Below are 57,671 nucleotides of genomic sequence, written 5' to 3' on the forward strand. Positions count from 1 at the left end.
GGGAACTGCCAGGCATCAAACAAGTGAAGAGGCCATCCGAAAGGATGGCCTTTTTGCGTTTATGTACCGAAAAATGTAGGCCGGGTAAGGCGAAGCCGCCACCCGGCAAGTCAGACCGCACACCACTTCACAATAAACTCAGCAATCCCATCCTCATCATTTAAATCCAGCACCGGAACCTCAATATCGAGAGCAACATCGCTGGCCACCGCAATCACATGCTCATCCAGCGTTAACTCGCTGATGTCATGCCCGGCATCACTTCTGAACAGCAGGATCTTAGGCACGGCCTCATGCTTAAATCCCTCAACCAGCACCAGATCCAGCATGGAGTGATCCATCCGACTTACCAGATACGCGAGATCCAGCGGTGCCTCATCCGGCGTTTCTGTCATCAATGCCCAACGCTGGTTGCTTGCTACCATTGTCTGCGCGGCACCCGCTTTGCGCAGCTCATAGCTATCTTTGCCCGGCTTATCGACATCCATATTATGGTGAGTATGTTTAATCAAGCCAGGACGAATACCGCGGGCGCACAGCGCGGGAATCAGTTTTTTCAGCAACGTGGTTTTTCCTGTCCCACTCCAGGCTGAAATGGCTAAAACAGAGTTCATCTCTTCTCCTGCATGGCCTGTAAATCTTCTATTGTGTTCACATTCACGAACGATGTTTTCATGTCGCTAAAATCAACAGCATGTCCGCCGACCTTACGCATAAACACCATCACTCTTCGCTCTCCGGAGGCCAGATAGTCGCTTATAGCAGGAATCAAGGATCGGTTAATGAGCGCGATAGTTGGGTGGTCGCGCTCGCCGTCATGCACCCAGACCACGGGTGAATCACCTCGCTGTTGCACCATCCTTTCCACCAGGCAGGTGGGTATATATGGAGTATCACACGAACAAAAGAGAAACCACTCTCCCTGCGTCTGCTGCATCACCGAAAGCATGCCGGCCAGCGGCCCCGGAAAATCTGCGAGATTATCCTGATAAACGGGAAACCCGCTGCGCTGGTAAATATCGATATGGCGATTTGCGTTCAGCGCCATTGCCGATACCTGATCGACAAGCGTATCAGCGACATGCTGCCATAAGGGCTTGCCTTTCAGGAGCTGCAGTCCCTTATCTTCCCCGCCCATCCGCGTAGCTCTGCCGCCTGCCAGAACGACCCCAGTGATTTCCAGGCTAAGATTCACGAATATCGCCTCTTTTATTGTGGGATTGACCCTGCTAACGTGTCACTCTAAATGAAAGGAGCACCACCATGAAATGTAAACGTCTGAATGAAGTCATTGAACTCCTCCAGCCAGCCTGGCAAAAAGAGCCAGAGCTGAATCTGATGCAATTCTTACAGAAACTGGCAAAAGAGTCAGGTTTTGACGGCGATCTGGCAGACCTTTCTGACGACATCCTGATCTACCACCTCAAAATGCGCGACTCAGCCAAAGATGCTGTTATTCCTGGTATTCAGAAGGATTATGAGGAAGATTTTAAAACTGCATTGCTGCGCGCCCGAGGCGTAATTAAAGAGTAAAAGCTTGTAAGCGGAGCCACCGAAATCGCTACAAGATGATATCCTGAATCATTCGTATAATTTCCGGATGATCGGATGAACGACCAGGCTTTTACTTTCCAGACACTACACCCGGATACCATTATGGATGCCCTGTTTGAACAGGGTATTCGTGTGGATTCTGGGCTAACTCCGTTAAACAGCTACGAAAACCGCGTCTATCAATTTCAGGACGAGGATCGTCAGCGCTTCGTCGTAAAGTTCTATCGCCCTGAACGTTGGTCTGCACAGCAAATTCAGGAGGAGCACCAGTTTGCTCACGATCTGCTGGTTGATGACGTTCCCGTTGCCGCGCCGATAAAGTTCAATAACCAAACGCTGCTCACGCATGAAGGGTTTTACTACGCCGTATTCCCCAGTCTGGGTGGCCGCCAGTTTGAAGCGGATAATATCGATCAGATGGAGTGGGTTGCTCGCTATCTGGGACGCATTCATCAGACGGGACGTAAAACAGAGTTCACTGTCCGACCAACGATCGGGATTCATGAATATCTCACCGAACCACGTCAGATATTCGAAACGTCTGCGCTGATCCCCGCTGCGTTAAAGGATGATTTCCTCAACGCCACCGATAAGCTTATTGCTGCGGTGAAAACCTGCTGGCGTGATGATATTTCCGTTCTGTGCCTACATGGCGATTGTCACGCCGGAAATATTCTCTGGCGCGATGGTCCACTGTTTGTCGATCTCGACGATGCGCGCATGGGACCAGCGGTTCAGGATCTGTGGATGCTGCTCAATGGCGACAAAGCCGAGCAGCGCATGCAGCTTGAAACGATTATTGAAGCCTATGAAGAATTTAGCCCGTTTAATTCAGACGAAATTGCCCTGATTGAGCCTTTACGTGCGATGCGTTTTGTTTATTATCTCGCATGGTTAATCAGGCGTTGGGACGATCCCGCATTTCCTCGTAATTTCCCGTGGCTTACCGGAGAAGATTACTGGCGCAGCCAGATATCTACATTCACTCAGCAGGTTAAGGTTCTTCAGGAACCCCCTCTGCAATTAACGCCGATGTATTAATTGGACACACCCAGGAGAGAGTTAATCATGAAAAAAATTTGGCTGGCGCTGGCAGGTATGATTCTGGCATTTAGCGCTTCTGCTGCGCAGTTTACCGACGGTAAACAGTTTATCACGCTGGAAAAGCCGGTTGCTGGCGAGCCACAGGTTCTGGAGTTCTTCTCATTCTATTGCCCGCACTGCTATCAATTCGAAGAGGTGCTGCATGTTTCTGACAACGTGAAGAAGAAGCTGCCGGAAGGCACCAAAATGACCAAGTACCACGTTGAGTTCCTGGGCCCGTTGGGTAAAGACCTGACTCAGGCGTGGGCGGTTGCGATGGCGCTGGGCGTGGAAGATAAAATCACTGCTCCAATGTTCGAAGCCGTACAGAAAACCCAGACCGTTCAGACCACTGCGGATATCCGCAAAGTGTTCGTTGATGCCGGTGTGAAAGGTGAAGAGTACGACGCCGCGTGGAACAGCTTTGTAGTGAAATCTCTGGTTGCTCAGCAGGAAAAAGCGGCCGCTGATCTGCAGCTTCAGGGCGTTCCGGCGATGTTTGTTAACGGCAAATATCAGCTGAACATGCAGGGCATGGACACCAGCAGCATGGATATTTTCGTACAGCAGTATGCTGACACCGTGAAATACCTGGTTGAGAAGAAGTAATTTCGTTGATATGAAAACGCCGGTCACTGACCGGCGTTTTTGTATGAAGATTTAATGCTGTCTATCTGTTCGTCTTTCTCTTTCCAGAGCGTATTAAGCCACTGCTGGAAACCACGTTTGAAATTCTTATCGTTAACGTAGTCACCGTGCAGCCCGGCATCGATCGGCACTAAATCCACCCGAACAACAATGCGAGTCAGCTTGCCGCTGAGCATATCGAAAAATGGCGTCCTGTCATTTTCCGGATAGCAGAGCGTAACGTTCAGAAGTTTATCGAACTGTGCACCCAGCACGTTAAGCGCCATCGCAATACCCGCCGCCTTTGGCGGAAGCAGGTTCTGATAAGGGGAGCGTGTTTGTTTGCGTTTATCTTCCGTAAACCGTGAGCCTTCAACAAAGTTCACTATGGTCGTTGGATGTGCGCGAAACTTTTCACAGGAGCGGCGCGTGGTCTCCACATCCTTACCGCGACGCTCCGGATGACGAATCAGATAGCTGCGCGAATAGCGTTTCATAAACGGCATATCAAGCGCCCAGCAGGCCAGCCCGATAAAGGGCACCCAAGCGAGCTGCTGCTTCAGGAAGTACTTGTTCATCGGGATATGTTTGCGAAAAAGCACGCATAACACCACGATGTCCGCCCAGCTGTGATGATTGCAGATCAGCAGGTACCAGTTCTTTTTGTTGAGGCTCTCCAGCCCTTCGACATCCCACTTCAGATGCGGATTCAGGCACAGCAGGATCGCTAGCCCTTCACACCAGCAATACATCATGAAATTACAAAACGCAGAGACGGATCGCCACACCGCAGGCACAGGCAGCAGCAGTTTAACGATCCCGGCGATAATGATTGGCACAGAACACGCAATCGTCACCAGAATAGTTAAAATGATGCTTAGCGGTAATGTTATTGCAGCGAGCAATCTCGACATGATGAGCTTTTTCAGGTGGTTAGCTTTAATGGACCGGCCGATTATACGGCGCTGGGGGCTGATTTTATCAGAAAAGTGACAAAATTATGGCGCTTTCATATCGTCAATAGACGGCTTTTCCCCTGAAGCAGAAGATTTCTCTAATATTGTGCGCTAATCAGGACTTATATCCACATAGACTAAATTGCCATCAGCAGGCTATTTTCATGCAGTGTTAGTTGTTAACATTATGATATGTAATAATTTATTCTCAACGCGCGCCTGCTTTTAGTATCTGTTTTTCATTTGAAGTGAAAATATTCACAAACTTATCCACAGTTTGAATTTTGCGAGCGATCCTCACGATCGCAAAATCTTTTCCTGTATCGAACCTGAATAACTGATGTTTTCATCCTTCTGTGGCATCCTTTACGCATAAATTGATTAAAGGCACGGACATTATGGTTCAGATCCCAGAAAACCCACTTATTCTCGTCGACGGCTCTTCTTACCTGTATCGGGCGTACCATGCGTTTCCTCCTCTGACCAATAGCGCAGGGGAACCTACCGGCGCGATGTACGGCGTGCTGAACATGCTGCGCAGCCTGATTCTTCAGTATCAGCCCACCCATGCGGCTGTCGTTTTTGATGCGAAAGGCAAAACCTTCCGCGATGAACTGTTCGAACATTACAAATCCCATCGTCCGCCAATGCCTGACGATCTGCGTGCGCAGATTGAGCCGCTGCACGCCATGGTGAAAGCAATGGGCCTGCCGCTGCTGGCCGTCTCTGGCGTGGAGGCTGACGACGTCATCGGTACGCTGGCGCGTGAAGCTGAAAAAATGGGCCGTCCGGTGCTGATCAGCACCGGTGATAAAGATATGGCGCAGCTGGTGACGCCAGGTATTACCCTGATCAACACCATGACCAACACCATTCTGGGGCCAGAAGAAGTAGTCACTAAGTATGGCGTGCCGCCAGAGCTGATTATCGACTTCCTCGCGTTGATGGGCGACTCCTCGGATAACATTCCTGGCGTTCCTGGCGTCGGTGAAAAAACCGCGCAGGCGCTGCTTCAGGGGCTGGGTGGTCTGGACACGCTCTACGCGGAACCAGACAAAATCGCCGGACTTTCCTTCCGTGGCGCAAAAACCATGGCCGGGAAGCTGGAAGAGAACAAAGAGGTGGCTTATCTCTCCTATAAGCTGGCAACAATCAAAACCGATGTGGAACTGGAGCTGGGCTGTGAGCAGCTGGAAGTGCAACAGCCTTCCGCTGACGACCTGCTGAGCCTGTTTAAGAAATACGAATTCAAGCGCTGGACCACTGACGTGGAAGCCGGTAAATGGCTGCAGGCAAAAGGGGCCAAACCTGCTGCTAAGCCGAAAGAGACGATTGTCGTTGATGCCGAAGATCAGGCGGAAGAAGAAGCCGCAGCGCTCTCCTTCGACAACTACGAAACCATTCTGGAAGAGTCACAGCTGATCGCCTGGATCGAGAAACTGAAAAAAGCGCCGGTCTTTGCCTTTGACACCGAAACAGACAGCCTCGACAACATCTCAGCCAATATGGTGGGATTGTCCTTTGCGACAGAGCCGGGTATTGCCGCCTACGTTCCCGTGGCGCACGACTACCTGGATGCGCCGGAGCAGATCTCCCGCGAGCGCGCGCTCGAGCTACTGAAGCCGATTCTGGAAGACGAAAAGGCGCTGAAGGTCGGGCAAAACCTCAAGTACGACCGCGGCATTCTGCAGAACTACGGCATTGAGCTGCGCGGGATTGCCTTTGACACTATGCTCGAATCCTACATTCTGGACAGCGTGGCGGGCCGCCATGATATGGATTCCTTATCTGACCGCTGGCTCAAGCACAAAACCATTACCTTTGAAGAGATTGCCGGTAAAGGGAAAAATCAGCTCACCTTTAACCAGATTGCTCTTGAAGAAGCAGGGCGCTACGCGGCGGAAGATGCCGACGTCACGCTGCAACTGCATCTGAAGATGTGGCCAAAACTGCAGAAGCACGAAGGTCCGCTGAACGTATTCCAGCATATTGAAATGCCGCTGGTGCCCGTGCTGTCCCGTATCGAACGCAATGGCGTTAAGATCGATCCAACGGTGCTGCATAACCACTCTGGTGAGCTCGCGCAGCGTTTGACCGAGCTCGAGCAGAAAGCGCATGACCTTGCCGGCGAGCCGTTTAACCTCTCTTCACCGAAACAGCTGCAAACTATCCTGTTTGAAAAGCAGGGCATCAAGCCGCTGAAGAAAACCCCTGGCGGCGCGCCGTCAACCTCTGAAGAGGTGCTGGAAGAGCTGGCGCTGGACTACCCGCTGCCAAAAGTGATTCTGCAGTACCGTGGTCTCGCGAAGCTGAAGTCTACCTACACGGACAAACTTCCGCTGATGATCAACCCGAAAACGGGCCGCGTGCACACGTCGTATCATCAGGCGGTAGCGGCAACCGGGCGTCTCTCGTCAACCGATCCTAACCTGCAGAACATTCCGGTGCGTAATGAGGAAGGGCGCCGCATTCGTCAGGCCTTTATAGCTCCTGATGACTACCTGATTGTCTCGGCTGACTACTCGCAAATTGAACTGCGCATTATGGCGCACCTGTCCCGCGATAAAGGTCTGCTGACGGCATTTGCGGAAGGAAAAGACATCCACCGGGCGACCGCGGCGGAGGTCTTTGGTTTACCGCTGGACAACGTGACCAACGAACAGCGCCGCAGTGCAAAAGCGATCAACTTCGGTCTAATTTACGGCATGAGCGCGTTTGGCCTTTCACGCCAGCTAAACATTCCGCGCAAAGAGTCGCAGAAGTATATGGATCTTTACTTCGAGCGTTATCCGGGCGTTCTGGAATATATGGAACGCACCCGCGCGCAGGCGAAAGAGAAAGGTTACGTTGAAACCCTGGATGGCCGTCGTCTCTATCTCCCGGACATCAAATCCAGCAACGCGGCGCGCCGCGCTGGCGCAGAGCGTGCGGCGATCAACGCCCCGATGCAGGGTACCGCAGCGGACATCATCAAGCGCGCAATGATCGCCGTTGATGCCTGGCTGGAGAAAGAGAAGCCGCGCGTGAAAATGATCATGCAGGTACACGATGAACTGGTATTTGAAGTGCACAAGGACGACCTCGACGCCGTGTCGAAAAAGATCCACGAACTGATGGAAAGCAGCATGACGCTGGACGTGCCGTTGCTGGTGGAAGTGGGAAGTGGTGAAAACTGGGATCAGGCTCACTAAAGGTTCTGTGAATAACGCGCTTTTTATGTAAGTTAGCAACATAACAACGCGCGTTTTGTGACGATCATTAGAATTCCCTATGTAAAGAATGAAAAAAAACTACAAAAAGTGCTTTTTCTACAGCAAAAAAAGGGGTAGAGTTATCGACGTAGGGTACAGAGGTAAGATGTTCTATCTTTCAGACCTTTTACTTCACGTAATCGGATTTGGCTGAATATTTTAGCCGCCCCAGTCAGTAATGACTGGGGCGTTTTTTATTGCGGCAAAGAAAAGTTCGGGCAAAAAAAAAGCGCGGACATCGCCGCGCTCGGTATTACTCTTCTTCTGCTTCCGTCGCAGGTTCCAGCTCGTTAAACCAGCTGTCGAGCTTCTGACGCAGCTTGTCCACGCCCTGTTTTTTCAGCGAAGAGAAAGGCTCAACCTGTACATCGCCATTGAAGGCCAGTACCGCTTCGCGAACCATATTCACCTGCGCTTTACGCGCGCCGCTTGCCAGCTTGTCGGCTTTCGTCAGCAGCACCAGCACGGCAATATCGCTTGCTACGGCCCAGTCGATCATCTGCTGATCGAGATCCTTTAGCGGGTGACGAATATCCATCAGCACCACCAGACCTTTCAGGCACATGCGTTTTTCCAGGTATTCGCCCAGCGCACGCTGCCACTTGATCTTCATCTCTTCAGGCACCTGCGCATAACCGTATCCCGGCAAGTCTACGAGGCGTTTGCCTTCAGCCACTTCAAAGAGGTTAATCAGCTGGGTACGGCCAGGTGTTTTTGAGGTACGCGCCAGGTTCTTCTGATTGGTCAGCGTATTCAGGGCGCTGGATTTCCCCGCATTTGAGCGGCCAGCAAATGCCACTTCAATACCGGTATCAGAAGGCAGGTGGCGAATATCGGGCGCACTGGTGACAAAATGCGTCTGTTGGTAGTTCCAGGTAGTCACGTGGTCGTCTCCAAAAATCGTAATCTGGAGGGATTATACCCGAATGCGGGCAAAAGGCTTTTCTCATTGCACGAGGCTTGCAGGCGAATGCCCAAACGGCTGTAAGAGATCGGCTAATGTTGCTATGGGAGATTTCAGAGAATTCGCAGGCGTCAAAAAATGCAAACTGTTTTAAATCATAATCTTATTTCCAGGTAATTATCTGAAAATCCGTATTTGTACCGTTTAGTTGCTTGTTAGTTTAACGGAACAAGGTAAAGTATGCGGCAAGGCGAGGAAGCCAACAGGAAATCGACTTAAGGATTAGGGTCAGGAGCGCCAGGAGGCGAAGACGCAGGATAGTCAGGACGACCAGCGCCTGGAGGCGTTTTAACAGGAAATGGAACCATACACGGACGGTATCAGCCAAAGGATAAACAGGGTGTGTTGTTGGTAAACATGGAATGTCTGACCCGTTAAGGGTTGTGAGTCAGGAAAAAAGGCGACAGATTGCTCTGTCGCCTTTTTTCTTTGCTTGCTTTCTGCTAGATTTCGCCGCAATTCTATACTGAAGAAAACGACTTTAAGATAAAACATCATGAAAAAACCAACCTCCGCTGCGGGCGCGAAACGCCCTGCAAAAGCACGCCGCAAAACGCGCGAAGAACTAAACCAGGAAGCGCGCGATCGCAAACGCGATAAGAAGCATCGTGGCCATGCTGCGGGTAGCCGTGCCAACGGCGGTGGTGCAGCGGGCGCTTCTGCAAAAGGCAAACAGCAGAAAGACCCTCGTATCGGCAGTAAAACTCCCATTCCACTGGGCGTGACAGACACCCCGGTCACTAAGCAGCACAAACCAAAGAGCGAGAAACCTATGCTTTCACCGCAGGCTGAGCTGGATATGCTGGAGAACGATGAGCGCCTGGACGCGCTGCTGGAACGTCTTGAAGAGGGTGAAACCCTGACCGCCGAAGAGCAGTCATGGGTAGATGCCAAACTGGACCGCATTGATGAGCTGATGCAGAAGCTGGGTCTGTCTTACGATGACGAAGACGACGAAGAGGAAGAAGAAAAGCAGGAAGATATGATGCGTCTTCTGAAAGGTGGAAACTAACATTTGCACCCGGCAGGCACGATAGTCCTGCTTATAACCCTTCCGGTTATATGTTATCTGGTGTGGTTATTCGTTAAACTACGGCGGTTGTCGCGGCGACAGAAGTGGCTGCGCACCCGAATGATGGCCCGCGATGGGGCCAGAACGGGCCGCCGTATACGAACGCGACACCAACGGAAGGAGTGAGCATGTCAGCACCAACTATCGACTGGGATTTGGCCCTAATCCAGAAGTATAACTATTCCGGGCCGCGTTATACCTCATACCCCACCGCGCTGGAGTTCTCCGATGCCTTCGGCGAGGAGGATTTTCAGCAGGCCGTCGCGCGCTATCCAGAGCGTCCGCTGTCGCTCTACGTCCATATTCCGTTCTGCCACAAGCTCTGCTACTTCTGCGGCTGCAATAAAATCGTGACCCGTCAGCAGCATAAAGCCGATCAATACCTCGATGCGCTCGAACAGGAAATTGTGCACCGCGCACCGCTTTTTAAAGGGCGTCACGTCAGCCAGCTTCACTGGGGGGGCGGCACGCCAACGTATCTCAATAAGGCGCAAATAAGCCGCCTGATGACGCTGCTGCGCGGAAATTTCAATTTTAACGACGACGCTGAAATCTCGATCGAAGTCGATCCGCGTGAAATTGAGCTGGATGTACTGGATCACTTACGCGCCGAAGGCTTTAATCGTCTGAGCATGGGCGTGCAGGATTTCAATAAAGAGGTGCAGCGTCTGGTCAACCGCGAGCAGGACGAAGAGTTTATCTTCGCCTTACTCAACCACGCACGCGACATTGGCTTTACCTCGACCAACATCGACCTGATTTACGGCCTGCCAAAGCAGACGCCGGAGAGCTTCGCCTTCACGCTGAAGCGCGTGGCTGAACTTAGCCCGGACCGCCTGAGCGTCTTTAACTACGCGCACCTGCCGACGCTATTCGCCGCCCAGCGCAAAATCAAAGATGCCGATCTGCCTTCTGCCCAGCAGAAGCTGGACATCCTGCAGGAAACCATCACCTCTCTGACCGAGAGCGGCTATCAATTTATCGGCATGGATCACTTTGCCCGTCCGGATGACGAGCTGGCGATTGCCCAGCGCGAAGGCGTACTGCACCGTAACTTCCAGGGTTATACCACTCAGGGCGATACCGATCTGCTCGGCATGGGTGTCTCCGCCATCAGCATGATCGGTGACTGCTACGCGCAGAACCAGAAAGAGCTGAAGCTCTACTACCAGCAGGTTGATGCAACCGGCAACGCGCTGTGGCGCGGCATCGCGCTGACCCGTGACGACTGCATTCGTCGTGATGTGATTAAGGCGCTTATCTGCAACTTCCGTCTCGACTTTAGCGACGTGGAAGCACAGTGGGATCTGACATTCAGCGAATATTTTGCGGAAGACCTGAAGCTGATTGCACCGCTGGCGAAAGACGGGCTGGTGGATGTGTCAGAAAACGCGATTGAGGTCACGCCGAAAGGGCGTCTGTTGATCCGTAATATCTGCATGTGCTTTGACGCGTATCTGCGCCAGAAGGCGCGTATGCAGCAGTTTTCACGGGTGATTTAAGGCGCAAAGCCGGGTAAGGCGAAGCCGCTACCCGGCTTTTACATTTCAACCTGCTAGCTAAACAGCCCAACCAGCGCCGCACATAATACCGCAGCAACAGCGGTTTGCGGCGTGTGGCTTTCAGCTGCTCCGCTCGACAGTAAAGTCACTAATGATTCCAGCATGATGATTCCCCCAATTTCCGGGCACGATCATACAAAACTCATCGGAACAGTAAAGCGCAAAATAACGGCAATTTGCGCTCAATTAATAACCTTTACACAGCGGCGTACGATCACTCCATTCCCAGCTCTTTCAGCTTGCGCGTCAGGGTATTACGTCCCCATCCCAGCAGGCGCGCGGCTTCCTGCTTATGGCCCTGCGTATGACGAAGCGCGGTGGTCAACAGCGTACGCTCCATCTCTGGCTGAGCCTCAGACAGCAGGTTTTGATGACCGGAACGCAGCGCGCGGTCGGCCCACTGCGCCAGCAGCGTTGCCCAACTGTCTGGAAGCGCGTGCCCGGTGCTGCTTTCGGGCGCGGTGGCCTCAAACAGTTCGGCAGGGAGATCCTGAATCAACACTTCCTGGCCGGCGGCCATCACGGTCAGCCAGCGGCAGGTGTTTTCCAGCTGGCGTACGTTGCCCGGCCACGCCAGACGGGTGAGGGCGGCATCGGTTTCCGGGTGAAGCTGCTTGGCTTCCACGCCCAGCTCGCGGGCCGCCACCTGCAGGAAATGACGCGCCAGGCGCGGGATATCTTCCCGACGCTCGCGCAACGGCGGCAGGTGGACGCGGATCACATTCAGGCGATGGAATAAATCCTCACGGAATTTGCCCTCCTGCACGCGCAGCTCCAGGTTCTGGTGCGTCGCGGCGATAATACGCACGTCCACCTTCACCGGCGCATAGCCGCCCACGCGGTAAAACTGCCCGTCGGCCAGCACGCGCAGCAGGCGAGTTTGAACGTCCAGCGGCATATCGCCGATCTCGTCCAGGAACAGCGTGCCGCCGTCAGCCTGCTCAAAGCGTCCCTGGCGAATGGTATTCGCGCCGGTAAACGCCCCTTTTTCGTGGCCGAACAGCTCGGACTCAATCAAATCCTTCGGGATCGCCGCCATATTGAGGGCGATAAACGGCGCTTTTGCCCGCGGGCTGTGGCGATGTAACGCATGCGCCACCAGCTCTTTACCTGTACCCGATTCCCCGTTAATCAACACGCTGATGGACGAGCGGGACAGACGGCCAATAATGCGAAACACGTCCTGCATCGCCGGCGCTTCGCCGATGATGTCGGTGGTTGGACCAAAATCGGGCGCGTGGCGCGGCTGTTGTTGCTCCTGATAGTGGCTAATCGCGCGCTCAACCAGCGCCACCGCTTCGTCGATATCGAACGGTTTGGGCAGATAATCGAATGCCCCTTGCTGATAGGCGCTCACCGCGGCATCCAGGTCGGAATGAGCCGTCATTATGATGACCGGAAGCATAGGATGGCGCTGTTTGATCTGCTTTAACAGCGCCAGTCCGTCCATGCCCGGCATGCGAATATCCGACAGCAGAACGTCCGGCGTTTTGGTGGTGAGTGCGTCGAGCACCTCGCTGCCGCTCTCAAACGTCGTGCAGCTTAAACCTGCCCCTGTGAGCGCGCGTTCAAGCACCCAACGGATGGAGCTATCGTCATCGACTACCCAGACTATCCCTCGTTGCATAAACGTCACCTTTATTTTTTAATCGGCAGGAAAACCGAAAACTCGGTATGTCCCGGCCAACTGGTAAATTCAATTTTTCCGGAGTGCTGATCGATCAAGCTGCGGGCGATAGATAAGCCCAGTCCCGTACCGCCTTCGCGCCCGCTTACCATTGGGTAGAACAGGGTGTCCTGCAGATGCGAAGGAATGCCAGGCCCGTTATCCTCAACGTCGATGCGTGCCGCCAGACGATAGCGCACGCCGTGCAGCGTAAGCTGGAAGGCGGTGCGGGTGCGTAAAATAATCTCGCCGCCTTCCGGCCCCAGCGCCTGCAGAGCATTGCGCACAATATTCAGCAGAACCTGCTCAATCTGGTCCGGGTCATGCGCCAGTTCCGGCAGGCTTGGGTCGTAATCACGCACCAGCGTGACGTTCTCCGGCAGCTCCATAGAGACGAGCTTCACCACCCGTTCAGCGACTTTATGAATGCTTTCTGAAACGTGCATACCCGGCTGCTGCGGCCCGAGCAGGCGATCGACCAGGTTACGCAGGCGGTCCGCCTGCTCAATGATGACGTTGGTATATTCCGCCAGCGCAGGGTCGGGCAGGGCTTTGGTCAGAAGCTGCGCCGCGCCGCGTAACCCACCCAGCGGGTTTTTGATTTCATGCGCCAGACCGCGCACCAGGTCACGGGCGGCAATTTGCTGCGCATGCTGAAGCTGCTCCTGGCTCAGGCGACGCTGATTATCCATCGGCGCCATTTCTAGCAGGATCAGTCCTTCCGGCAAACGTTGCGCGGTAAGGGAAAGAATATGTGAGCGCCCGTCGATCACCAGCGTGACTTCGTTATCGGTGAACCCCTGACCGGCCTGCAAACTTTCCTGCATCAGGCCAATATTCAGCGAGAAATAGCTCAACAACTCAGGAAGCGGGGTGCCAAACAGTTTCCGTGAACTCTGGGCGAGCAGCTGTTGCGCCGCCGGGTTGGCGTAATGGACGGCCAGCTCGTCGTCGACCAGCAGGATGCTGTTAATCAAAGAATTGAGGATCTGCCCAGCATCGGGCAGCGTGCCAGTTGCCATTCAGCAGTCTCCTGGAGTCGTTGCACTGTTTTAGTGCAGTATAGCGGTTTCGGCGTAAAAAGCGCGTGAGATCAGGTTGTTGGTGGAGAAAAAAGCCCATCCGGAGATGGGCTAAAAGTTTCCACGGCAACTACCCCCGGCGCTTTTGACGCCGGGTAAAACAACTAAATTAAACGCTGTAGTACAGTTCGAACTCAACCGGATGCGGAGTCATACGCACGCGGTCATTCTCTTCAGTACGCAGGGCGATGTAAGCATCGATAGCGTCGTCAGTGAATACGCCACCCGCAGTCAGGAACTCGCGGTCTGCATCCAGCGCCTGCAGGGCTTCTTCCAGAGAGCCAGCAACCTGTGGGATCTCTTTCGCTTCTTCTGGCGGCAGATCGTACAGGTTTTTGTCCATCGCTTCGCCTGGGTGGATCTTGTTCTTGATACCGTCCAGACCGGCCATCAGCAGCGCTGCGAAGCACAGGTATGGGTTAGCCGCTGGGTCCGGGAAGCGCACTTCGATACGACGCGCTTTTGGAGACGCCACCACCGGGATACGGATGGAAGCAGAACGGTTACGCGCAGAGTAGGCCAGCATAACTGGCGCTTCGTAGCCCGGGACCAGACGCTTGTAGGAGTTAGTGGTTGGGTTCGCCAGGGCGTTGATCGCTTTAGCGTGTTTGATAACACCACCGATGTAATACAGCGCCTGCTCGGACAGACCGGCATATTTGTCGCCAGAGAACAGGTTGGTACCGTTCTTGGACAGAGACATGTGGCAGTGCATACCGGAACCGTTGTCGCCAAACATTGGTTTTGGCATGAAGGTCGCGGTTTTACCGAAACGGTGCGCAACGTTATGCACAACGTATTTGTAGATCTGAATTTCGTCCGCTTTTTTGGTCATGGTGTTGAAGCGGGTTGCCACTTCGTTCTGACCCGCAGTCGCCACTTCGTGGTGGTGCGCTTCAACAACCAGGCCCATCTCTTCCATCACCAGACACATGGTGGAACGAATGTCCTGCGCAGAGTCGACCGGAGGAACCGGGAAGTAACCGCCTTTCACACCAGGACGGTGACCTTTGTTACCACCTTCGTATTTGGTGGAAGAGTTCCATGCGCCTTCGATGTCGTCGATAGCCACGTGGGAGCCAGAAATAGAGGCACCGAAGCGGATGTCGTCGAACAGGAAGAACTCTGGCTCTGGCCCGAACAGAACGGTGTCCGCGATGCCGGTAGAACGCAGGTACTCTTCAGCGCGTTTAGCGATAGAACGTGGGTCGCGGTCGTAGCCCTGCAGCGTGCCTGGCTCGAGGATGTCGCAGCGGATGATCAGGGTTGGTTCTTCGAAGAACGGATCAATGACCGCAGTGGTTGCGTCTGGCATCAGAACCATGTCGGATTCGTTAATGCCTTTCCAGCCACCAATGGAGGAGCCGTCAAACATTTTGCCTTCTTCAAAGAATTCGGCGTTCACCTGATGAGCAGGGATTGTGACGTGCTGTTCTTTACCTTTGGTATCGGTGAAGCGCAGATCAACAAACTTCACTTCATGTTCGTTCAGCATCGTCAAAACGTGTTCAGCGGACATACTTAACTCTCCAGATTGGTCATTGTCGTCGTGGTAACGAGGTCTTCAATTTCTGTTGGTACTGGCTGTTGCCATGTATTTTTTATAAAGCGAAATCTGTGCCAACTTTTAAAACACCCCAAAAAGGCGTTATCATGCGCACCATAGTGCAAAAGGGCTGCACCATGATGGATTTGTTGCACCAGTATAGTGCTTCAATGTGAACATTAAGCACCATATTGGTGCAATTTACGTTAAAGTGCCCTTTTACCGCTCCGTGAAAGCGATCACAAAGCATCTCTGCAATACTTGTTTGCGGGGGATGTTTGTGATCCTGTTTTGTAGTGCGATTAATCCGTGTACAATAACGCGCTATTTCTAAATGCCTGAGGCAAAGTTGTGATCGAAAATTTGCGTAACATCGCCATCATCGCGCACGTTGACCATGGTAAAACTACCCTGGTTGATAAGCTGCTGCAGCAATCCGGTACGTTTGATGCGCGTGCCGAAACCCAAGAACGCGTGATGGACTCCAACGATTTGGAGAAAGAGCGTGGGATTACCATCCTCGCGAAAAACACCGCGATTAAATGGAATGACTACCGTATCAACATCGTTGATACCCCAGGGCACGCCGACTTCGGTGGTGAAGTTGAACGTGTAATGTCCATGGTAGACTCCGTTCTGCTGGTCGTTGACGCAATGGATGGCCCAATGCCACAGACGCGCTTCGTGACCAAAAAAGCTTTTGCCCATGGTCTGAAGCCAATCGTTGTTATCAACAAAGTTGACCGCCCTGGCGCGCGTCCTGACTGGGTTGTTGACCAGGTCTTCGACCTGTTCGTTAACCTCGACGCGACCGACGAGCAGCTGGACTTCCCTATCGTTTACGCCTCTGCGTTGAACGGTATCGCAGGTCTGGACCACGAAGACATGGCTGAAGACATGACCCCGCTGTATCAGGCGATTGTTGACCGTGTTCCTGCGCCAAACGTTGACCTGGAAGGCACCCTGCAGATGCAGATCTCCCAGCTCGACTACAACAACTACGTTGGCGTAATCGGCATTGGCCGTATCAAGCGCGGTAAAGTGAAGCCTAACCAGCAGGTCACTATCATCGATAGCGAAGGCAAAACCCGTAACGGTAAAGTCGGTAAAGTCCTGACTCACCTGGGTCTTGAGCGTATCGAGAGCGACATCGCTGAAGCGGGCGACATCATCGCGATCACCGGTCTGGGTGAACTGAACATCTCCGACACCATCTGCGATCCGCAGAACGTCGAAGCGCTGCCAGCCCTGTCCGTTGATGAACCAACCGTATCCATGTTCTTCAACGTCAACACCTCTCCGTTCTGTGGTAAAGAAGGTAAGTTCGTTACCTCTCGTCAGATCCTTGACCGTCTGAACAAAGAGCTGGTGCACAACGTTGCGCTGCGCGTTGAAGAAACCGAAGACGCTGATGCATTCCGCGTTTCCGGTCGTGGTGAGCTGCACCTGTCTGTTCTGATCGAAAACATGCGTCGTGAAGGTTTCGAGATGGCGGTTTCCCGTCCGAAAGTAATCTTCCGTGAAATCGATGGCCGTAAACAAGAGCCGTTCGAAAACGTAACGCTGGACGTAGAAGAGCAGCACCAGGGTTCTGTGATGCAGGCACTGGGCGAGCGTAAAGGCGACCTGAAAAACATGAATCCAGACGGCAAAGGCCGCGTACGTCTCGACTACGTGATCCCAAGCCGTGGCCTGATCGGCTTCCGTTCTGAGTTCATGACCATGACCTCCGGTACCGGCCTGCTGTACTCCACCTTCAGCCACTACGACGACGTTCGTCCGGGCGAAGTGGGCCAGCGTAACAACGGCGTACTGATCTCCAACGGTCAGGGTAAAGCGGTTGCGTTTGCGCTGTTCGGTCTGCAGGATCGCGGTAAGCTGTTCCTGGGTCACGGTGCTGAAGTTTACGAAGGCCAGATCATCGGTATTCACAGCCGTTCTAACGACCTGACGGTAAACTGCCTGACCGGTAAGAAGCTGACCAACATGCGTGCGTCCGGTACTGACGAAGCAACGGTTCTGGTTCCACCGATCAAGATGACCCTGGAGCAGGCTCTGGAGTTCATCGATGATGACGAACTGGTAGAAGTGACTCCGCAGTCAATTCGTATCCGTAAACGTCACCTGACCGAGAACGATCGTAAACGTGCTATGCGCGGTGCGAAAGAAGACTAATACGGTCAATCCGTAGTAAAAAAAGCCGCTGAGAAATCAGCGGCTTTTTTATTAGAACGAATAACGTAACCCCAGGCGGATCCTGTACTGCTCGCGGTTGTAATCATTCCATCTGTCCAGCCACTGGAGTTCGAGGTACGGCAGCCAGTTTCTGTCGATCTTATAGCTGAACTTGTTGGTAATTTCCCAGTGATGGTCTTTGCCATTTTTGCTGTGGTAATCATTTATCCGCTGGAAAAAATGCGGCTCAAAGGTGTAGAAAAACGCATCCGTCACCTTGAAATTCCAGTAGTTGGCAAATTCGTGCGTGTCGTTCTTATCCATCTGCCCGTTATAGTCCGGCGTATCGTAATTGTTATGGTTATAGCGATAGCGGAACGTCAGATTAAACCCGTCCGTGAATTTATAGTTGGTATCTAAATAAACCGCGCCACCCGAACCGGCGCTGCTGTCGTTGATCAACCCGCCCGGCTGGAAGGTGAGTTTGTCGGTCGGTTTAAAGAGCGGATACCACCCCTCTATTTCGTTATAGCTGTGCTTGAGCTCATCCCACCTCCCCACGTTGTAGGCGTTGGTGAACATCAACCCAGCGCCCATATCGAAGTTATAACCGGCACGCAGGATCACTTCGTGCAGCTCAGAGGCCGTATTGTAGGCTTCACGGGTTTCAACATAGGCCCCGGCGAATACCGGGCAGGACACAGACGACACGATCAGTACAGTGATGATTCTTTTCATAATTTGTCCATGTATCAGGTACAGAAAGGCCTCCCTCCTGATGAACAGGAAGGAAATACGGGCCGAATTTATTGTTATAAAGTGACTGCTGACGCTTTATTGTTGGGTGTTATCTCAGGGGTATTCGCTGACTGTTTTTTCCGTTTTCCAATCTCCTCGATAATAAAGGCGAAGCGCGCTTCGTTGAGTTTATAAAACAGCCCCATGGTCACTGCGGCGACGATTGCCAGGCCGCACGGCCAGAGGAAAATAAGCTGACGCAAACCCAGCAGCGTGCCCGCGCTCTGCACCGCATGAGGAACGTAGCCGATCTGGGTCAGCATGATGCCGGGCAGGAAGCCGGCGAGAGCGGCGGAGATTTTGCGCGAGAAGGTGTAGCCGGTGTAAACCGATCCCTCGGCGCGAATGCCGGTTTTCCACTCGCCGTAATCAACGGTATCCGGCACCAGCGCCCAGTTCAGGCTGTTCACAAACGCGGTGCCGAAAAAGGCCATGCAGGAAAAGAGCACGAACAGCAGGGAGCTGGTTCCCCAGAAGAAGTTCAGCACGTCGCCCACCGCCCACAGCGCCAGCCCGCCCAGATAGACCGGCTTCTTGCCAAAGCGCTTCACCGCGCCGGGCACCAGAAACACGCCAATCAGAATGCAGCCCATGCTGAAAAAGCCCATCCACGACAGCAGATGCAGATCGTTCAGCACGTACTGGGTGTAATAGACCTGAATCGCCAGCTTGATGTTGAACGCGGCGAGAGTACACAGGTTGGCAATGCACAGCACCAGCAGCGGCGGATTGCGGAAAATCGCGCAGAACGATTTAAGAATGCCGGGCTTATGGTGATCGGGCGTTATCTCGACATAGCGCTCTTTCACCCCGCTGTAGCACCACCACATGCAGAACAGGCCGCCGGTGGCGAACACCAGCGCAGCCACCAGATAGCCGAGGGATGGCTGGTGGACGAACAGCGCCTGAATGGGCATAAAGCCGACGGTGCAGAGCAACAGCCCCACCGTGGCGCCACCCTGTCGCCACGCCGCCAACTGCGCGCGCTCGTTCGGGTTTTTGGTGATGGCAGGGACCATCGCACCATAGGCACAGTTCATCAGGCTATAGCAGAGCCCAAACATCATGAAGAGCACGGTGGCGAGCGCCGTTTTCACCGTCAGGCTAAAGTCGTTGGCCATAAACTGCGCCGTCGCGACCAGCGCCACCGGCACGGAGGCATACAAAATGAATGGCCGGAATTTTCCCCGCGCGCCGATGTTTCGCCGGGAATCCAGCAGCACGCCGGTCAGCATGTCGGTGAACGCGGTAAAAAACTTCGCCACCAGGAAAATTATGCCGCCGTAGAACGCGGGCATCCCCAGTTCATCGGTGTAAAACTTCAGCAGGTACAGCGTGCCAATACACAGCATCAGATTCGAGCCAAAATCGCCCATCCCGTAGGCGCACTTCTCTCGCAGGCTCAATTTCAGGGTTAACGGATCAGTATTGTATGTCATGGTCGATCCTCAGAGCGCCCCGCAGGGCGCTCTATCACGTCATTTAGGCCGTACGTTTGCGCAGTTCGATCTCTTCCACGATGCGCACATACATCTTCTCGTTGAGGTTGTAGAAGCAGCCCATCGCCACGATGGTGATGACCGCCAGCAGGCTCGGGTAGATAAATATCAGCTGCCGCAGCCCTTCAACCGTCCCAGCGGACTGCACCACGTTGGGCACGTAGCCGATCTGGGTGAGCATGATCCCCGGGAAGAAGCCCGCCAGCGCCTGCGAGACCTTACGGAAGAAGGTAAAGCCGGTATAGACCGTCCCCTCGGAGCGTACGCCGGTGCGCCACTCGCCATATTCCACGGTATCGGATACCAGCGCCCAGTTCAGACTGTTCACGAACGCGGAGCCGAAGAACGCCAGGCAGGAAAACGCCACAAAGCTCACCGAGCCGCCGCCGAAGAAGTAGTTAAGCAGATCGCCCGCCACCCAAATTGCCAGCCCGCTGATATAGACCTTTTTCTTGCCGAAGCGCCGCACCGCGCCGGGCATCATAAAGACGCCGATAAAAATACAGCCCATGCTGAAGAAGCCCATGTACGACAGCAGGATCGGGTCGTTCAGCACGTACTGCGTGTAGTAGACCTGAATGGCGAGCTTAACGTTAAACGCGCCTAGCGTGCACAGGTTCGCAATACACAGGATAAACAGCGGGCGGTTCCCGGCAATGGCGCGAAACGACTGCAGCAGCCCCGGCTTTTGTGCCGGGTTAGCGGGCTGCGTCTCGACGTAACGCTCGGTAACGCCCTTATAGCACCACCACATAAAGAACAGCCCGAACAGCGAGAAGAGGGTGGCGGCAAAGATGTAGCCAAGCTGGTCATTGCCTTCAATCAGGTTCATCACCGGAACAAAACCCACCGTACAGAGCAGCAGGCCGAGCGTGGCGCCGCCCTGACGCCAGGCCGCCAGCGAGGCGCGCTCGTCCGGGTTTTTGGTGATGGCGGGCACCATCGCGCCGTAAGAGCAGTTCATCATGCTGAAGAACAGGCCGTACAGCATGAACAGCACCGTTGCCATCACCGTTTTGCCGGTCATCTCAAATGGCGTACCGACGAAGTTGGCAATTGCCAGCAAGGTCACCGGGAAGGCGGCATACAGCACGAACGGGCGGAATTTCCCTTTCGGGCCAATCTTGCGCCGGGAGTCGAGCATGATTCCGGTGCCCATATCGGTGAAGGCGGTAAAAAACTTCGCAATCAGGAAGATAATCCCGCCGTAGGTGCCGGGCAGCCCCAGCACGTCGGTGTAAAACTTCAGCAAATAGAGCGTGCCGATATCCAGCAGGATGTTAGAGCCGAGATCGCCCATCCCGTAGGCGAGTTTTTCTTTAAACGGCAGGCGTAGGGTTGCCGGATCGGAAGTATGTTGACTCATTATTGTTCTCCGTCTGCCCGCAGGTTTCCCTGCGGGCGAGCCTTATCAGATATCACGTAAGGTGCTAAACAGATCTGCCCATTCGCTGTGCTGGCGATAGAAGACCGGCGGCTTGCCGATCGGGGCATCAACGGTCACGTCACCGCCCTGGCAGATTTCCCCCGTCCACGCATTGACCCAGCTGTCCTGCGGCAGATAGAGCGACCAGTCCCGGCGGCCCTCTTCATGAACCGGTGCCACCAGCAGATCGCGGCCAAACAGGTACTGGTATTTCAGCGTGTAGGCGCGCGCGTCGTCCTCATAGTGCAGGAACAGCGGACGCATCACCGGCAGGCCGCTTTTCGCGTTCTGCGCAACCGCAGCTTTGATGTACGGCTTCAGGGTGGTGAACACGGTGGTCATGCGCGCGAAGTGCGCGATGGTTTCCGCATCGCCGTCGAACTGCCAGTTGTCGCCAGGGCGGTTGCCCTCGTGGGTACGCATCATCGGCGTAAAGGCGCTGAAGTCGCACCAGCGCAGCAGCAGCTCCTTGCTGCGCTTCATCTCGAACAGGGTGGTATAGCCGCCGATGTCGCTGTGGTGCAGGCCGTGCCCGGTCATCGCCAGCGACAGCGCCGCAGGGATGACGGACGCCAGGCCGTCATCCAGGCTCCAGTCGACGTTCTGATCCCCCGCCCACATCATCACCGAGTGCTTCTGGCTGCCGGTGTAGCCCGCGCGCATGAAGAACAGGATCTCGCCGAGTTTGCCGGTCTCCTGAAGCGCCTCGTAGTTACATTTCGCCCACAGGGCAGGCCAGGCGTTATGCATGATCTCTGCGCTCACGCCGTTGTGCAGGAAGGTATCGGTCGGCAGATATTCCCCGAAATCGGCCATCCAGCCGCCGCAGCCCAGTTCGATCAGGTTCTTTTTAATGACCTCTTTGTACCAGCCGTAGGCTTCCGGGTTGGTCAGGTCGATAACGCCCGCGTAGAACTCGCCGAATTCAACGTGGTAGTCCTCACCGTTGGCGTTTTTGGTCAGATAGCCGCGTTTCGCCGCCTCTTCGCAGAGATCTTTATCGCTGGCGACGTACGGGTTGATATAGGAGAGGAATTGTACGCCCTCCTGCTTCCACTGCCCGATCCGCTCGTCAAGCTGCGGATAGAGCGCGCTGTTCCACTTCCAGTTCCACATCACGCGTTTGCCGAAGGAGGTCATGCGGATGCCGGACCAGTCCTGCGCCCAGATGCCGTTCACCTTCACGCCGCCCTCGCGCATAGCGTCGAGCTTCTGCTGGCACACCTCGGTGCCGCCCTGGATGCCCAGCGTCACGCCGTCGTACACCCAGTCCGGCAGCTCAGGCTGGCGCCCCAGCAGGCCGGTGAGTTTTTCCAGCAGATCGACGTACGTTTCCGCACATTCGAAGCGCAGCGTGGCGTTATCTTCCCAGAACGCCAGCTCGTGGAAATCCGGCGCGCTGAAGTCAAAGTTCATGTAGCAGCTGTTATCCACGTGGCAGTAGTACTTCTGGGTGCTCACAAAGGTAGGCTGCGGAAAGAAGGTCCAGTAGTAATCGCCGCCCGCGTTCTCTTTACAGTCGGCCTGCCAGGTGACGTAGGTCTGCTTGTTGCGGCCCACGCCCTGCTCGCTGGTCCACAGCGGGAACGGCTTGCCGCGCAGATCGAAGTACGAGAACTGCTCGCCGCAGCCGTAGATATGATCTTCCGGCTGCGCCGCCAGCCGCAGCCAGATGCGGTTATGGCTGGCGGCATCATTTTTCAGCTTCAGCTCCAGACGGCCTTCCGCATCCACGCCCACCAGCAGCGTGGCGCTCACCGCATCGCCGCGGGTAAAGCGGATCGCCCAGCCCGCGCTTTGCTGCGTGACGGTCGCGTCCGTCAGGGCAATCTTTTCGTTGAGCTTGTCTTTAATGCTGAAATTGCCGCGAAACATCTCGATATCGGCTTCGCCTGCTCCGATCCACAGGCAAGGCGCTTCTTCGGAGTGGGATAAAATCAGGCGATCCTGCCAGCGCAGGGTGAAGCCACGTTCGTTATTTTTCAGGTCAATATTGTGTAGGGTACGCATAAAAACTCCGTCTTTATTATTTGGCCTGGCTATCCAGCAATCCGGCGGCGACGGCAGGCGCTAAGCCCGGCGCCAGCGGCAGGCGGGGGATCACCAGGCAGTGCAGCAGATGGTAAATATCCTGCTTGCCGTCCCAGACTTTGGTGGTCACTTCGTTATTGGTGTCCAGCTCCTGCCACCAGGAACCGTTTTCGTAATCCATCAGGTACTTGATGCAGTAATCCCACCACTTCTGATACCAGGCTTCGTACTGCGCCTCGCCGGTCACGGTATAGAGGGCATAGGCCGTGCCCATCGCCTCGACGATTGGCCAGCGCACGCGTTCCCGCACGATAGGCTTGCCGTCCCAGCCCACGGAGTAGACAAACCCGTCGGCGCCGTCGGGTGCCCAGGCGTCGCGGATGGTGGCGTGGAACAGGCCTTTCGCATCTTCCAGCAGCCATTCAGGCGGGGTTTCAAAGCGGGCTTCCAGCGCGGCGCGCAGGTGCAGCATCAGGCGGCCCCACTCAATCCAGTGTCCCGGTGTGCCGCCGTAGGCGCGGAAGCGGTGAGCAGGGTTATCGATGTTGTAATCGCGGATCGGGTTCCAGTCGGTGTCGAAATGCTCGTTTACGCGATACTCACCTTTGCGCGCTACGTCGTGAATAATCACCGAGGCGATGCGCAGGGCGCGGTCGAGCCATTTGCGGTCATGGGTCACGTCATAGACAATCAGGAAGGCTTCCACGGCGTGCATGTTGGCGTTACCGCCGCGGTAATCTTCCGTTTTGCTGAAGGCTTCATCCCAGGACTCCAGGCACATCTGCTCCTGTTCGCTCCAGAAGTAGCGCTCAATCACCTCGATGGCATCGTCCAGCAGCTTGCGTGCCTGCGGGTGACCGGTGGTGACGGCGCTCGCCGCGCCCAGCAGGACGAAGAAGTGCTGATAGCCCTGCTTGGAGGCATCAATGACGCCTTCATCGTTTACGCAGGCGTACCAGCCGCCGTGCTGTTTGTCGCGTAGCGGGCCGTTGAGGGCATTAATGCCGTGTTCAACCAGGGCATACGCGCCGGGACGGCCCATGTTCGCCGCCACCGCGTACACGTGAAGCATGCGGGCGGTGATCCACAGATGGGTGCCCATATCGCTGCGAACCTGCCCGTTATTGCCCAGCCAGCCAAAGCCGGTCGGTACGGCGGCGTTTTTGCCGAAATCGAGAATGCGGTCGGTCTCTTGTTCGAGCCAGCGGTTGTGGCTCAGGGTGTTAAACCATTTCATGTTCGGGTCCTTTTTTAACGGCGAGCCATCATTTCGTCGACGATCTCACCCAGACGCTGAAGTTTTGGTACGGAAATATCACGCAGCATCAGCTCGGTATCCGGCAGGCCAATCACCGATGACCAGACGGCGCGACCGGCTAAAAAGCCCGATGCCCCTGCCTGCATCGCCACGCTCACGGCGCGCGGGAACAGCTTATCGTCCACGCCGGAGGAGAGGATCACCCACGGCATGGCGATGTTCTCGTTCAGCTTCTGCGAGGCCGCCAGCAGTTCCTGCTGCGTGCCCTTACCAAACAGCGGCATCTCCACCTTGTAGAGGTCGGCACCGCTGTCGCCCAGCTCTTTAGCCGCATCGATAATCGCCTGTTCGCGGTTAAATTCGGCTCCGCGACGCGGCGGACGTACCACCGGCTCGATAATGCTCAGCAGCCCGTTGTCGTGGCACAGCGTATTGAACGCTTTCACCATCTCCAGGCGCTGCTGCGGATCTTCATCGCTACGCCACAGCACCAGCAGCTTCAGCGCCTTGCCGCCGTCGCGTTTGACCGCCTGGGCGTCGATGCTTTTGTCGATCACCACGCTGTCGACCGGAATACCATTCCCCGGAATAAACTCGTCGGCCGCCACAATCATCGCGCAGCTGTTGGCTACGGCCTGCTGCTCCACAATCTGGCGATAGCAGAACTGCTGGTCGACGAGAATGGCAGAGGCGTACGGCGACAGAATCTTCGCCGCGTTGACCTTAAAATCCGTCAGGTGCTGGTCGGTTACCGGCACCGGCGCGCCTGCGGCGGCAAACATCAGGCGCATCGCTTCGCGCTGATCCACGGCCAGCATTGCAAAACCGCCGGAAGGTCGGGTGATATCTTTCAGGGTGTACATCGTCATTCCTCAGTCCTTTCGTATCAGTGTGATTTTTTCAGCCCGGCAGATGCGCGAACCTGTTCAAGAATGGCCGTCCAGTCTTCGCGCCCGCGCCCGGCGGCGCGAGCCTGGTTGTAAACTTCGCGGGACGCCGCGCCCAGCGGCATCGGAACATGGAGCTGGTTAGCCACGTCCAGGGCGATCCCCAGATCTTTATGCGCAAGGTCGATCATGAAGGCCGGGGAAAGATCCCCTTTCAGCACCTTGTTCGGCCATGAGGTAGTGAAGTGGCCTTTACCCGCCGGCGTGCCGCTCATCACCTTCAGCGCCACGTCAAAGGAGAGGCTAAGCGCTTCACACAACACGGCCGCCTCGGCGGAAAGCGCGTTCAGGGCGATGCTCATGTAGTTATTGATGAGCTTTACGCGGATGCCCATGCCCGGCCCGCCGGCGTTAATCAGCTCATTGCCCATCGCCATTAAGACGGGGGTGGCGCGTTCCACCTGCTGCGCGGTGCCGCCCGCCAGCAGAAGCAGCGTGCCGGCGATGGCATGGTCGGACGTGCGTCCCACGGGCACGTCCATCAGGCTGAAGCCGCGTTCAGCCATGTCGCGGATCAGCGCGTCGGTTTGCAGCGGGTGGATGGTGGACATATCAATCACCAGCGCGTCGCGGGATAACCCTTCGCACACGCCGTGCTCGCCGAACAGCACGCTGCGCACCAGGTCGCCGTTTGGCAGCATGGTAATGACGAATTCGGCGTCCGTTGCGGCCTGAGCGGGCGTAGCCGCCGCCCGTGCGCCGCTCTCCACCAGCGCCTGAACCGCCTGCGGGTTCACGTCAAACACGTTAAGCTGGTGGCCTTGCTTTAACAGATTCTTCGCCATTGGCGCGCCCATCTGCCCTAAACCGATAAATGCGATTGCTGACATGCCTCTCTCCTGTCACATCGTGTCAATTTCTGCGCGTTTGTGTTGTCTGTTTTTGATCGTATTTGTAATTTATAGTCAAAAAATTGACACGGGTCACTTTTTAAACATTTGGTGAAATTAAAATGAAGGCATCAGAAATCGCAGAAGGAATCACCATGACTCGCATCGTTTGTGTCGGCATTACCGTGCTGGATCGCATCTGGTATCTCGATGATTTACCTAAGGAAGGAGGGAAATATGTCGCGAAAGACTATACGGAAGTGGGCGGTGGCCCGGCGGCCACGGCGGCGGTGGCCGCGGCAAAACTGGGTGCGGAAGTGGATTTTATTGGCCGGGTGGGGGACGACGATACCGGCAGACGGCTGCTTGCGGAGCTGGAATCCCTGGGGGTAAACACCCGCTATACACGCGTGTTTAAAGGTGCCCGATCGTCACAATCCGCGGTGCTGGTGGACGCAGGCGGAGAACGAGTGATTGCCAACTATCCCAGCCCCGATCTCCCTGCCACGGCAGACTGGCTGCATGAAATCGACTTCTCGCAATGGGATATCGTGTTAGCAGACGTGCGCTGGCATGACGGGGCAAAACAGGCGTTTACGCTGGCCCGTCAGCAGGGCGTTCCTACTTTGCTTGATGCTGACGTTACCCCGCAGGACATCGCGGAGCTGATAGCCTTAAGCGACCACGCGGCCTTCTCCGCGCCGGGCCTGCGGCGACTAACTCAGTTGGATAAAGCAGAAGATGCTCTTAAAAAAGCACAAATGCTCACAAATGGACATGTGTATGTCACTCAGGGGCGAGACGGCTGCTACTGGCTGGAAAACAGCGCCTTGTGTCATCAATCCGGCTTTGAGGTGAACGTGGTGGATACCACCGGCGCGGGCGACGTTTTCCACGGCGCGCTGGCGTTCAGCCTGGGACAGCAATCCACCGCCGCAGACGCCGTGCGTTTTGCCAGCGCCGTCGCAGCCCTGAAATGCACAAAGCCCGGCGGGCGCGCGGGTATACCCGACTGTGATCAAACCCGCTCTTTTTTGTCACTTTTTGTATAAAATGCGGAGCGTGATGGTTTTCAGAGGACAGCCCATGAGCCTTACCGAACTGACCGGCAACCCGCGTCACGATCAGCTGCTGACGCTGATTGCCGATCGCGGCTATATGAACATTGATGAACTGGCGCAGCTGCTGGACGTGTCGACGCAAACGGTGCGCCGGGATATCCGTAAGCTCAGCGAGCAGGGGCTGATCACGCGTCATCACGGCGGCGCGGGCAGGGCATCCAGCGTGGTGAACACGGCGTTCGAACAGCGCGAAGTGTCGCTTACCGAAGAGAAGCGGGCGATTGCCGAGGCGATTGCGGACTATATTCCCGACGGCTCAACTATTTTCATCACCATCGGCACGACTGTAGAGCACGTTGCCCGGGCGCTGCTTAACCATAATCATCTGCGCATCATCACCAACAGCCTGCGGGTGGCGCATATTCTGTATAAGAACCCGCGCTTTGAAGTGATGGTGCCGGGCGGCACGCTGCGCCCGCACAACGGCGGCATTATCGGGCCTGCGGCGACGGCGTTTGTGTCTGGTTTTCGGGCGGACTATCTCGTGACCAGCGTCGGTGCGATTGAGCACGACGGCGCGATGATGGAGTTTGACGTGAATGAAGCCAGCGTGGTGAAAACCATGATGGCCCACTCTCGCCACATTTTGCTGGCGGCCGATCATACGAAATTTAACGCATCCGCCGCGGTGGAAATTGGCAACGTGGCGCAGACAACGGCTCTTTTCACCGATGAGATGCCCGGCTCGGCGCTGCAAAATCATCTGAAATCCAGCAAGGTTGAAACGGTGCTGGCCTGTACCAGCGATGATATCGCCTGAAGCAAAAAGCCGCTGATTTCTCAGCGGCTTTTTTGTTATTTGAAGCTGTATTTTATTCCCAGCATTCCCTGCGTATCGCTGTAGCCTTTATCGCCAATCTGCTGTGCCACATTGCCCCAGACGCTAAGCTGCGGGGTAATCTGCCCCTCTACGCCCGTCTTTAACTCACCAATATTGCGCGTACCGCGCATCTCATTGCTGACGTCATCCATGCGGATGCGCGTGGTCTGGGTATTGTGGATCCAGTTCGCTTCAATAAACGGCTGGAAGGTGCGTGATTTAGCGTCATCCATCGCGTTATGTCCGCTGATATAGGCCTTCACGCCGAGACGCGTCATCAGGTTGCCCTGGGTTTCGTCTTTCACCCGCGTGCCGTTACGCTCGCGATGGTCGTCAGCCTGCACGTCCATCCAAACGGCCTGCGCCTTCGGCTGGATCCAGTAGCTGTTGCGGCCGCTTTCACCCACCTTAACGCTATAGCCCGCTTCGACAGAGGCGGTTATGCCGCTGGAGCGATAACGCTCGGTCGCCTGGTCCTGCCCCATCACCTTATTGTCAAACCAGTTATACAGCACCCAGCTATCAACGTAGGTGCCGCTTTTATCGGCTTCGTTTGCGTACCAGGTACCGTACAGACCTACGCTATAGCCATTCACTTCGCCACGTGAGTGGTATCCGGTCAGGCTGGAAGCGCTCCGGCTCTGGCTGTTACCGTAGCCCGCCATCAGGCCAAGATGCCAGCGGTCCAGGCCATCTGTGCTCCATTGGGCGATATCGCCACCCAACTGCAGTACGTAACGGTTGGCTGTCGTTTTTAGCTGGCCGCTGCCGTCGTTGAAACGCGCATGCCCGCCGACGTTTCGCATCCAAAGGCTCGTCACTTTTTGCTCGCCGGTGAGCATGTCGGTGTACTGCGTTTCACCCAGACGATCGTGCAGGCGGGTCATAAACAGCGTATTTGCCGCATAGCTGTTTGCCTGATAGCTGCCAAATTCTGGGCGATACTGATGCTCGCTTTTCGGCGGCGCAGGTGGCGGTACCGGTTCTTGCGGCGGAATCACCGGGTCGACGGGCGGATCTACCGGGACGACAGGCGGGTCGACAGGGTCAACAGGTGGATCCACCGGGTCAACAGGCGGGTCTACCGGTTCAACTGGCGGATCTACCGGGTCGATCGGTGGGTCAACGGGTTCAGCCAGGCTGGTCAGAAACCAGTTCTTACCTTTCTGCACAACGTTATAGTCATAACCCCCCGCTACGATACGGCTGGCCTTCTCAAACGTTCCCTCCGAGTTGCCGCCAACGCTGACTATTTCAATCCCTTCAACGGTTTGTGCGCCTGCACCACCAATGTTGTTTACGTCAACCGCGGTACGACCGGATGTGTTTCCTTCAACAATCAGCCTGTCAGTTTCAGAGGTATCGTCAGACAGCACGGTATTGAAAACCAGCTTACCGCCGTTGCCTGTGTAATCCTCGTTGATGGTCAGGGTTTGCCAGGCCGCGTCCTCAGCATGCTGGAAATTTATCGTGCCGCCCGCGTTCAGGGTCAGGCTGGTCAGCGTTGAGCTGTCGCGCATATTCCAGACGGCATCATTCATCGTAAGCGCAAGAGTACCGGTCCCGGCAGCGTTGCTTTCTATGTACGATGCTCCGTTCCACAGCGAGCTGTTACCCATTGTCAGCGTAATGGTACTGTTTTGTGCCGGAAGGGTACTGTTGGCCGCGACGCCACCTGCGGCGAGGATATCGCCGTTAAGGAGGAATTTTCCGCCTGCAGAGGCATCAATAATTCCGCCATTGCTGGCGTTCAGGGCATAGCTACCCTGGTCGCGCTGGCCTGCGGTGGTAATGGTTGCCCCACCGTCGAGCGTTATCACGCCGCGTGACCAGGCATACATCCCGTGCGGTGCCTGGGCGGAGCTGCTGGTTTTCTCGCTGCTGTTGACCGCAATGGTGACGTTATCTCCCACATTTACCGCTGCTGTATAAGCGTAGATGCCATGCGCGCTGGCACCGTTGGTGGTGATGGTCGCGCCTTCATCAAGGGTGATGGTTGACGAGCCGGTAGAGTACACGCCGGAGGCACTGGCTGCGTCGGTGGTAATGGTCGCTTTTTTTCCCAGCTCGATTCTGGAGGCAGAACCCGCATACAGGCCGTAGGCCGAGGTGCCAAACGTTTCGATGGTGGCCTCATCCCCCAGACGGACGGATGAGCCGCTCTGGTTGGTACGAATCCCCTCGGCGTAGGTACCCCGCGTCACAATATGCGCACGATCGCCGACGACAATGTTATTTTTGGCCTTCGAGGCATCATTCAGTGCATAGGCGCTAATACCGCGACCGGTACTGCCAGTGGTTTCGATATAGAGATCGTCACCCACATAAATATTGGCGGAGCCGAGAGAACCCTGGCTGAAGGAGCTGTACCCGGCATTGATGCCATCGCCGCTTTGGCCATTAACGTAAATGTGGGTGCGGTCGCCGGTAATGATAAACACTGGGTTATTCGGCGTGTTCATACCGTGGGTACGAATACCGTCGACATCTTTACCGTTATTGGCAGCCACTTTTGACTGGGTACGAATAGTCAGGTCGTCACCAAATATCACCCCCGGGCTGCCGGACGTGGAGTTCTGAATAACGGTCACGGAGTGCTCAAAGGCTTCCGCCCCCGGCCCTTCGAGAGTGATCCCATCCCCGTAGACTGGAATATTGCCAGGGCTGTACTGGTAGACATAGTTAGGATCGCTGGTATTTTTGCTAAAGTTCGCGTTTGCCGTTGCAGGAATCAGCGCCTGTATTTCCGCAGGCAAATCCGTTACTGCTCCGGTGGCTGGTAAATTAGCAAAATCGATAACTGCAGCATTCGCGGTAAATAGCGCTGACGATAGTGCCAGCGAAATCGCAACGGCGACAGGTGAATGTTTCAATAAATATGGCATAACTGCCCCCTTTCTTTCAGGCGTAAAACATCCTCCACATCATTAAATGTGGGTATGTTAAGAAGTTGAAATTACAAAATAGAAACGAGTATTTTATGAATGCTGGTACCTAACTTCCTCTCTAATCGTATTTTATGAACGTAAATTTTTTTCACATCAACGCTGGTTGTTTTTATTATCTCCCGGAGACACACCCCTGAAATAAGTCTGTTAAGTAAAGTGAATTCAACAGTGTTCAGGGTATTACCACGCCTGCTGCTCACTCGCCTGCCGGAAAAAAGATGGTTAATTTTTTCCTGCAATATAGCGTCATCGTCATCTGAATAAATAATTCCCTTTATTTCACTGTGGTGAGCGAAAAAGTAGTGAGCCAACGCCTCCAGTTTACGGTCCGCGATAAGCACGATGTGCATATTGGTCATCGCCAGATGTTCAATCCATTGCGGATCGACAAGCAGGCGCAGGTTATACATCGAAAAATCTACAAAAATAAATCCGCGTAATAAATGATTCTTGTTCCCAGACAATATTTTATTTTCTACTGCAAGTTGCAGGAAATAATTCCCCACCGGCCAAACTGCGAAGGAGGCGCTGCCACAGTATTGTGAACGCACCGTGTTATCCGGAAATAACTGACAGGACAATTCGCAGCTTATACAGCGGACAACCTTTTGCGACGATGTTATCATCCAGTCCACTCCTGTCTTATTTTCATTATCAATATTTCACTGCCTTTCAAATGTGTCAATCTTGAAACATATCCAGCGTTTCTGTCGTATTTATGAGAAATAATGCCAGAGAAAATAAATTCCTGGCTGTCTCTATTCTTGCAGGCCGCAGACATAGCGACAGAACATTGATTGCCAGACCTTACCCAGGAATATTCATCAATCCATTAAGATTATTCGGCAAAAACAACCCCGGAAGGAAATTGACGAAATAGCACTAATAGCTAAAGAATCGTCACCTCGATCTGCCTGAACGTCAGTCTTTTCTCAACGTGTGGCTCAATATAATTATTTGACCTGGTGAAGTGTAATGAAATCTCATTATGTCCTTTTAGCTGAGGCTCACCTAAGAAAACCGACTTGTAATCAATTGAAAAATAATGCGATGTTTCAAATCTTAGGTACGGGTATGTCGCGCTCTAATCCTTCTGACCTATACTGTTGTTAAATATACGTATGTTTTTTGGGTTTGTGGGGTTAAATATTGTTATTGCAGAGGAAGGTAAAATTGTATCTTATTAACAAGCTGGTCGAGTATGACCCGGAAAACAAAACCCTGGCGAATCATATTACCGGGCGCACGATACATTTGCAGCTTCCTGCCAATCTCTGCTTTCTTTATCTCGTTACCCATCCTGGCGAAATAATTTCGCAAAATCAGTTAATGGTGGTGGGATGGGGTGAGCGTAACGATGTCACCACACCGAATACCTTTTACCAGGCCATTTTGACATTGCGCAATGCGCTGGCTGAAGTGGGGTTACCGCGCGATACGGTAAAAACGATTTCGCGTCGCGGGCTGACGCTTTCCGAAACCACCCAGGTTGAAGTATTTACCCCAACCGCCGAGCCGGTAATTGCCAGTGAAGACGCGGCAATAGCCGAGGGCACCGCGGTGAAGAAGCCAGCGTGGTTAATAATAGCCACCGCTGCGCTTTTTCTGATCGCGCTTATTAACGGGGTCATATTATATAAACATCACCAGAACATGCCGTTTAGTCACTACATTCCACTTTCAATGGGCAGCACGACCAACGCCTGCCAACTCTTTTATGCACCTAATGAACATATGCAGGACCATTACCTTCGCTTGTTAAAAAATTACCCCAGCCTGTGTGCCGGAAACCGATACATTTTTCTCATCGGCTATAGTAAAACGGAGCGAATCGCGGCGTTTGTCTGTAATAACGATGCGCGACATGACGCGGCAGCGTTATGTACCACGCATTATTTTTGGGCGCATGAGCAATGATGACACTCGGGAATCGTATTATTTTGCTGGCGGCGTTGCTGGGGGCTGCTATTACCAGCGGCTGGTTAGCGTATTCGCATTTTTCGAGTGCGCCGATACGCTGTACAGGTGATGTGGAGTGGACGATTGGTAAAAACCGATTTGTAGGAACGGTTTCATGGCGAATGCAGCATCGGGAAGGGACCGCTGTCATTAACGGTAAACTGTTTGGTCACGTGGTTTCTGAAGTCAACCGCACCATCTATTTCCACTACAGCGATCACCAGAACGCGCGCGTATTAAATAACGATCGTATTGTTAAAACCTTCGCCGATAGTGCGGATGAGGCTGATATCAATGCAACGCTACCGGGTTTTTATCGCACGCCGGGAAGAGATCTGAGCCTGATGATTGATGAGTACCGTGGAGCGTGGCTTTTTGCCGCGTCAAACGTCCCTTCGCTGTACTGCCGTAAAAACGCGCCGTAAAAATCAATCGCACACCTTAGACGGCACGCATAGTCAAATCTCGTGATTCCCGCTACAGTTATCTCTCCACGGCGAAAGGAGATAAACATGCTTTATATCTTTGACTTAGGAAACGTAATCGTCGATATCGATTTTAACCGGGTGCTGGGTGCCTGGAGCGACTTTAGCCGTGTGCCGCTGGCGACGTTAAAGCAGGATTTCGCGATGGGTGAGACCTTCCATCAGCATGAACGCGGCGAGATTAGCGATGAAGAGTTTGCTGAACGCTTCTGCCAGGAGATGGGGCTTTCGTTAAGCTATGAACAATTTTCTCACGGCTGGCAGGCGGTATTCGTCGCGATCCGTCCGGAAGTGATCGACATTATGCACAAACTGCGCGAGCAGGGGCACCGGGTGGTCGTGCTGTCTAACACCAACCGTCTGCACACGACCTTCTGGCCAGAGGAATACCCCGAAGTTAAGGCGGCGGCAGATAAGATCTATCTTTCCCAAGAGATGGGTATGCGTAAGCCTGAAGCGCGAATTTATCAGGCTGTTTTGCAGGCAGAGGGATTCACCGCGGCCGATGCGGTCTTTTTCGATGACAACGCCGATAATATAGAGGGAGCTAACCAGTTGGGTATCACGTCAATTCTGGTGACCGGAAAAGAGACGATACCGAACTACTTTGCGAAGCAGTTATGCTAAAAACCGTTCATCAAAAAGCCACGCATCATACTCGCCCGCTGAGAGCCTGGCTGAAGTTGCTCTGGCACCGCATTGATGAGGACAACATGACCACGCTGGCGGGTAACCTCGCCTACGTGTCGTTGCTCTCATTAGTGCCGCTGGTGGCGGTTATCTTTGCGCTCTTTTCCGCTTTCCCGATGTTCGCGGACGTTAGCCTGCAGCTTCGCCATTTCGTCTTCGCGAACTTCATTCCGGCCACCGGGGATGTTATCCAGAACTACATCGAGCAGTTTGTTGCTAACTCCAGCAAGATGACGGCAGTGGGGGCGTGCGGCCTTATCGTCACCGCGCTGCTGCTGATGTACTCTATCGACAGCGCGCTTAACACCATCTGGCGAAGCAAAAAAATCCGTCCTAAGGTCTATTCCTTTGCCGTCTACTGGATGATTTTAACGCTGGGGCCGTTGCTGGCTGGGGCGAGCCTGGCAATCAGTTCGTATCTTCTCTCCTTGCGCTGGGCGAGTGATTTAAACAGCGTGATTGATAACGTGCTGCGTATTTTTCCGCTGATCCTGTCCTGGCTCTCGTTCTGGCTGCTCTATAGCGTTGTACCGACCACGCGCGTGCCTAACCGCGATGCGGTCGTTGGGGCGTTGGTGGCGGCAGTGCTTTTTGAACTGGGTAAAAAAGGTTTTGCCCTTTACATCACCATGTTCCCGTCTTATCAGCTGATTTACGGCGTGCTGGCGGTGATCCCCATTTTATTTGTCTGGGTTTACTGGACCTGGTGTATCGTCTTGCTTGGTGCCGAAATAACTGTCACTCTCGGCGTATACCGCGAACTTAAAAAAGCAGCAGAAGCTGAAAAACAATTAGAAGCAGACCAACCATGATTGCATTGATACAGCGCGTAACCCGTGCCAGCGTCACCGTGGAGGGAGAGGTGACGGGTGAAATTGGCCCAGGACTTTTGGTGTTGTTAGGTGTCGAAAAGGATGATGACGAACAAAAAGCGAACCGCTTATGCGAGCGCGTGCTGGGCTACCGCATATTCAGCGATGCGGAAGGCAAGATGAATCTGAACGTCCAGCAGGCGGGCGGCAGCGTGCTGGTGGTTTCCCAGTTTACGCTGGCAGCGGATACCGAGCGCGGCATGCGCCCAAGTTTCTCTAAAGGCGCCGCGCCGGATCGTGCAGAAGCACTTTACGAATACTTTGTTGAGCGTTGTCGCCAACAGGAAATGAATACGCAAACCGGACGATTCGCTGCAGATATGCAGGTCTCGCTGGTGAACGATGGCCCCGTCACATTCTGGCTCCAGGTATGAGCCAACTGGCGGCGTGGCCGCGGGTAACAAGAGAGAGTACAGCTATGTATCACCTTCGAGTACCGCAAACGGAAGAAGAGTTAGAAGCGTATTACCAGTTCCGCTGGGAAATGCTGCGCAAGCCACTGCATCAGCCAAAAGGATCTGAACGCGACGCCTGGGATGCGATGGCCCATCATCAGATGGTGATGGACGAAGAGGGCAACCTCGTCGCCGTCGGGCGACTGTATATCAACGCTGATAACGAAGCGTCTATTCGTTTTATGGCGGTTCACCCTTCCGTGCAGGATAAAGGGCTGGGGACGCTAATGGCGATGACGCTGGAGTCCGTCGCCCGTCAGGAAGGCGTTAAGCGCGTCACCTGTAGCGCCCGGGAAGATGCCGTGGAGTTTTTTGCCAAACTCGGTTTTGTTAACCAGGGTGAAATCACCGCTCCGCAAACCACGCCGATTCGCCACTTTTTGATGATCAAACCCATCGCCACGCTGGACGATATTCTTCATCGCGCGGACTGGTGCGGGCAGCTGCAGCAGGCCTGGTATGAACACATCCCTCTGAGTGAAAAGATGGGCGTGCGCATTCAGCAGTACACCGGGCAAAAATTCATTACCACCATGCCGGAAACCGGCAATCAGAACCCTCACCACACCCTGTTTGCCGGCAGCCTGTTTTCCCTGGCGACGCTCACCGGCTGGGGGCTGATCTGGCTAATGCTGCGCGAGCGGCATCTTGGCGGCACCATTATTCTGGCCGATGCCCACATCCGCTACAGTGCGCCTATCAGCGGCAAGCCGAGCGCGGTGGCGGACCTTGGCGCGCTGGGCGGCGATCTTGATCGTCTGGCACGTGGCCGCAAAGCGCGCGTGCAGATGCAGGTTGAGCTGTTCGGCGATGAAACGCCGGGCGCGGTGTTTGAAGGCACCTATATCGTTCTTCCTGCGAAGCCGTATGGGGCGTATGAAGAGGGCGGGAACGAGGAGGAGTAGTCTCCTTCTCACTCTCGTCCGGCATGGTTAATGCGCCAGGCAATATCTCGCATAACGTCTCGCGCTGACTGGCTAATTCCACTCAACTGAAAGAAGCCGTGTATTACCCCCCGCCATCGTTGAGCGGTACACTTCACGCCTTGCTCCGTGAGGCGCTGACAAAGCGCCTCGCCTTCGTCGCGTAACGGATCATACTCAGCGGTAACAATGTGGACCTTTGGCAGACCGCTAAAGTCGTTGCGCCACAGTGGGCTGACTTCAGGATGCTGACGGTCGGCTCCAGCCAGATACATTTCATAGCCGCTCAAAAGGGTATCGCGAGTAATCACGTAATCCATGCCATTGAGGGTATAGCTTTCAAAACTGGCCGTAGCGTCGAGCATGGGGTAGATAAGAATGAGCTGCGGGGGATCCCAGAGACCTTTGGCCTTAAGCCGCAATGACGTTACCAGCGCAAGATGGCCTCCCGCGCTGTCTCCACAAAGTGTAATCCGGTTTTTATCCACACCTAATTGTTCTGCATTTTGCCAGACAAGATCTGCCGCTCTCTCTGCATCGTCATGCGCTGCGGGGAAGGTATGCTCGGGTGCGAGTCTGTACTGAACCGCAATGACCCGACAGTTACCGTAAAACGCCAGTTGGCGAAGCTGATTATCATGGGTTTCAAACCCACCGCTGACAAAACAACCGCCATGATAGTAGAGGGCACAAGGTAACGTTTCAGAGGCATTGACAGGCGAAAATACCCGAAAGGTCAAATCCTCAAGAATAAGCGTTTCAACCTGGACACGAGTTTCTTTTTCCCCGGCCAGCGCTGTGCTGGCGACATATCCGCTTCTCCGGTCATCAATACTCTGCTTTCGCGAGGAAGGTCGTCCTGCGGCAATAAACTCCTGTACCAGCTTATCAATACCCTTCTCCAGAGCCATGGTTACGTCCTTTTACTGTGTGTTTATACAGTTTATAGCCTGGTTTACAGCAGATGAAAACAGAGAAATGTTGCGAGGTGCATATTGTGGAAAGCGGCTCGCAAAATCGATCATTCCCTAAAAAACGTCCTTTGACCCTAAATTGATAAAGAGTATTTTGCCTGAAAATTAACCAATGATGATATACTAAGGTGATATATGAGCGTTTTGGCGGAACTTGATATGGGCAGAATACTTATCGATTTGTCTGATGACGTGATTCAACGTTTGGATAACCTCAAGCAATTGCGAAATCAACCACGTGCCGAACTGCTTCGCGAAGCGATAGAGCTGTATCTCGACCAGCAGAGTTCTTCTGTTATCCGAAATGCGCTTGGTCTGTGGGGAGACAGAAAAGAGGACGGGCTTGAGTATGAACGCAAGCTGCGTGAGGAGTGGTAATCATGAAGCACATGGCAGTGTTTGATACCAATATTCTCATTGATCTCTTCAACAACCGTGTTGAAGCTGCGGATGCGATTGAGCATACCGCGTCGCATCGTGCCATCAGCTTAATTACCTGGATGGAAGTGATGGTGGGCGCTCGCAGGCATGGTCATGAAGCGAAAACGGCAGCCGTGATGGGCGCTTTTGAAATTATTGATGTGTCTCGGGATATCGCGGAAAGAAGCGTTTTACTACGTGAGAAGCATGGAATGAAACTGCCTGATGCTATCATCCTGGCTACAGCGCAAAGCAGAAAATGTCCGTTGATTTCTCGCAACACGAAAGTTTTTGCGGGTATTGACGAGGTCCTTACGCCTTACCAGGTGTAGGCCGGGCAAGCTCGCGCCGCCCGGCACTCTCACAGGAGATTACTCCCCTTCACCCGGGAACAGGAACGGGTTGATCGAGCTACGGGCAAAGCCCTCTTGCTCCATCTTCGCATCCAGAATCAGCGAGGCGAGATCGTCGGCCACCGCTTCAACTTTCGGGTCTTTTTCCTGATACAGGATCTTCAGGTAGGTTCCGCAGTCGCCGCAGCTTTCGGCTTTCACCGCCGCGTCTTCATTCTCCAGCGACCAGTAGTTGAGATCGCGAGTCTGCTCGCAGTTGCTGCACTTCACGCGCACCACGTGCCACTCGGTTTCACACAGGTTGCAGTGCAGGTAGCGCAGCCCCTGCGTGGTCCCAATCTGCACCATGCTGGAGACCGGCATTGAGCCGCAGACCGGGCAGAACTGGCGCGCTTCGCCGTATTCGGCGCGGGCTTTGCCCGGGATCAGGCTCGCCATTTGCGCCCAGTAGAGCGACAGCGCGGCCCAGATAAACGGCGCTTTATCGCTGCTGACCAGCGAGAAGTCGGAGGCAAACAGCGCGCTCGCCATCTCTTCCAGCTCCAGATCGGAGGCTTTTTCCAGGTTCTCAATGACCGCCAGCGCCGTGCCGCTCATCTCCGGCTTCAGCTCGGCAATCAGCGAATGAAGCAGCTTATGCCAGTGCTTGTCGCGTGGCAGGACGTGAATATCCAGCGGCGGCTTGCCCTGCTCGTTAGCTTCTTTGATGCGCGCGGTCAGGTCCATTTGCAGCGGGTGATCGTACAGCACCACCTCCTGCGCATGGGCGACCAGCGCGGCAAAACGCAGAAAATCGCCCAGCGGGTTGTTCTCTGCCAGCTCGCGCAGACGCTCTGCGCGGCGGTTGTAGAGGTTCTTGAGTCTGGGGAATAACAACGGCGGAATATACTCCGCCGTACGTTTCTCGCTCGACCCCAGCTCATCTTGCGGGATTATGCGAATACTCATTCAGATGACTTTTCCTGTTTCTGGCGGACTTCACGGTACCAGCGCGGGTGATGTTTCTTCGCCCACGTTTTGGTTACCCATCCTTCCACCATCGCGGTAATGGTGCCTTTCACCCAGAGGGCGGCGTAAATATGCACCATGATAACCACAATTAACGCCACTGCGGCAAATGAATGCAGCATTAGCGCAAATCGGATCACCGGGATTGAGAAAGCAGGCGCAAAATACGGACGCCAGATGATCACGCCGCTCACCAGCAACAGGACCAGGAAGATAATCGCCGCCCAGAAGACGCATTTCTGGCCGAAGTTATAACGCCCGGTATCACCTACTTCCTCGTTGACGACGATCTTACGAATATTCTTCGCCCAAAAGATATCATCCCGATTGATTAGGTTATGGTGCCAGTAGCGGAAAAACATGATGATAAACGAGGCAAACATCACCACACCCACGAACGGGTGAAGGATGCGCGCCAGCTGCGGCGTGCCCAGGATCTGCATCAGCCAGTTGAAGGAGGGGAAGAAGAACCCCAGCCCGCTTATCGCCGCCAGCATGAAGCAGAAGGCGGTGACCCAGTGGTTGATGCGTTCCGGCGCGGTGTAGCGCACGATGGTGTCACGTTTTCTCATTTGCGCACCTCGTCTTTCTCTTCATGCAGGTTGTCGTCTTCCTCTTCCGCACGGTTCGGACCAACGCCGACGTAGTGGAAGATGCTCGCTGCGAAGGTGGCAGCAAAGCCCACCGCGGCCAGCGGTTTCCAGATGCCTTTCCAGAACTTCACGGTGGCGCTGATTTCCGGGTTCTCTGGCAGGCCGTGATACAGGTTCGGCTTGTCGGCGTGGTGCAGCACGTACATCACGTGCGTACCGCCAACCCCGGCCGGATCGTACAGGCCCGCGTTGTCGTAACCACGGGTTTTCAACTCGCCCACGCGCTCTGCCGCCAGCGTTTTCATATCCTCTTTGGAGCCAAAGTGGATAGCGCCGGTTGGGCAGGTCTTCACGCATGCAGGCTCCTGGCCCACGTTAACGCGGTCAACGCACAGGGTACATTTGTAGACGCGGTTGTCTTCCGGGTTCATGCGCGGCACGTCGAACGGACAGCCCGCGATGCAGTAGCCGCAGCCAATGCACTGCTCGGACTGGAAGTCGACGATGCCGTTGGCATACTGAATGATAGCTCCTTCTGACGGACACGCCTTCAGGCAGCCCGGATCCGCGCAGTGCATACAGCCGTCTTTGCGGATAAGCCATTCCAGTTTGTCGTTCTGCTCCACTTCCGAGAAACGCATTACCGTCCAGGACTTGGCGGTCAGGTCTGCCGGGTTATCGTACACCCCGACGTTGTGACCCACTTCGTCACGGATGTCGTTCCACTCAGAGCAGGCCACCTGACAGGCTTTACAGCCGATACAGGTGGTCACGTCGATCAGCTTCGCCACTTCCTGCTGGTGGTCCCGCGCCTGAGGCGCGGGTGTGAAACCGTTGGTCGCGGAACGACGGATAATGTCTTGAGATTGATAAGCCATAAGTCGTCTCCGTTACACCTTTTCCACGTTCACGAGGAAGGCCTTAAACTCCGGCGTCTGCGTGTTCGCATCGCCGACGAACGGCGTCAGGGTGTTCGCAATGAACCCTTTCTTCGCCACGCCCTCATAACCCCAGTGAATTGGGATGCCGATGGTATCCACCTGCTGACCGTGAACGTTCAGCGTGCGAATACGCTTGGTCACCACCGCCTTGGCCTTGATGTAGCCGCGGTTAGAGGAGACCTTCACGGTATCGCCATGGGCAATGCCGAGCTTGTTCGCCAGCTTCTCGCCGATCTCCACAAACTGTTCCGGCTGCGCGATGGCGTTAAGCAGCGCGTGCTTGGTCCAGTAGTGGAAGTGTTCGGTCAGACGGTAAGTGGTGCCCACGTACGGGAACTTGTCTTTTTTACCCAGCGCTTCAAAGTCGCCCTTGAAGATACGCGCTGCCGGGTTAGAGACCACGTTCGGGTGCAGCGGGTTGGTGCCCAGCGGCGTCTCAAACGGCTCGTAATGTTCCGGGAACGGCCCTTCTGCCATCTTATCGATAGCAAACAGACGGCCCATCCCTTCAGGCTGCATGATAAACGGCCCAACGTCGCTGCCTGGTGCGGCAGTGCTGTAGTCCGGAATATCCACGCCGCCCCATTTCGCGCCGTCCCACTTCAGCAGCTGACGCTTCGGATCCCACGGGTTACCCTGCGGGTCAGCGGAGGCACGGTTATAGAGGATGCGGCGGTTCAGTGGCCACGCCCATGCCCAGCCCAGCGTATTGCCGAGGCCCGACGGGTCGGCGTTGTCGCGGTTGGCCATCTGGTTGCCTTTCGGCGTCCAGCTACCGGCAAAGATCCAGCAGCCGCTGGAAGTGGTACCGTCATCGCGCAGGTGGGCGAAGGTGCTGAGCTGGTCGCCTTTCTTCGCCAGAACCGCGCCGGTGGCCGGGTCGATAACGTCCGCCAGCGCCTTACCGTTGCTCTCCATAGCCACTTCTTCCGGCGCAGGATTTTCCGGCGTCGAGTAGTTCCAGGTCATGTTCAGCACCGGCTCAGGGTTCGCGCCGCCTTCTGCCGCATACATCTTACGCAGGCGTAAGAAGATACCGGCCAGGATCTCGCCGTCGTTCATGGCGATGCCCGGGGCGTCCGCGCCTTTCCAGTGCCACTGCAGCCAGCGGCCGGAGTTGACGATAGAACCGTTCTCTTCCGCGAAGCAGGTAGACGGCAGGCGGAACACTTCGGTCTGAATCTTCGACGGATCGACGTCGTTTGATTCGCCGTGGTTCTGCCAGAAGGTCGAGGTCTCGGTGTTGAGCGGGTCAATCGTCACCAGGAACTTCAGCTTCGAGAGGGATTCAACAACCTTGTTCTTGTTCGGGAACGACGCCACCGGGTTAAAGCCCTGGCAGATATAGCCGTTGACCTGGCCCTGGTGCATCATCTCGAAGTACTGGAGAACGTCGTAACCTTTGTCCCACTTCGGCAGCCAGTCAAAGCCCCAGCTGTTTTCCGCCGTCGCTTTGTCGCCGTAGAAGGCTTTCATCAGCGAGACGAAGAACTTTGGATAGTTGCCCCAGTAGTTCACCTGGCCTTCGAGCAGCGGTTTTGGCGTGCTGGCCGTCAGGTAGGTCTGCAGGTCAGTCTGTTTCTCGCTCGGCAGGTTCATGTAACCCGTCAGGCTCTGAGACAGCAGGCCGAGGTCGGTCAGACCCTGGATGTTAGAGTGACCGCGCAGGGCGTTCACGCCGCCGCCTGCCATCCCCATGTTGCCGAGCAGCAGCTGCACCATTGCCATGGTACGGATGTTCTGCGCGCCGATGGAGTGCTGCGTCCAGCCGAGTGCATACAGGAACGACGCGGTTTTGTCCTTCGCGCTGGTCTCCGCGATCAGCTCGCAGACCTTCAGGAAGTCCGCCTTCGGCGTGCCGCAGATGTTCTCGACAACGTCCGGCGTGTAGCGGGAAACGTGCTCTTTCAGCAGGTTCCATACGCAGCGCGGGTGTTGCAGGGTGGTGTCGCGCTTCGCAAAGCCTTTCTCATCCAGCTCGTAGTTCCAGCTGGTTTTATCGTACTTGCGTTTTTCCGCGTCATAACCGCTGAACAGGCCATCTTCGAAGTGGTAATCCTCACGCACGATCAGGCTGGCGTTGGTATAGGCTTCGGTGTACTCGCGGTTATATTTTTCGTTGGTCATCAGGTACAGCAGTACGCCTGACAGGAAAGTGATGTCAGTACCTGAACGAATAGGGGTGTAGAAATCCGCCACTGACGCAGTACGCGTAAAGCGGGGATCGATCACAATCAGTTTCGCACCGTTGTGGATTTTGGCTTCCATCGCCCAGCGGAACCCGACAGGGTGCGCTTCAGCGGCGTTACCGCCCATCACCACAATGAGGTTGGCGTTCTTGATGTCGACCCAGTGGTTGGTCATCGCACCGCGACCAAATGTTGGAGCAAGACTTGCTACCGTTGGTCCGTGTCAGACACGCGCCTGGTTGTCGACCGCGAGCATACCGAGTGCGCGCGTAAATTTCTGGGTTAAATAGCCGGTTTCGTTGCTGGAGGCAGAAGCACACAGCATCCCGGTGGAGAGCCAGCGGTTGACCGTGACGCCATCGGCGTTCTTCTCAATAAAGTTGGCATCGCGGTCTTCTTTAATATGTTTTGCGATGCGGTCAAACGCCTCTTCCCAGCTGATTTGCTGCCATTTATCGGAGCCAGGTGCGCGATATTCCGGGAATTTCAGACGGCTTTCGGAGTGGATAAAGTCCACCAGACCGGCCCCTTTCGGGCACAGCGCGCCGCGGTTGACCGGATGGTCCGGGTCGCCTTCGATATGGAAAATAGACGCTTTGGCGTTTTTCGCACCGTCGCCGAGGCTATACATCAACAGCCCACAGCCGACGGAGCAGTACGTACAGGTGTTACGGGTTTCGCGGGTGCGCAGCAGTTTGTACTGCCGCGTTTCCGCCAGCGCTACGCCGGGCGCAAAGCCCAGTGCCGCCGCCGTGGTGCCTGCCATACCGCCAGCGCAGATCTTAAAGAACTGCCTTCTGCTGACCTGCATGGGTCACTCCTTGTTCGACATTGCTTATATATGTAGTTTTAACTTCGCGGTTGAGAATTGACCGCAAAGGAGAAAAATTTGCGTTAATCCCTCATTTCTCCGAGGGATATCATCAGAATACCACAATGTCGGTATACCTGTTCCAACGGCGTTAATACAAAGTGAACGTATTATCACTGTGTTGATTATAAAGTGTGACATTGATCACACTATAAGCTCTGCATGTTAAAGGGGTGTAGCGGGGGCCGGGTTGCACCTCTTCTTAATGAGTAGGACAATGAGTGTCGAAAAGTTGATCCATACTATGCGTAAGGCCTGCGGTTTATGCTGCAATAGCAGGCCTACTTCCGTGGTTGTTCAGGAATACCGCTGTGTCTAAACAAAACCGTGCTACCCGCTCATCGCCACTGCCTGCGGGCATTGTGGAAATGTCGGTACGCAGACCGCCCCACATTACCCATGCCACACCCGATTTTCTGGCTGAAGAAGTGCCCGTTGCCCTCGTTTACAACGGTATTTCGCACGTGGTGATGATGGCCTCACCTAAAGATCTCGAACTGTTCGCCATCGGTTTTTCCCTTTCGGAAGGCATCATTGCGCACCCGCAGGAGATCTACGGCATGGACGTGGTTCAGGCGTGTAACGGTCTTGAAGTGCAAATCGAACTCTCCAGCCGCCGCTTTATGGGGCTGAAAGAGCGCCGCCGCGCGCTGGCCGGGCGTACCGGGTGCGGTGTCTGTGGTGTTGAGCAGCTTAATGATATTGGCAAGCCCGTTGCGCCACTGCCGTTTACCCAGACCTTCAATTTGGCGCATCTCGACCGTGCGCTGGAAAATCTCAACGATGTTCAGCCCATCGGCCAACTGAGCGGCTGCACGCACGCGGCGGCGTGGGTATTGCCGTCAGGAGATATTGCTGGAGGGCATGAGGACGTGGGCCGCCACGTCGCGCTCGACAAGCTATTAGGCCGTCGTGCGGGGGAGAGCGATCTCTGGCAGCAGGGCGCGGCGCTTGTTTCCAGCCGCGCCAGCTATGAGATGGTGCAGAAGTCCGCGATGTGCGGCGTGGAAATTCTGTTTGCGGTGTCGGCGGCAACCACGCTGGCGGTGGAGGTGGCGGAGCGCTGCAATCTGACGCTGGTGGGGTTCTGCAAGCCGGGCAGGGCGACGATTTATACCCATCCGCAGCGGTTAATGGTTGATCAGTAATTTTGAATGATAATAGCAAATCCTTCCGCTTTTAGTTGTTCAGGATGAGGGCTAGTATTTATCTCATCAAGGCACGGTGCCTTACCTAAACAACTTAATGAAAGGGTTTATATCATGAAAAGCATCAAAACTTTTGTCGCTGTAATCGCTCTGGCTGCTTCTTTCGGTTCTTTCGCTGCACAGACAGTGACCGCCTCTGCTTCCACCATTGATAGCGCAGAAGCGAAAATCGCGGCTCAGGCTCAGGAAGCGGGCGCGTCATCCTACAAAATTACCCAGGCGTTCACCGGTAACCGCGTACACATGACCGCTGAACTGAACAAATAATTTCGCTATACCGTCGAAAGAGCGCCCCTGGGGCGCTTTTTTAGTTTATACCCGCCAGACGCAGCAGCGCCGTCACCACCGCCGCCGCGACGATCACCACAATTAACGGCATTTTTCGCCATGCCAGGAACACCGCGAACCCCACGCCCAGTACGCGCGCCATGCCCGCAAAATGTTCCCCTTCATAAAACGTGGTCGCCAGCGCGACGGAGAACAGCAAAACGGTAGCCGCATCGGAAAGCAGCGCCTGCGATCGTTCAGAGAGAGCCAGCCGGTTGCCCAGCTTTGCCCCGCCGAGACGCATCAGGTAGGTTCCGGCAGAAAGAATGGCGATGCCGAGAATAAAAAACGTCATGTTTCCCATTATTTTTTCCTCGCAGCGAGACCGAGTAACGAGAGCAGAACCGGTAAACCCACCGGGGCAAACGGCACGGCAGCCAGTGATAGCGCGGCACCGCTGCAGGCGCGGATCAGCGTGGTACGGTTTTTAAACGCGGGTACCACTAACGCCAGCAGGATCGCCGGAAACACCGCGTCCAGCCCGATGGTCTCCGGGTCCGGCAGCAGTTTACCGACCATGGCACCCAGCAGCGCCCCCACCGGCCAGATAATCGCCACGCCTAAACCGCACAGCCAGTAGGCCGCTTTACGCTGCTCGGGCGTTTTTTGCGACAGGCCAAACACCACGCTTTCATCGTTCATGATGTGACAGCCGAGATAGCTCAAACCCCGTTTGCCCACCAGTTCACGCACCGTCACGCCAAACGGCACATGGCGCGCGTTGACCAGCAAACCGGCGGCCGCTGCCGCCAGCGGGTTACCTCCGCTTGCCACAATACCGATAAACATAAACTCGGATGCGCCCGCCAGCACCGTGAGGGAAAGCACAAACGGCACCCACAGCGGAAAACCGTAGGCCATCGCCAGGGAGCCGTAAGACATGCCGACCACGCCTACCGCGAGGCAGACCAAAATTATCGCTTTTATCGTGTCGCCTTTCAGGCAAGAGAGGGGATTCTTCATATCATTTTAGCCATATCGAACGTATTTCCATTATAATGAACGCATCAAAATCGTTTTACAAGATGAACGAATCGTTCGTTATAGAGAGAAAGAGGCCGTTTTTATGACGCAGCCAATCAGCGTGATCGCCAAAAGTCTGGTGCGGGAACGCCTGCGAACCGGGCTGTCACTGGCGGAAATTGCCCGCCGTGCCGGGATCGCCAAATCTACGCTTTCTCAGCTGGAGTCTGGCAACGGCAATCCTAGCCTGGAAACGCTCTGGTCGCTTTGCGTGGCGCTGGATATTCCGTTTGCCCGGTTACTGGAGCCGCAGCAGCCCGTCACGCAGGTGATCCGCCGTGGCGAGGGCACCAAGGTGGTTGCCGGGCAGGCAAACTACGAGGCGATTTTGCTGGCGGCGTGTCCGCCGGGCGCGCGTCGTGATATCTATCTGCTGCTGACGCAGCCGGGGGCAGACCGTATTTCCCAGCCGCATCCGCCGGGGTCAGTTGAGCATATTATCGTGACCCAGGGGCGGGCGATGGTCGGCCTGATCGACGCGGCGGAAGAACTCGGCCCGGGCGATTACATTTGCTACCCTGCCGACCAGCCGCATATCTTTAAGGCGCTGGAGCCAGACACCCACGCCCTTCTGGTGGCGGAACAAAATTAACGAAGATACGGAAAATCATGTCGCTCAAAGCCATTGCTAAAGAACTGGGGCTGTCCGTCACTACCGTCAGCCGCGCCCTCAACGGGTATGACGATGTGTCTGCTGAGACGCGCGCCCGCGTGGAGGCGGAGGCCCAGCGCCGTGGTTACCGACCTAATACGTTTGCGCGCCGCCTGAAGATGGGCAAAATTGATGCCGTCGGCCTCGTTTTTCCCGTGCATCCTGTTCCGCTCAATAACAGCGTTTTTATGGACATGGTCGGCGAAATTAGCCACGAACTGGCGCGACATGAGATCGACCTGCTGCTCATCGCCGACGATGATCTGGCGGATAAGCATAGCTATATGCGCATGGTGCAAAGCCGCCGCGTGGATGCGCTGATTGTGGCCCACACGCTGGATCACGATCCGCGACTTGAACAGCTGCAGGCCGCCGGTTTCCCCTTCCTGGCGCTCGGCCGCAGCCAGCTGCCGCAGCCGTACGCGTGGTTCGACTTCGACAACTATGCTGGCACGTACCAGGCCACCCGCTGGCTGATTGAGAAAGGCCATCAGCGCATCGCCCTGCTGGGCGAAAGCAATAATCAGGCATTTATCACCCAGCGGCGACAGGGCTACCTGGACGCGCTGCGGGAAGCCGGGCTCTCCAGCGAATGGCTGCGCGCTATGCCCCCTTCGCGCCGCGTGGGGTATGCCACCACGAAAGAACTTCTCTCCCTGCCGCAGCCCCCCACGGCCATCATTACCGACTGCAACACCCACGGCGACGGCGCGGCGATGGCGCTGGCGGAACTGGGCCGCCTGACAGGCGAGAACGCCGTTGCGCTGGTGGTTTATGACGGACTTCCGCAGGACAGCATCGTTGATGCTGACGTGGCGGCAGTGATCCAGTCCACTCGTCAGGGCGTCGGGAAACAGATTGCCGATATGGTGCGCCAGCTGATTAACGGCGACGACGTCGAACGGCTCCAGGTGCTCTGGCAGCCCGAATTCTTCCCGGGCCAGACGGCCTAAACCGCGTAAATTTCCAAACCCGATCACAGATCCGAAACGTTTTGGTTTGTATCCGAAACGTTTCGGATCAACACTCAAGGCATCCCGACGACAGGAGATGTCTGATGCAAGATGCCATTTTACGACTCGAAAGCACCACGGTTGACGTGGTGATGAAAACCCAACCATTCGCCGAAATTCTCTACTGGGGGCCGCACCTTCAGCACTTTTCGCCGCAGAATGTCGCTACGCTGGCGCGGCCGGTGGCAAACGGCAGGCTGGATGTGGACTCCCCGGTAACGCTGATGGCTGAACTGGGGCATGGGCTGTTTGGCTCGCCCGGTATTGAGGGGCATCGCCAGGGGCTGGACGGTTCCCCGGTGTTTAAAACCACGCAGGTGCAGCAGGACATAAACACCCTGACGATAACCGCCGAAGATGAATGCGCGGGACTGCGTCTGACCAGCGAGCTGATGCTGGAGGCCAGCGGTGTGCTGGTGGTGCGCCATGGGTTAACCAACCTGAAAGCGCTGGCGTGGCAGGTGGACCGATTCGCCGTCACGCTGCCGGTGGCCGAGCGCGCGCAGGAGGTTATGGCCTTTCACGGACGCTGGATCAGGGAATTTCAGCCGCACCGCGTCACGCTTGAACACGACAGCTTTGTCATTGAAAACCGTCGGGGTAAAACGTCCCACGAACATTTCCCGGCGCTAATCGCCGGTACGCCATCGTTCAGCGAAATGCAGGGCGACGTCTGGGGCGTGCATCTGGGCTGGAGCGGCAACCACCGCCTGCGCGCCGAAGCGAAAACCGATGGTCGCCGTTATATACAGGCCGAAGCGCTTTACCTGCCGGGTGAAATGGCGATTGAAGAGGGCGAAACGCTCTGGACGCCGCGCCTGTATGCCAGCTACTCCCCGCACGGGCTGAACGGCATGAGCCAGCAGTTCCACCGCTACCTGCGAGACAGCATCATCCGCTTCCCGGAAAACAAACCGCGCCCGGTACACCTCAATACCTGGGAGGGGATCTACTTCAGCCACGATCCGGAGTACATCATGCGTATGGCCGATGAGGCCGCCGCGCTGGGCGTGGAGCGCTTTATCATTGACGACGGCTGGTTCAAAGGCCGCAACGACGACCATGCCGCGCTGGGCGACTGGTACCTGGATGAGAAAAAATACCCGAACGGCCTGACGCCGGTAATCAGTCACGTTAAACGGCTCGGCATGGAGTTTGGCATCTGGATCGAGCCGGAGATGATTAACCCGGATTCCGATCTGTATCGCGCGCATCCTGACTGGGTGCTGGCGCTGCCGGGCTACGCGCAGGCGACCGGACGGCACCAGCTGGTGCTTAATCTCAACATCCCAGAGGCCTTTGATTATCTCGTGGAGCGCATGAGCTGGCTGCTGGGTGAGCATGCGGTTGACTACGTGAAATGGGACATGAACCGCGAGCTGGTGCAGCCCGGGCACAACGGTAAAGCCGCCGCCGACGCGCAGACCCGCCAGTTTTACCGCCTGCTGGACGTGCTGGGCGAGCGTTTTCCGCACATTGAATTTGAATCCTGCTCCTCCGGCGGGGGGCGAATCGATTATGAAGTGCTGACCCGCAGCCATCGCTTCTGGGCGTCCGACAACAACGACGCGCTGGAGCGCAACACGATCCAGCGCGGCATGAGCTATTTCTTCCCGCCGGAGGTGATGGGGGCGCATATCGGTCATCATAAATGTCACGCCACCTTCCGCCAGCACAGCATCGCTTTCCGTGGGCTGACGGCGCTGTTTGGGCATATGGGGCTGGAGCTGGATCCGCTCACCGTCGATGCGCAGGAGCGTGAGGGCTATCGCCATTATGCCGCGCTGTATAAGCGGTGGCGTGAGGTGATTCATCACGGTACCCATTGGCGCGTGGACATGCCGGATGCCACCACGCTGGCGCAGGGTATAGTGAGCGAAGACAAAACGCAGGGGCTGTTTTTGGTCAGCCAGCTCGCGATGCCGGATTACACCCTGATGATGCCGCTGCGCATGCCGGGGTTAGACGCCAGCGCGCAGTACCGCATCACGCTGCTGGATCACCCGAACATTCAGATCACGGGCGAGGGCGGGCACACCATGCGCAAGCTGCCAGCGTGGATGGAAGCCCCGCAAACGGCAAGCGGCGAATGGCTGATGCGGGCGGGTATTGCGCTGCCGATTCTGGATCCGGAAACCGCCATTCTGATTGGCGTGGAACGCGTGTAAAGGTGACGGGCCGGGCAACCGGCCCTCCGTTGAGGATAAAAATAATGAACACAACAACCTGTACCCACAAAGACAACCCCAATTTCTGGATCTTCGGGCTGTTCTTCTTTCTCTACTTCTTCATCATGGCCACCTGCTTTCCGTTCCTGCCGATCTGGCTGTCGGACATCATTGGCCTGAATAAAACCCATACCGGGATTGTCTTCTCCTGCATCTCGCTGTCGGCCATCGCGTTCCAGCCGGTGCTGGGCGTCATTTCGGACAAGCTGGGGCTGAAAAAACACCTGCTGTGGATAATCTCGGTGCTGCTGTTTCTGTTCGCACCGTTCTTCCTGAACGTCTTCGCGCCACTGTTGAAAACCAATATCTGGCTGGGCGCGCTGAGCGGCGGGTTGTATATCGGCTTTGTTTTTTCAGCCGGATCCGGGGCCATTGAGGCCTACATTGAACGCGTGAGCCGCAACAGCTTCTTTGAGTACGGCAAGGCGCGCATGTTTGGCTGCCTCGGCTGGGGGCTGTGCGCCTCAACGGGCGGCATCCTGTTCGGCATCGACCCGTCGTATGTTTTCTGGATGGGATCGGCGGCGGCGCTTTTGCTGATGCTGTTGCTGGTGGTCGCGAAACCGAAGCCCAACCAGACGGCGCAGGTGATGAACGCCCTGGGCGCGAACCAGCCGCAAATCACCGCTAAAACCGTGTTCAACCTGTTCCGCCAGCGCAGAATGTGGATGTTCATCCTGTACGTGATTGGCGTGGCCTGCGTGTATGACGTTTTCGACCAGCAGTTTGCCACCTTCTTTAAAACCTTCTTCGCCACTCCGCAGGAAGGGACCCGCGCCTTTGGTTTTGCCACCACGGCGGGGGAGATTTGTAACGCCATCATCATGTTCTGCTCGCCGTGGATCATTAACCGCATCGGCGCGAAGAACACGCTGCTGATCGCCGGGGTGATTATGGCGACGCGCATTATCGGCTCGTCGTTTGCCACCACTGCCGTGGAGGTGATCGCCCTGAAGATGCTGCACGCGCTGGAGGTCCCGTTCCTGCTGGTGGGGGCATTCAAATACATCACCGGAGTGTTTGATACGCGCCTGTCGGCCACCATCTACCTGATTGGCTTCCAGTTTGCGAAACAGTCGGCAGCGATTTTCCTCTCCGCCTTTGCCGGAAATATGTATGACCGGATCGGCTTCCAGGAGACGTATCTGATGCTGGGCTGTTTCGTGCTGGCGATTACGGTGGTGTCGGCGTTTACGCTGAGCAGCAGGCGGGAGATTGCTGCCACCACAGGGGCGGCAGCGTTAACGCATCACTCCAGGTAAAACACCTCTTTCAGCCCGGCGCTCACCGGGCTGTTATCCGGGTTCGACGGCATGACGTCAGCCATATATTTCCACCAGCGCTGGCACACGTCGGTATTCGCCACCGCGTTCCAGCGCTCCTCCGACTCAATCTCCACCGTCGCAAACAGCAGGTTGCGTGCTTTATCGAGGTAAATGGCATAGTGGTGTGCGCCGTGGTCTTTCAACACCGCTTCCAGTTCGGGCCAGATCGGATTGTGGCGACGCGCGTACTCCTCGTGCGCGTCCGGGTTTATCTGCATCACAAACGCTTTGCGGATCATAATGCCTCCAGGTACAGCTCGCGGACCTCGTCGCGGCTGGCGGTGCGCGGGTTGCACGGTGCACACGGATCGGCGAGGGCTTTATCCAGCCAGCCTTCGATATCGGCTTTGGTGACGCCGAGCTGGCTGAAGCCAGACGGAATGCCGACGCGGGCGCTCAGGTCACGAATCGCCTGAATGGCGGACATGCTTGCGGCTTCATCGCTCATCCCGCGGGTATCGACGCCCATTGCCTGCGCCACGCGGGCAAAACGCGCGACCGCGTTCGGGCGGTTAAAGTTTTCGATGATCGGCAGCAGGATGGCGTTGCACACGCCATGCGGCAGGTTGTGCGTTGCGCCCGGCTGGTGCGCCAGAGCATGTACCAGCCCCAGCCCGGCGCTGTTAAACGCCATACCTGCCAGGTACTGACCAAACGCCATCTGCTCGCGCGCTTCCAGGTTATGACCGTCGTCGACCGCTTTCGGCAGCCAGAGGTTAATCAGGCGAATCGCTTCCAGCGCATTGGCATCGGTCAGCGGGTGTGCGCCAACGGACACGTAGGCTTCAATGGCGTGCGTTAACGCATCCATACCGGTCGCGGCGGTCACCGGGGCGGGAATATCAAGCATCACGCTGGCATCGTCCACGGCAATATCCGGGATGATGTTCGGGTCGATAATCACCTCTTTCACCTGACGCGCGGAGTCGATGATCACCGCGTTGCTGGTCATCTCTGCCGCGGTGCCTGCGGTAGTGTTGATCGCCACCAGCGGCACGCCTGCGTTTTTCACCTTGCCGACGCCGGAATAATCGGTTGATGGACCCGGGTTGGCGGTGAGGATTTTAATCGCCTTGGCGGTATCAATCGGGCTGCCGCCGCCAAAGGCGATGATGTAATCACACTCCGCGTCCCGGTAAGCCGCAAATCCTTTTTGCACCAGCGCTTCCGTCGGGTTCGGAAACACCTCATCGAACAGGTGATATGACATTTGATGGGCGTCCAGCGCGGTAAACAGGCTGTCGAGCAGGCCCAGTTTCACCAGTTGGCCGTCGGTGACAACCAGCGCTTTGCCCCACTGCCTGGTCGCTACCAGGTTGACCATATCGCCGATTGCACCCGCGCCATGCAGGCTAATTTTGGGAAGTGCCAACATAAAGCTCATGATAATTCTCCTTAACTATCGCCTGTGGCGTTACGCGTATAAATCCAGGGCCGACTGCATCGGGGTAACGCCAAAACGTTTGCCCAGCGCGATCAGCTCTTCCCGGGTGATGGTCTGCTTCATGCCGCCCATGGAATAGACCTTCACCAGCACCTCCGCGGATTTCTCGGCGGTGTCGATCAGGCCGAAGGTTTCATCCAGCGTCGGGCCGCTGCCGAAGACGCCGTGGAACGGCCACAGCACCAGGGCGTGCTTTTGCATATCCGTCGCGGTCGCCTGACCGATTTCGTCGGTACCCGGCACCATCCACGGCAGAATACCGACACCGTCCGGGAAGACCACCAGGCATTCGGTACTGCCTTCCCACAGCTTGCGGGTAAAGAAATCAGAATTATTTTCCAGCACGTAGGTCAGGGCGATCAGGTTAGTGGCGTGGCAGTGCATGATGACGCGGTCTTTGCCGTCAGTCGCCTTGATGCGCTCGCAGTGGGAGAGGAAGTGCGCCGGCAGTTCAGAGGTCGGCACCGCGTCGTCCGTTAGCCCCCACAGAATGTGGTATCCCGCGCCGTCGCTGTCTACCCTCACGACACCGAGATTGGCTTCCGGGTCCAGTTGAACGTTACGGAAGAACTTCCCGGAACCGGTAACGATAAACGGCGTGTTGGCGAGCAGCGGCATCGGCTGACTCAGGGCAATATAGCGCGGCTTCTGGTGAAAATCGGCGGCGTACGGCTCGATGTCCGCATCGTCCAGGCGCAGCGTGAGGTTGCCGCCGTTGCGCTCGTCCCAGCCCTTCAGCCAGGCGTCGGAGGTGGCTTTGATCATGCCCTGGACGAACCAGGAGATGGTGATGGTCTGCATACAGTGTTTCCTTTGAAAATGCCGGGTGGCGTTACGCTTACCCGGCCTGCTTTTACCTGTAGGCCCGGCATGCAATGCGCTGCCGGGCGATATTTTTTACTGACGAGCGGCGAGAACGTCCTTCTCATACGCCCGCACGTTGTCCAGCCACTGGCTGCCCGCAGGCGCATCGTGACGCTGGCAGTACATCTCCCACACCGCCGGCCACGGCAGGGATTTCTGCTCCTCCAGCAGCGCCAGGCGCGCGGTGTAATCGCCGCTCTTTTCCAACTGTTTCAGCGCGGCGGTTGGCTCCAGCAGAGCGCGCAGCAGCGCTTTCTTCATGTTGCGGGTGCCGATAACCCACGCCGCGATGCGGTTGATGGAGGCGTCAAAGAAGTCGAGTCCGATGTGCACGCGGTCAAACAGATCGTGGCGGATGATTTCGCTGGCAATCGCCTGGGTTTCGTCGTCCAGCAGGACTACGTGGTCGCTGTCCCAGCGCACCGGACGGCTGACGTGCAGCAGCAGGCGCGGCACGTAGAGCATGGCGGCGGAAATTTTGTCGGAGATGACTTCCGTTGGGTGGAAGTGGCCAGCATCCAGGCACAGCGCGGTCTGGCGGCTGGTGGCGTAGCCCATGTAGAACTCGTTTGAGCCCACGGTGTAGCTCTCTGCGCCAATGCCGAACAGCTTGCTCTCCACCGCGTCGATATGGTGCGCCGGATCCAGCTTCTCGCTGATGGCTTCATCCAGAGCGGCCAGCAGGCGCTGGCGTGGCGCCAGACGGTCAACGGTGATGTCCTTCATGCCGTCCGGGATCCAGATATTCATCACCGACGGCGTGCCGAGCTGCTCGCCGAAATACGCCGAGACGCGTCGGCTGGCTTTGACGTGGTCGATCCAGAACTGCCGGATTTCGTCGTTGGCGTGTGCAAGGGTAAACCCGTCCGCGCTCAGCGGGTGCGAGAAGCAGGACGGGTTAAAATCCAGTCCCAGCCGGTTGGCCTTTGCCCACTCCACCCAGTTCTTAAAGTGTTCCGGTTTGATTTCGTTACGCGCGACCGGCGAGTCCGATTCGAGATAAATCGCGTGCAGGTTCAGGCGTTTTGGCCCTGGGATGAGGCTCAGCGCCAGCTCCAGATCCGCACGCAGTTCGGTGGCGTTGCGCGCTTTGCCCGGGTAGTTACCCGTTGCCTGAATGCCACCCGTCAGGGAACCGCCCGGATTCTCGAAACCGGCGACGTCATCACCCTGCCAGCAGTGCATGGAGACGGGCAGACGGTCGAGCTGGCGCAGCGCCTCTTCGACATCCACGCCGACGGCGGCGAAACGCTGTTTAGCCAGGTCCCAGGCTTGTTTAAGTTGAGTGGTCATGCGCAAAGCTCCTTAGTCAGTCGTTTTTGCTGAAACTGCGCCCGGTAGCGGGCAATGTCATGGCAGGGATTGGGGGTGAAGGTGGTCAGGCTGTTATTCGCCGTCACCACCGAACGGAAATCGTCGACGTTTGATAGTTCGTCCAGCGTCATCAACTGAATGCCAATGTTGCCGAGCGTGGAAGCCTCTACGGGACCTGCCACCACGGTAATGCCACAGGCATCGGCGCAGAGCTGGTTCAGCAGCTGGTTCTGGCAGCCGCCGCCCACGATGTGCAGCTGGCTGAACGGTTTACCGCGAAGGTCAGCCAGTTCGCTCAGGATGTCGGCATAGAGCAGGGCGAGGCTGTCAAAAATACAGCGCGCCAGCTCGGCGGGGCGGGAAGGTACCGGCTGCCCCGCGTCAAAACAGGCGGCCTGGATCTCAGTGCTCATGTGCACCGGGTTAATAAAGCGGTCGTCGTTCGGGTTAATCAGAAAGGTGCAGGCCTTCAGCTTTTCGGTTTCCGCGATAAGCGCGGGCAGGTCGGTGACGTTCTGCTCTTTCAGCACCCGCTGGAGCAGCCACAGGCCCATGATGTTCTTCAGCACGCGGTAGCGTCCTTCGGCACCGCCTTCGTTGGTGATATTGGCGGCCAGCGCGGCGTCGCTGGTGTAAGGCGTTTTGCTCTCAAAACCCATCAGCGACCAGGTGCCGGAGGAGAGATAGGCCGCGTCTTTGCTGGCGAGCGGCGAGGCAATGACCGCGCTTGCGGTGTCGTGACTGGCGACGGCGACAACGGGAATTTCATTCCCCTGCGGGCAAATCCACTGGCCGATGACATTGCCCGGATGGGTTGGCGCGCCGAACCAGGACGGCGAGGCGCCCGTCCATGCCAGCAGGTGTTCATCCCAGTTATCGGTGTTGATATTGACCAGCTGCGTGGTGGTGGCGTTGGTGTATTCCCAGTTCATGTTGCCGGTCAGACGATAGCTTAAGTAGTCCGGGATCAGCAGCGCATGCGCCACCTTTTCAACCAGCTCTGGCTGTTGCTCAACCATCGCCCGCAGCTGATACAGCGTGTTAAACGGCAGAAACTGAATGCCGCTGCGACCATAGATGTTCTCCTTGCCAAGCTGCGCGATGGCGTGCGCCATCAGCCCATCGGTGCGGCTGTCGCGGTAGGAGACGGGCAGGCCGACGCGTTCGCCGTGACTGTCCAGCAGCACGTAATCCACGCCCCAGGTATCAATGCCGATACTGTCGATGCGGATACCGTCTTCGCAGACGTTGTGAAGTCCGGTGCGGATCTCCGCTTCCAGCGCATCAATATCCCAGGTCACAAAACCGTCCTGTTTTTGCAGACAATTGGCGAAACGGTGCATTTCGCGAAGCGTAAGGGTGTGCTGGTCACAGTCCCAGGTGGCGAGCATTACACGGCCGCTGGATGCGCCTAAATCGACAGCCACACAATGGCGAAAAGTCATGGTCGGGTCCTTTCTTAAGTCATTAGCGATGAGTGTAAGAAAGGGAAGAAATAGCCACCTTCTCGCCACTGACAGCCAAAATCTCGCGCTGGCAAGAAAGCAAAGGTGAACGTGAGGGAGTTCACAGTTTCCAGTAATGACGGGGTTTGCAGGCAGTGTGACGCTGACCGCATTTCCCGATCTTTCCGCCTGTTTCTTGAAAAATCGGCAGCTTTTGCGCGGTTTACTGTCAAAAATTTAAGGTGAGCGTGGAGGGCCTTAATTACTATTTTGAGAACTTTTCTCATTGGTGGGGGCCGTTATGACCGTACTGCACAGCGTCGATTTTTTTCCTTCGGGGGCTTCTCCCGTCGCGATTGAGCCACGGCTTCCTCAGGCTGCGTTCCCGGAGCATCATCATGATTTTCATGAGATTGTGATTGTTGAGCACGGAACAGGCATCCACGTGTTCAACGGTCAGCCGTATACCATCAGCGGCGGTACGGTGTGCTTCGTGCGCGACCACGACAGACACCTGTATGAACATACCGACAACCTGTGTCTGACCAACGTGCTCTATCGTTCCCCGGACGCGTTCCAGTTTCTCTCCGGGTTGAATCAGCTGTTGCCGCAGGAGAAGGACGGCCACTACCCGTCGCACTGGCGGGTGAATCAATCCACGTTACAGCAGGTGCGTCAGCTGGTGAGCCAGATGGAGCAGAGCGAGGACGGGCAGGAGACGCACGCGATTGCCACCCGCGAGATGCTGTTTATGCAGCTGCTGGTGCTGCTGCGCCGAAGCAGCCTGGTGGAAGGGATGGAAAATAATGACGCACGGCTGAACCAGCTCATGGCCTGGCTGGAAGATCATTTCGCTGAAGATGTCTGCTGGGAAACGCT

General features: G+C 55.8%; 53 protein-coding genes (1 of these 53 running past the window's edge). 24 read left to right on the plus strand and 29 right to left on the minus strand.

Annotated features, from left to right (window positions below; genetic code table 11):
• Positions 1-110: 110 nt before the first annotated feature.
• Together mobB and mobA are read right to left on the minus strand one after the other, a co-directional pair.
• Complete coding sequence (gene mobB / locus IM265_RS11760) at positions 111-614, minus strand: molybdopterin-guanine dinucleotide biosynthesis protein MobB (RefSeq protein ID WP_192987457.1); 504 nt, start codon at positions 612-614, stop codon at positions 111-113.
• A complete protein-coding gene (gene mobA, locus IM265_RS11765; protein WP_193031937.1) occupies positions 611-1,195 on the minus strand; it encodes a molybdenum cofactor guanylyltransferase MobA in 585 nt (194 codons plus the stop codon). The genes mobB and mobA overlap by 4 nt, the downstream gene beginning before the upstream one ends.
• Before the next feature lie 68 nt (positions 1,196-1,263).
• Between mobA and IM265_RS11770 the strand changes: the two genes are divergently transcribed.
• The 3 genes from IM265_RS11770 (at position 1,264) to dsbA (ending at position 3,246) form a co-directional block, all read left to right on the plus strand.
• Positions 1,264-1,533, plus strand: coding sequence for a YihD family protein (locus IM265_RS11770; RefSeq protein WP_008501866.1), 270 nt, complete (start codon positions 1,264-1,266; stop codon positions 1,531-1,533).
• 75 nt (positions 1,534-1,608) lie between these two features.
• Positions 1,609-2,595 (plus strand): serine/threonine protein kinase, encoded by a 987-nt coding sequence (locus IM265_RS11775; protein WP_193031935.1) that lies wholly within the window; start codon positions 1,609-1,611, stop codon positions 2,593-2,595.
• Between the two features lie 27 nt (positions 2,596-2,622).
• The gene (dsbA, locus tag IM265_RS11780) at positions 2,623-3,246 is read left to right on the plus strand and encodes a thiol:disulfide interchange protein DsbA (protein ID WP_028014899.1); all 624 of its coding nucleotides are present in this window, start codon (positions 2,623-2,625) and stop codon (positions 3,244-3,246) included.
• A gap of 23 nt (positions 3,247-3,269) precedes the next feature.
• On the opposite strand, the gene IM265_RS11785 is transcribed toward dsbA, so the two are convergent.
• Positions 3,270-4,178 carry an acyltransferase gene (locus IM265_RS11785; protein WP_193031933.1) on the minus strand — a complete coding sequence of 303 codons (909 nt, stop codon included), beginning with the start codon at positions 4,176-4,178 and terminating at the stop codon, positions 3,270-3,272.
• A 440-nt stretch (positions 4,179-4,618) separates the two neighbouring features.
• Between IM265_RS11785 and polA the strand changes: the two genes are divergently transcribed.
• Positions 4,619-7,411: a DNA polymerase I gene (gene polA, locus IM265_RS11790; RefSeq protein WP_193031931.1), complete on the plus strand. Its 2,793-nt coding sequence runs from the start codon at positions 4,619-4,621 to the stop codon at positions 7,409-7,411.
• Positions 7,412-7,724: 313 nt separating this feature from the next.
• Here polA and yihA read toward each other — a convergent pair whose 3' ends face one another.
• Positions 7,725-8,354 (minus strand): ribosome biogenesis GTP-binding protein YihA/YsxC, encoded by a 630-nt coding sequence (gene yihA / locus IM265_RS11795; protein ID WP_014885764.1) that lies wholly within the window; start codon positions 8,352-8,354, stop codon positions 7,725-7,727.
• Positions 8,355-8,931: 577 nt separating this feature from the next.
• Between yihA and yihI the strand changes: the two genes are divergently transcribed.
• Both yihI and hemN read left to right on the plus strand, forming a co-directional pair.
• Positions 8,932-9,447 carry a Der GTPase-activating protein YihI gene (gene yihI / locus IM265_RS11800; RefSeq protein ID WP_028014895.1) on the plus strand — a complete coding sequence of 172 codons (516 nt, stop codon included), beginning with the start codon at positions 8,932-8,934 and terminating at the stop codon, positions 9,445-9,447.
• Between the two features lie 188 nt (positions 9,448-9,635).
• A complete protein-coding gene (hemN, locus tag IM265_RS11805) occupies positions 9,636-11,009 on the plus strand; it encodes an oxygen-independent coproporphyrinogen III oxidase (protein ID WP_048959969.1) in 1,374 nt (457 codons plus the stop codon).
• 53 nt (positions 11,010-11,062) lie between these two features.
• Here hemN and IM265_RS11810 read toward each other — a convergent pair whose 3' ends face one another.
• From IM265_RS11810 to glnA, 4 genes are all read right to left on the minus strand, one after another.
• The gene (locus IM265_RS11810; protein ID WP_017382667.1) at positions 11,063-11,173 is read right to left on the minus strand and encodes a YshB family small membrane protein; all 111 of its coding nucleotides are present in this window, start codon (positions 11,171-11,173) and stop codon (positions 11,063-11,065) included.
• 110 nt (positions 11,174-11,283) lie between these two features.
• On the minus strand, positions 11,284-12,696 hold the full coding sequence (glnG, locus tag IM265_RS11815) for a nitrogen regulation protein NR(I) (protein WP_028014893.1): 1,413 nt from the start codon (positions 12,694-12,696) through the stop codon (positions 11,284-11,286).
• An 11-nt stretch (positions 12,697-12,707) separates the two neighbouring features.
• Positions 12,708-13,757 (minus strand): nitrogen regulation protein NR(II), encoded by a 1,050-nt coding sequence (gene glnL / locus IM265_RS11820; RefSeq protein ID WP_014172250.1) that lies wholly within the window; start codon positions 13,755-13,757, stop codon positions 12,708-12,710.
• A 169-nt stretch (positions 13,758-13,926) separates the two neighbouring features.
• Positions 13,927-15,336, minus strand: coding sequence for a glutamate--ammonia ligase (gene glnA / locus IM265_RS11825; protein WP_008501856.1), 1,410 nt, complete (start codon positions 15,334-15,336; stop codon positions 13,927-13,929).
• Between the two features lie 378 nt (positions 15,337-15,714).
• On the opposite strand from glnA, the gene typA reads away from it, so the two are divergent.
• Positions 15,715-17,538 carry a ribosome-dependent GTPase TypA gene (gene typA, locus IM265_RS11830; RefSeq protein WP_028014891.1) on the plus strand — a complete coding sequence of 608 codons (1,824 nt, stop codon included), beginning with the start codon at positions 15,715-15,717 and terminating at the stop codon, positions 17,536-17,538.
• A gap of 51 nt (positions 17,539-17,589) precedes the next feature.
• Here typA and ompL read toward each other — a convergent pair whose 3' ends face one another.
• The 7 genes from ompL to yihU form a co-directional block, all read right to left on the minus strand.
• Positions 17,590-18,276 (minus strand): porin OmpL, encoded by a 687-nt coding sequence (ompL, locus tag IM265_RS11835; protein ID WP_045260222.1) that lies wholly within the window; start codon positions 18,274-18,276, stop codon positions 17,590-17,592.
• A gap of 74 nt (positions 18,277-18,350) precedes the next feature.
• The gene (locus IM265_RS11840) at positions 18,351-19,775 is read right to left on the minus strand and encodes an MFS transporter (RefSeq protein WP_136484706.1); all 1,425 of its coding nucleotides are present in this window, start codon (positions 19,773-19,775) and stop codon (positions 18,351-18,353) included.
• Positions 19,776-19,818: 43 nt separating this feature from the next.
• The gene (locus IM265_RS11845) at positions 19,819-21,201 is read right to left on the minus strand and encodes an MFS transporter (RefSeq protein ID WP_022649848.1); all 1,383 of its coding nucleotides are present in this window, start codon (positions 21,199-21,201) and stop codon (positions 19,819-19,821) included.
• 45 nt (positions 21,202-21,246) lie between these two features.
• Positions 21,247-23,271: an alpha-glucosidase gene (locus tag IM265_RS11850; protein ID WP_193031929.1), complete on the minus strand. Its 2,025-nt coding sequence runs from the start codon at positions 23,269-23,271 to the stop codon at positions 21,247-21,249.
• Positions 23,272-23,287: 16 nt separating this feature from the next.
• Complete coding sequence (yihS, locus tag IM265_RS11855) at positions 23,288-24,529, minus strand: sulfoquinovose isomerase (RefSeq protein WP_023345127.1); 1,242 nt, start codon at positions 24,527-24,529, stop codon at positions 23,288-23,290.
• Positions 24,530-24,543: 14 nt separating this feature from the next.
• Positions 24,544-25,419 (minus strand): sulfofructosephosphate aldolase, encoded by an 876-nt coding sequence (gene yihT, locus IM265_RS11860; protein ID WP_045260226.1) that lies wholly within the window; start codon positions 25,417-25,419, stop codon positions 24,544-24,546.
• Positions 25,420-25,436: 17 nt separating this feature from the next.
• The gene (yihU, locus tag IM265_RS11865) at positions 25,437-26,327 is read right to left on the minus strand and encodes a sulfolactaldehyde 3-reductase (protein WP_193031927.1); all 891 of its coding nucleotides are present in this window, start codon (positions 26,325-26,327) and stop codon (positions 25,437-25,439) included.
• A 155-nt stretch (positions 26,328-26,482) separates the two neighbouring features.
• On the opposite strand from yihU, the gene IM265_RS11870 reads away from it, so the two are divergent.
• On the plus strand, positions 26,483-27,379 hold the full coding sequence (locus IM265_RS11870) for a sugar kinase (RefSeq protein ID WP_193031925.1): 897 nt from the start codon (positions 26,483-26,485) through the stop codon (positions 27,377-27,379).
• A gap of 34 nt (positions 27,380-27,413) precedes the next feature.
• Positions 27,414-28,208, plus strand: coding sequence for a DeoR/GlpR family DNA-binding transcription regulator (locus tag IM265_RS11875; RefSeq protein WP_032644939.1), 795 nt, complete (start codon positions 27,414-27,416; stop codon positions 28,206-28,208).
• A gap of 35 nt (positions 28,209-28,243) precedes the next feature.
• Here the strand turns inward: IM265_RS11875 and IM265_RS11880 are convergent, their stop codons facing one another.
• Positions 28,244-31,153: an autotransporter outer membrane beta-barrel domain-containing protein gene (locus IM265_RS11880; RefSeq protein WP_193031923.1), complete on the minus strand. Its 2,910-nt coding sequence runs from the start codon at positions 31,151-31,153 to the stop codon at positions 28,244-28,246.
• Between the two features lie 71 nt (positions 31,154-31,224).
• Positions 31,225-31,842 carry a helix-turn-helix transcriptional regulator gene (locus tag IM265_RS11885; RefSeq protein ID WP_193031921.1) on the minus strand — a complete coding sequence of 206 codons (618 nt, stop codon included), beginning with the start codon at positions 31,840-31,842 and terminating at the stop codon, positions 31,225-31,227.
• A 547-nt stretch (positions 31,843-32,389) separates the two neighbouring features.
• Here IM265_RS11885 and IM265_RS11890 point away from each other — a divergent pair.
• From IM265_RS11890 to fabY, 6 genes are all read left to right on the plus strand, one after another.
• On the plus strand, positions 32,390-33,133 hold the full coding sequence (locus tag IM265_RS11890; protein WP_063437454.1) for a winged helix-turn-helix domain-containing protein: 744 nt from the start codon (positions 32,390-32,392) through the stop codon (positions 33,131-33,133).
• On the plus strand, positions 33,130-33,600 hold the full coding sequence (locus IM265_RS11895) for a hypothetical protein (protein WP_028014878.1): 471 nt from the start codon (positions 33,130-33,132) through the stop codon (positions 33,598-33,600). Before IM265_RS11890 ends, IM265_RS11895 begins: the two co-directional genes overlap by 4 nt.
• A gap of 87 nt (positions 33,601-33,687) precedes the next feature.
• Positions 33,688-34,287 (plus strand): glucose-1-phosphatase, encoded by a 600-nt coding sequence (gene yihX / locus IM265_RS11900; RefSeq protein ID WP_045260234.1) that lies wholly within the window; start codon positions 33,688-33,690, stop codon positions 34,285-34,287.
• On the plus strand, positions 34,281-35,162 hold the full coding sequence (locus IM265_RS11905; protein WP_045260235.1) for a virulence factor BrkB family protein: 882 nt from the start codon (positions 34,281-34,283) through the stop codon (positions 35,160-35,162). The genes yihX and IM265_RS11905 overlap by 7 nt, the downstream gene beginning before the upstream one ends.
• Complete coding sequence (gene dtd, locus IM265_RS11910) at positions 35,159-35,596, plus strand: D-aminoacyl-tRNA deacylase (RefSeq protein ID WP_008501836.1); 438 nt, start codon at positions 35,159-35,161, stop codon at positions 35,594-35,596. The genes IM265_RS11905 and dtd overlap by 4 nt, the downstream gene beginning before the upstream one ends.
• Before the next feature lie 44 nt (positions 35,597-35,640).
• The gene (gene fabY, locus IM265_RS11915) at positions 35,641-36,582 is read left to right on the plus strand and encodes a fatty acid biosynthesis protein FabY (protein WP_028014875.1); all 942 of its coding nucleotides are present in this window, start codon (positions 35,641-35,643) and stop codon (positions 36,580-36,582) included.
• Between the two features lie 8 nt (positions 36,583-36,590).
• Here fabY and IM265_RS11920 read toward each other — a convergent pair whose 3' ends face one another.
• Positions 36,591-37,511: an alpha/beta hydrolase gene (locus IM265_RS11920; protein WP_150145348.1), complete on the minus strand. Its 921-nt coding sequence runs from the start codon at positions 37,509-37,511 to the stop codon at positions 36,591-36,593.
• Positions 37,512-37,709: 198 nt separating this feature from the next.
• Here IM265_RS11920 and IM265_RS11925 point away from each other — a divergent pair, with 198 nt between their 5' ends.
• Entirely contained in the window at positions 37,710-37,952 is a 243-nt protein-coding gene (locus tag IM265_RS11925; RefSeq protein WP_015569912.1) for a ribbon-helix-helix domain-containing protein, read from the plus strand.
• Positions 37,952-38,326: a PIN domain-containing protein gene (locus tag IM265_RS11930; protein WP_370551790.1), complete on the plus strand. Its 375-nt coding sequence runs from the start codon at positions 37,952-37,954 to the stop codon at positions 38,324-38,326. The genes IM265_RS11925 and IM265_RS11930 overlap by 1 nt, the downstream gene beginning before the upstream one ends.
• 39 nt (positions 38,327-38,365) lie before the next feature.
• Here IM265_RS11930 and fdhE read toward each other — a convergent pair whose 3' ends face one another.
• From fdhE to fdnG, 4 genes are read right to left on the minus strand one after another with little or no spacing between them, the layout of a single operon-like run.
• Complete coding sequence (fdhE, locus tag IM265_RS11935; RefSeq protein WP_028014872.1) at positions 38,366-39,295, minus strand: formate dehydrogenase accessory protein FdhE; 930 nt, start codon at positions 39,293-39,295, stop codon at positions 38,366-38,368.
• Positions 39,292-39,927: a formate dehydrogenase cytochrome b556 subunit gene (gene fdoI, locus IM265_RS11940; protein ID WP_015569914.1), complete on the minus strand. Its 636-nt coding sequence runs from the start codon at positions 39,925-39,927 to the stop codon at positions 39,292-39,294. Before fdoI ends, fdhE begins: the two co-directional genes overlap by 4 nt.
• On the minus strand, positions 39,924-40,826 hold the full coding sequence (gene fdxH / locus IM265_RS11945; protein ID WP_003861960.1) for a formate dehydrogenase subunit beta: 903 nt from the start codon (positions 40,824-40,826) through the stop codon (positions 39,924-39,926). Before fdxH ends, fdoI begins: the two co-directional genes overlap by 4 nt.
• A gap of 12 nt (positions 40,827-40,838) precedes the next feature.
• A complete protein-coding gene (gene fdnG / locus IM265_RS11950; RefSeq protein ID WP_100171272.1) occupies positions 40,839-43,889 on the minus strand; it encodes a formate dehydrogenase-N subunit alpha in 3,051 nt (1,016 codons plus the stop codon).
• A gap of 371 nt (positions 43,890-44,260) precedes the next feature.
• On the opposite strand from fdnG, the gene fdhD reads away from it, so the two are divergent.
• Positions 44,261-45,097: a formate dehydrogenase accessory sulfurtransferase FdhD gene (fdhD, locus tag IM265_RS11955; RefSeq protein WP_047366787.1), complete on the plus strand. Its 837-nt coding sequence runs from the start codon at positions 44,261-44,263 to the stop codon at positions 45,095-45,097.
• Positions 45,098-45,211: 114 nt separating this feature from the next.
• Positions 45,212-45,424 (plus strand): DUF1471 domain-containing protein, encoded by a 213-nt coding sequence (locus IM265_RS11960; RefSeq protein ID WP_041911778.1) that lies wholly within the window; start codon positions 45,212-45,214, stop codon positions 45,422-45,424.
• Positions 45,425-45,464: 40 nt separating this feature from the next.
• Here IM265_RS11960 and IM265_RS11965 read toward each other — a convergent pair whose 3' ends face one another.
• Together IM265_RS11965 and IM265_RS11970 are read right to left on the minus strand one after the other, a co-directional pair.
• Complete coding sequence (locus IM265_RS11965; RefSeq protein WP_028014868.1) at positions 45,465-45,788, minus strand: AzlD domain-containing protein; 324 nt, start codon at positions 45,786-45,788, stop codon at positions 45,465-45,467.
• Complete coding sequence (locus IM265_RS11970) at positions 45,788-46,447, minus strand: AzlC family ABC transporter permease (protein WP_028014867.1); 660 nt, start codon at positions 46,445-46,447, stop codon at positions 45,788-45,790. The genes IM265_RS11965 and IM265_RS11970 overlap by 1 nt, the downstream gene beginning before the upstream one ends.
• 103 nt (positions 46,448-46,550) lie before the next feature.
• On the opposite strand from IM265_RS11970, the gene IM265_RS11975 reads away from it, so the two are divergent.
• The 4 genes from IM265_RS11975 to IM265_RS11990 all read left to right on the plus strand — a co-directional run bounded on the left by IM265_RS11975 (position 46,551) and on the right by IM265_RS11990 (position 51,662).
• Positions 46,551-47,099, plus strand: coding sequence for a helix-turn-helix domain-containing protein (locus tag IM265_RS11975; RefSeq protein WP_003861973.1), 549 nt, complete (start codon positions 46,551-46,553; stop codon positions 47,097-47,099).
• A 17-nt stretch (positions 47,100-47,116) separates the two neighbouring features.
• Positions 47,117-48,112, plus strand: coding sequence for a LacI family DNA-binding transcriptional regulator (locus IM265_RS11980; RefSeq protein WP_182034766.1), 996 nt, complete (start codon positions 47,117-47,119; stop codon positions 48,110-48,112).
• A 104-nt stretch (positions 48,113-48,216) separates the two neighbouring features.
• Positions 48,217-50,340, plus strand: a complete 2,124-nt coding sequence (locus IM265_RS11985; RefSeq protein ID WP_193031917.1) for an alpha-galactosidase — start codon at positions 48,217-48,219, stop codon at positions 50,338-50,340.
• Between the two features lie 44 nt (positions 50,341-50,384).
• Positions 50,385-51,662: an MFS transporter gene (locus IM265_RS11990; protein ID WP_193031915.1), complete on the plus strand. Its 1,278-nt coding sequence runs from the start codon at positions 50,385-50,387 to the stop codon at positions 51,660-51,662.
• On the opposite strand, the gene rhaM is transcribed toward IM265_RS11990, so the two are convergent.
• The 5 genes from rhaM to rhaB all read right to left on the minus strand — a co-directional run bounded on the left by rhaM (position 51,650) and on the right by rhaB (position 56,792).
• Positions 51,650-51,964, minus strand: coding sequence for an L-rhamnose mutarotase (gene rhaM, locus IM265_RS11995; RefSeq protein ID WP_100171276.1), 315 nt, complete (start codon positions 51,962-51,964; stop codon positions 51,650-51,652). The two genes, IM265_RS11990 and rhaM, sit on opposite strands and share 13 nt — an antisense overlap.
• A complete protein-coding gene (fucO, locus tag IM265_RS12000; protein WP_193031913.1) occupies positions 51,961-53,109 on the minus strand; it encodes a lactaldehyde reductase in 1,149 nt (382 codons plus the stop codon). Before fucO ends, rhaM begins: the two co-directional genes overlap by 4 nt.
• A gap of 30 nt (positions 53,110-53,139) precedes the next feature.
• A complete protein-coding gene (gene rhaD, locus IM265_RS12005) occupies positions 53,140-53,970 on the minus strand; it encodes a rhamnulose-1-phosphate aldolase (RefSeq protein ID WP_193031911.1) in 831 nt (276 codons plus the stop codon).
• 96 nt (positions 53,971-54,066) lie between these two features.
• The gene (gene rhaA / locus IM265_RS12010) at positions 54,067-55,326 is read right to left on the minus strand and encodes an L-rhamnose isomerase (RefSeq protein WP_193031909.1); all 1,260 of its coding nucleotides are present in this window, start codon (positions 55,324-55,326) and stop codon (positions 54,067-54,069) included.
• Entirely contained in the window at positions 55,323-56,792 is a 1,470-nt protein-coding gene (gene rhaB / locus IM265_RS12015; RefSeq protein ID WP_193031907.1) for a rhamnulokinase, read from the minus strand. The genes rhaA and rhaB overlap by 4 nt, the downstream gene beginning before the upstream one ends.
• Positions 56,793-57,093: 301 nt before the next feature.
• Here rhaB and rhaS point away from each other — a divergent pair, with 301 nt between their 5' ends.
• Positions 57,094-57,671, plus strand: partial view of an HTH-type transcriptional activator RhaS gene (gene rhaS, locus IM265_RS12020; protein WP_192979113.1) — the 5' portion only. It continues 259 nt past the right edge of the window; the window shows 578 of its 837 coding nt (coding positions 1-578); its start codon is at positions 57,094-57,096; its stop codon lies beyond the right edge, outside the window.

Source organism: Enterobacter cloacae complex sp. P17RS (assembly GCF_014895885.1).
Lineage (GTDB): Bacteria > Pseudomonadota > Gammaproteobacteria > Enterobacterales > Enterobacteriaceae > Enterobacter > Enterobacter bugandensis.

What these genes read in the sequence shown, in the direction of transcription:
- rhaA (WP_193031909.1), bottom strand. Translation starts at nt 55,326, where the DNA reads ATGACCACTCAACTTAAACAAGCCTGGGACCTGGCTAAACAGCGTTTC.
- IM265_RS11925 (WP_015569912.1), top strand. Translation starts at nt 37,710, where the DNA reads ATGAGCGTTTTGGCGGAACTTGATATGGGCAGAATACTTATCGATTTG.
- hemN (WP_048959969.1), top strand. Translation starts at nt 9,636, where the DNA reads ATGTCAGCACCAACTATCGACTGGGATTTGGCCCTAATCCAGAAGTAT.
- polA (WP_193031931.1), top strand. Translation starts at nt 4,619, where the DNA reads ATGGTTCAGATCCCAGAAAACCCACTTATTCTCGTCGACGGCTCTTCT.
- IM265_RS11875 (WP_032644939.1), top strand. Translation starts at nt 27,414, where the DNA reads ATGAGCCTTACCGAACTGACCGGCAACCCGCGTCACGATCAGCTGCTG.
- IM265_RS11850 (WP_193031929.1), bottom strand. Translation starts at nt 23,271, where the DNA reads ATGCGTACCCTACACAATATTGACCTGAAAAATAACGAACGTGGCTTC.
- IM265_RS11920 (WP_150145348.1), bottom strand. Translation starts at nt 37,511, where the DNA reads ATGGCTCTGGAGAAGGGTATTGATAAGCTGGTACAGGAGTTTATTGCC.
- IM265_RS11975 (WP_003861973.1), top strand. Translation starts at nt 46,551, where the DNA reads ATGACGCAGCCAATCAGCGTGATCGCCAAAAGTCTGGTGCGGGAACGC.
- IM265_RS11985 (WP_193031917.1), top strand. Translation starts at nt 48,217, where the DNA reads ATGCAAGATGCCATTTTACGACTCGAAAGCACCACGGTTGACGTGGTG.
- rhaD (WP_193031911.1), bottom strand. Translation starts at nt 53,970, where the DNA reads ATGCAGACCATCACCATCTCCTGGTTCGTCCAGGGCATGATCAAAGCC.
- IM265_RS11770 (WP_008501866.1), top strand. Translation starts at nt 1,264, where the DNA reads ATGAAATGTAAACGTCTGAATGAAGTCATTGAACTCCTCCAGCCAGCC.
- IM265_RS11880 (WP_193031923.1), bottom strand. Translation starts at nt 31,153, where the DNA reads ATGCCATATTTATTGAAACATTCACCTGTCGCCGTTGCGATTTCGCTG.
- fdhE (WP_028014872.1), bottom strand. Translation starts at nt 39,295, where the DNA reads ATGAGTATTCGCATAATCCCGCAAGATGAGCTGGGGTCGAGCGAGAAA.
- IM265_RS11980 (WP_182034766.1), top strand. Translation starts at nt 47,117, where the DNA reads ATGTCGCTCAAAGCCATTGCTAAAGAACTGGGGCTGTCCGTCACTACC.
- IM265_RS11965 (WP_028014868.1), bottom strand. Translation starts at nt 45,788, where the DNA reads ATGGGAAACATGACGTTTTTTATTCTCGGCATCGCCATTCTTTCTGCC.
- IM265_RS11775 (WP_193031935.1), top strand. Translation starts at nt 1,609, where the DNA reads ATGAACGACCAGGCTTTTACTTTCCAGACACTACACCCGGATACCATT.
- dtd (WP_008501836.1), top strand. Translation starts at nt 35,159, where the DNA reads ATGATTGCATTGATACAGCGCGTAACCCGTGCCAGCGTCACCGTGGAG.
- rhaM (WP_100171276.1), bottom strand. Translation starts at nt 51,964, where the DNA reads ATGATCCGCAAAGCGTTTGTGATGCAGATAAACCCGGACGCGCACGAG.
- yihS (WP_023345127.1), bottom strand. Translation starts at nt 24,529, where the DNA reads ATGAAATGGTTTAACACCCTGAGCCACAACCGCTGGCTCGAACAAGAG.
- IM265_RS11960 (WP_041911778.1), top strand. Translation starts at nt 45,212, where the DNA reads ATGAAAAGCATCAAAACTTTTGTCGCTGTAATCGCTCTGGCTGCTTCT.
- mobB (WP_192987457.1), bottom strand. Translation starts at nt 614, where the DNA reads ATGAACTCTGTTTTAGCCATTTCAGCCTGGAGTGGGACAGGAAAAACC.
- IM265_RS11895 (WP_028014878.1), top strand. Translation starts at nt 33,130, where the DNA reads ATGATGACACTCGGGAATCGTATTATTTTGCTGGCGGCGTTGCTGGGG.
- yihX (WP_045260234.1), top strand. Translation starts at nt 33,688, where the DNA reads ATGCTTTATATCTTTGACTTAGGAAACGTAATCGTCGATATCGATTTT.
- glnG (WP_028014893.1), bottom strand. Translation starts at nt 12,696, where the DNA reads ATGCAACGAGGGATAGTCTGGGTAGTCGATGACGATAGCTCCATCCGT.
- IM265_RS11990 (WP_193031915.1), top strand. Translation starts at nt 50,385, where the DNA reads ATGAACACAACAACCTGTACCCACAAAGACAACCCCAATTTCTGGATC.
- rhaB (WP_193031907.1), bottom strand. Translation starts at nt 56,792, where the DNA reads ATGACTTTTCGCCATTGTGTGGCTGTCGATTTAGGCGCATCCAGCGGC.
- glnA (WP_008501856.1), bottom strand. Translation starts at nt 15,336, where the DNA reads ATGTCCGCTGAACACGTTTTGACGATGCTGAACGAACATGAAGTGAAG.
- yihU (WP_193031927.1), bottom strand. Translation starts at nt 26,327, where the DNA reads ATGTCAGCAATCGCATTTATCGGTTTAGGGCAGATGGGCGCGCCAATG.
- ompL (WP_045260222.1), bottom strand. Translation starts at nt 18,276, where the DNA reads ATGAAAAGAATCATCACTGTACTGATCGTGTCGTCTGTGTCCTGCCCG.
- yihI (WP_028014895.1), top strand. Translation starts at nt 8,932, where the DNA reads ATGAAAAAACCAACCTCCGCTGCGGGCGCGAAACGCCCTGCAAAAGCA.
- glnL (WP_014172250.1), bottom strand. Translation starts at nt 13,757, where the DNA reads ATGGCAACTGGCACGCTGCCCGATGCTGGGCAGATCCTCAATTCTTTG.
- fdxH (WP_003861960.1), bottom strand. Translation starts at nt 40,826, where the DNA reads ATGGCTTATCAATCTCAAGACATTATCCGTCGTTCCGCGACCAACGGT.
- IM265_RS11970 (WP_028014867.1), bottom strand. Translation starts at nt 46,447, where the DNA reads ATGAAGAATCCCCTCTCTTGCCTGAAAGGCGACACGATAAAAGCGATA.
- IM265_RS11785 (WP_193031933.1), bottom strand. Translation starts at nt 4,178, where the DNA reads ATGTCGAGATTGCTCGCTGCAATAACATTACCGCTAAGCATCATTTTA.
- IM265_RS11885 (WP_193031921.1), bottom strand. Translation starts at nt 31,842, where the DNA reads ATGATAACATCGTCGCAAAAGGTTGTCCGCTGTATAAGCTGCGAATTG.
- yihT (WP_045260226.1), bottom strand. Translation starts at nt 25,419, where the DNA reads ATGACGATGTACACCCTGAAAGATATCACCCGACCTTCCGGCGGTTTT.
- fabY (WP_028014875.1), top strand. Translation starts at nt 35,641, where the DNA reads ATGTATCACCTTCGAGTACCGCAAACGGAAGAAGAGTTAGAAGCGTAT.
- IM265_RS11870 (WP_193031925.1), top strand. Translation starts at nt 26,483, where the DNA reads ATGACTCGCATCGTTTGTGTCGGCATTACCGTGCTGGATCGCATCTGG.
- IM265_RS11845 (WP_022649848.1), bottom strand. Translation starts at nt 21,201, where the DNA reads ATGAGTCAACATACTTCCGATCCGGCAACCCTACGCCTGCCGTTTAAA.
- IM265_RS11905 (WP_045260235.1), top strand. Translation starts at nt 34,281, where the DNA reads ATGCTAAAAACCGTTCATCAAAAAGCCACGCATCATACTCGCCCGCTG.
- IM265_RS11810 (WP_017382667.1), bottom strand. Translation starts at nt 11,173, where the DNA reads ATGCTGGAATCATTAGTGACTTTACTGTCGAGCGGAGCAGCTGAAAGC.
- fucO (WP_193031913.1), bottom strand. Translation starts at nt 53,109, where the DNA reads ATGAGCTTTATGTTGGCACTTCCCAAAATTAGCCTGCATGGCGCGGGT.
- dsbA (WP_028014899.1), top strand. Translation starts at nt 2,623, where the DNA reads ATGAAAAAAATTTGGCTGGCGCTGGCAGGTATGATTCTGGCATTTAGC.
- fdoI (WP_015569914.1), bottom strand. Translation starts at nt 39,927, where the DNA reads ATGAGAAAACGTGACACCATCGTGCGCTACACCGCGCCGGAACGCATC.
- IM265_RS11840 (WP_136484706.1), bottom strand. Translation starts at nt 19,775, where the DNA reads ATGACATACAATACTGATCCGTTAACCCTGAAATTGAGCCTGCGAGAG.